This is a genomic window from Brevundimonas sp. UBA5713 (genome assembly GCF_002419815.1).
Classification (GTDB): Bacteria; Pseudomonadota; Alphaproteobacteria; order Caulobacterales; family Caulobacteraceae; genus Brevundimonas.
In genome coordinates this window covers 1-55,338 of sequence record NZ_DIGV01000051.1, presented here as the reverse complement: position 1 = coordinate 55,338, position 55,338 = coordinate 1, and the positions used below count along the sequence as shown (strand labels likewise).

The 55,338-nt window shown below is 62.3% G+C and carries 59 protein-coding genes, 1 tRNA gene and 1 pseudogene (1 of these 61 only partly in view); 36 read left to right on the top strand and 25 right to left on the bottom strand.

Translation table 11 applies throughout. The features are described 5' to 3' along the window. From B3B04_RS12655 to B3B04_RS12630, 6 genes are all read left to right on the top strand, one after another. Positions 1-415, top strand: partial view of a trypsin-like peptidase domain-containing protein gene (locus B3B04_RS12655; protein WP_292043410.1) — the 3' portion only. The gene continues 965 nt to the left of window position 1, outside the view; 415 of the gene's 1,380 nt are visible here — the last part of the coding sequence; the start codon falls outside the window, past its left edge; the stop codon is at positions 413-415. A 52-nt stretch (positions 416-467) separates the two neighbouring features. Beyond that, a complete protein-coding gene (locus B3B04_RS12650; RefSeq protein ID WP_292043409.1) occupies positions 468-1,814 on the top strand; it encodes a replication-associated recombination protein A in 1,347 nt (448 codons plus the stop codon). An 80-nt stretch (positions 1,815-1,894) separates the two neighbouring features. Further along, positions 1,895-2,347, top strand: coding sequence for a hypothetical protein (locus B3B04_RS12645; protein ID WP_292043408.1), 453 nt, complete (start codon positions 1,895-1,897; stop codon positions 2,345-2,347). Positions 2,348-2,505: 158 nt separating this feature from the next. Continuing rightward, complete coding sequence (locus B3B04_RS12640) at positions 2,506-2,937, top strand: hypothetical protein (protein ID WP_292043407.1); 432 nt, start codon at positions 2,506-2,508, stop codon at positions 2,935-2,937. A 40-nt stretch (positions 2,938-2,977) separates the two neighbouring features. Next, the gene (locus tag B3B04_RS12635; RefSeq protein ID WP_292043405.1) at positions 2,978-3,703 is read left to right on the top strand and encodes an RluA family pseudouridine synthase; all 726 of its coding nucleotides are present in this window, start codon (positions 2,978-2,980) and stop codon (positions 3,701-3,703) included. A gap of 87 nt (positions 3,704-3,790) precedes the next feature. After that, positions 3,791-4,303: a CC0125/CC1285 family lipoprotein gene (locus tag B3B04_RS12630; protein WP_292043403.1), complete on the top strand. Its 513-nt coding sequence runs from the start codon at positions 3,791-3,793 to the stop codon at positions 4,301-4,303. 1 nt (position 4,304) lies between these two features. On the opposite strand, the gene B3B04_RS12625 is transcribed toward B3B04_RS12630, so the two are convergent. Further along, complete coding sequence (locus B3B04_RS12625) at positions 4,305-4,745, bottom strand: DUF2214 family protein (protein ID WP_292043402.1); 441 nt, start codon at positions 4,743-4,745, stop codon at positions 4,305-4,307. A gap of 156 nt (positions 4,746-4,901) precedes the next feature. On the opposite strand from B3B04_RS12625, the gene crcB reads away from it, so the two are divergent. The 8 genes from crcB (at position 4,902) to B3B04_RS12585 (ending at position 11,156) form a co-directional block, all read left to right on the top strand. Beyond that, entirely contained in the window at positions 4,902-5,288 is a 387-nt protein-coding gene (gene crcB / locus B3B04_RS12620) for a fluoride efflux transporter CrcB (RefSeq protein ID WP_292043400.1), read from the top strand. Beyond that, positions 5,285-6,280 (top strand): RluA family pseudouridine synthase, encoded by a 996-nt coding sequence (locus B3B04_RS12615; protein WP_292043398.1) that lies wholly within the window; start codon positions 5,285-5,287, stop codon positions 6,278-6,280. Before crcB ends, B3B04_RS12615 begins: the two co-directional genes overlap by 4 nt. Positions 6,281-6,309: 29 nt before the next feature. Continuing rightward, positions 6,310-7,800, top strand: a complete 1,491-nt coding sequence (locus B3B04_RS12610; RefSeq protein ID WP_292043397.1) for a putative 2OG-Fe(II) oxygenase — start codon at positions 6,310-6,312, stop codon at positions 7,798-7,800. Between the two features lie 2 nt (positions 7,801-7,802). After that, positions 7,803-8,492 (top strand): HAD-IA family hydrolase, encoded by a 690-nt coding sequence (locus B3B04_RS12605; protein ID WP_292043396.1) that lies wholly within the window; start codon positions 7,803-7,805, stop codon positions 8,490-8,492. 18 nt (positions 8,493-8,510) lie between these two features. Then, entirely contained in the window at positions 8,511-9,272 is a 762-nt protein-coding gene (locus B3B04_RS12600) for an ATP12 family chaperone protein (RefSeq protein ID WP_292043395.1), read from the top strand. 61 nt (positions 9,273-9,333) lie between these two features. Continuing rightward, positions 9,334-10,296 carry an SRPBCC family protein gene (locus B3B04_RS12595; protein ID WP_292043394.1) on the top strand — a complete coding sequence of 321 codons (963 nt, stop codon included), beginning with the start codon at positions 9,334-9,336 and terminating at the stop codon, positions 10,294-10,296. Between the two features lie 93 nt (positions 10,297-10,389). Further along, positions 10,390-10,857, top strand: a complete 468-nt coding sequence (locus B3B04_RS12590; RefSeq protein ID WP_292043392.1) for a hypothetical protein — start codon at positions 10,390-10,392, stop codon at positions 10,855-10,857. Beyond that, positions 10,854-11,156 (top strand): winged helix-turn-helix domain-containing protein, encoded by a 303-nt coding sequence (locus tag B3B04_RS12585; RefSeq protein ID WP_292043390.1) that lies wholly within the window; start codon positions 10,854-10,856, stop codon positions 11,154-11,156. Before B3B04_RS12590 ends, B3B04_RS12585 begins: the two co-directional genes overlap by 4 nt. On the opposite strand, the gene B3B04_RS12580 is transcribed toward B3B04_RS12585, so the two are convergent. Continuing rightward, entirely contained in the window at positions 11,153-11,920 is a 768-nt protein-coding gene (locus tag B3B04_RS12580) for a pseudouridine synthase (protein ID WP_292043388.1), read from the bottom strand. The genes B3B04_RS12585 and B3B04_RS12580 overlap by 4 nt on opposite strands. Before the next feature lie 310 nt (positions 11,921-12,230). Between B3B04_RS12580 and B3B04_RS12575 the strand changes: the two genes are divergently transcribed. Continuing rightward, entirely contained in the window at positions 12,231-12,728 is a 498-nt protein-coding gene (locus tag B3B04_RS12575; RefSeq protein ID WP_292043387.1) for a hypothetical protein, read from the top strand. Here the strand turns inward: B3B04_RS12575 and B3B04_RS12570 are convergent. Both B3B04_RS12570 and B3B04_RS12565 read right to left on the bottom strand, forming a co-directional pair. After that, a complete protein-coding gene (locus B3B04_RS12570) occupies positions 12,725-13,357 on the bottom strand; it encodes a DUF938 domain-containing protein (protein ID WP_292043385.1) in 633 nt (210 codons plus the stop codon). The two genes, B3B04_RS12575 and B3B04_RS12570, sit on opposite strands and share 4 nt — an antisense overlap. 39 nt (positions 13,358-13,396) lie before the next feature. Beyond that, a complete protein-coding gene (locus B3B04_RS12565) occupies positions 13,397-13,960 on the bottom strand; it encodes a TetR/AcrR family transcriptional regulator (protein ID WP_292043383.1) in 564 nt (187 codons plus the stop codon). Positions 13,961-14,041: 81 nt separating this feature from the next. On the opposite strand from B3B04_RS12565, the gene B3B04_RS12560 reads away from it, so the two are divergent. From B3B04_RS12560 to B3B04_RS12550, 3 genes are all read left to right on the top strand, one after another. Continuing rightward, positions 14,042-15,214 carry an MFS transporter gene (locus B3B04_RS12560; protein WP_292043382.1) on the top strand — a complete coding sequence of 391 codons (1,173 nt, stop codon included), beginning with the start codon at positions 14,042-14,044 and terminating at the stop codon, positions 15,212-15,214. 294 nt (positions 15,215-15,508) lie between these two features. Beyond that, positions 15,509-17,356 carry a phosphoenolpyruvate carboxykinase (GTP) gene (locus B3B04_RS12555; RefSeq protein WP_292043380.1) on the top strand — a complete coding sequence of 616 codons (1,848 nt, stop codon included), beginning with the start codon at positions 15,509-15,511 and terminating at the stop codon, positions 17,354-17,356. A gap of 50 nt (positions 17,357-17,406) precedes the next feature. After that, positions 17,407-18,441, top strand: a complete 1,035-nt coding sequence (locus B3B04_RS12550) for an NAD(P)/FAD-dependent oxidoreductase (protein WP_292043378.1) — start codon at positions 17,407-17,409, stop codon at positions 18,439-18,441. On the opposite strand, the gene B3B04_RS12545 is transcribed toward B3B04_RS12550, so the two are convergent. After that, on the bottom strand, positions 18,438-19,178 hold the full coding sequence (locus B3B04_RS12545) for an energy transducer TonB (protein ID WP_292043376.1): 741 nt from the start codon (positions 19,176-19,178) through the stop codon (positions 18,438-18,440). The two genes, B3B04_RS12550 and B3B04_RS12545, sit on opposite strands and share 4 nt — an antisense overlap. 170 nt (positions 19,179-19,348) lie before the next feature. On the opposite strand from B3B04_RS12545, the gene B3B04_RS12540 reads away from it, so the two are divergent. Together B3B04_RS12540 and B3B04_RS12535 are read left to right on the top strand one after the other, a co-directional pair. Continuing rightward, on the top strand, positions 19,349-20,137 hold the full coding sequence (locus B3B04_RS12540) for a transglycosylase SLT domain-containing protein (RefSeq protein ID WP_292043375.1): 789 nt from the start codon (positions 19,349-19,351) through the stop codon (positions 20,135-20,137). 123 nt (positions 20,138-20,260) lie between these two features. Further along, on the top strand, positions 20,261-21,421 hold the full coding sequence (locus B3B04_RS12535; protein WP_292043373.1) for a DUF2336 domain-containing protein: 1,161 nt from the start codon (positions 20,261-20,263) through the stop codon (positions 21,419-21,421). Positions 21,422-21,433: 12 nt separating this feature from the next. Here the strand turns inward: B3B04_RS12535 and B3B04_RS12530 are convergent, their stop codons facing one another. The 3 genes from B3B04_RS12530 to B3B04_RS12520 all read right to left on the bottom strand — a co-directional run bounded on the left by B3B04_RS12530 (position 21,434) and on the right by B3B04_RS12520 (position 23,889). After that, positions 21,434-21,910, bottom strand: coding sequence for an Hpt domain-containing protein (locus tag B3B04_RS12530; protein WP_292043371.1), 477 nt, complete (start codon positions 21,908-21,910; stop codon positions 21,434-21,436). Positions 21,911-21,987: 77 nt separating this feature from the next. Next, positions 21,988-22,767: an NAD kinase gene (locus B3B04_RS12525; RefSeq protein ID WP_292043369.1), complete on the bottom strand. Its 780-nt coding sequence runs from the start codon at positions 22,765-22,767 to the stop codon at positions 21,988-21,990. A gap of 63 nt (positions 22,768-22,830) precedes the next feature. Continuing rightward, positions 22,831-23,889 (bottom strand): DUF2336 domain-containing protein, encoded by a 1,059-nt coding sequence (locus B3B04_RS12520; RefSeq protein ID WP_292043366.1) that lies wholly within the window; start codon positions 23,887-23,889, stop codon positions 22,831-22,833. Between the two features lie 193 nt (positions 23,890-24,082). On the opposite strand from B3B04_RS12520, the gene B3B04_RS12515 reads away from it, so the two are divergent. The 4 genes from B3B04_RS12515 (at position 24,083) to B3B04_RS12500 (ending at position 30,074) form a co-directional block, all read left to right on the top strand. Continuing rightward, positions 24,083-24,847 (top strand): class II aldolase/adducin family protein, encoded by a 765-nt coding sequence (locus B3B04_RS12515; RefSeq protein WP_292043365.1) that lies wholly within the window; start codon positions 24,083-24,085, stop codon positions 24,845-24,847. Continuing rightward, a complete protein-coding gene (locus tag B3B04_RS12510) occupies positions 24,847-25,632 on the top strand; it encodes a hypothetical protein (RefSeq protein WP_292043364.1) in 786 nt (261 codons plus the stop codon). The genes B3B04_RS12515 and B3B04_RS12510 overlap by 1 nt, the downstream gene beginning before the upstream one ends. A gap of 99 nt (positions 25,633-25,731) precedes the next feature. Next, complete coding sequence (locus B3B04_RS12505) at positions 25,732-26,892, top strand: efflux RND transporter periplasmic adaptor subunit (RefSeq protein ID WP_292043362.1); 1,161 nt, start codon at positions 25,732-25,734, stop codon at positions 26,890-26,892. 2 nt (positions 26,893-26,894) lie between these two features. Then, positions 26,895-30,074, top strand: a complete 3,180-nt coding sequence (locus B3B04_RS12500; protein WP_292043452.1) for an efflux RND transporter permease subunit — start codon at positions 26,895-26,897, stop codon at positions 30,072-30,074. Positions 30,075-30,217: 143 nt separating this feature from the next. On the opposite strand, the gene B3B04_RS12495 is transcribed toward B3B04_RS12500, so the two are convergent. Beyond that, positions 30,218-30,727, bottom strand: a complete 510-nt coding sequence (locus B3B04_RS12495) for a c-type cytochrome (RefSeq protein WP_292043361.1) — start codon at positions 30,725-30,727, stop codon at positions 30,218-30,220. Positions 30,728-30,919: 192 nt separating this feature from the next. On the opposite strand from B3B04_RS12495, the gene B3B04_RS12490 reads away from it, so the two are divergent. Together B3B04_RS12490 and feoB are read left to right on the top strand one after the other, a co-directional pair. Continuing rightward, complete coding sequence (locus B3B04_RS12490; protein ID WP_292043360.1) at positions 30,920-31,186, top strand: FeoA family protein; 267 nt, start codon at positions 30,920-30,922, stop codon at positions 31,184-31,186. A 4-nt stretch (positions 31,187-31,190) separates the two neighbouring features. Then, complete coding sequence (gene feoB, locus B3B04_RS12485) at positions 31,191-33,062, top strand: ferrous iron transporter B (RefSeq protein ID WP_292043359.1); 1,872 nt, start codon at positions 31,191-31,193, stop codon at positions 33,060-33,062. 166 nt (positions 33,063-33,228) lie between these two features. Here feoB and B3B04_RS12480 read toward each other — a convergent pair whose 3' ends face one another. Continuing rightward, a complete protein-coding gene (locus B3B04_RS12480; protein ID WP_292043358.1) occupies positions 33,229-33,855 on the bottom strand; it encodes a TetR/AcrR family transcriptional regulator in 627 nt (208 codons plus the stop codon). A gap of 174 nt (positions 33,856-34,029) precedes the next feature. On the opposite strand from B3B04_RS12480, the gene B3B04_RS12475 reads away from it, so the two are divergent. Next, positions 34,030-35,241, top strand: a complete 1,212-nt coding sequence (locus tag B3B04_RS12475; protein WP_292043356.1) for an NAD(P)/FAD-dependent oxidoreductase — start codon at positions 34,030-34,032, stop codon at positions 35,239-35,241. Positions 35,242-35,246: 5 nt separating this feature from the next. Here the strand turns inward: B3B04_RS12475 and B3B04_RS12470 are convergent, their stop codons facing one another. From B3B04_RS12470 to B3B04_RS12440, 7 genes are all read right to left on the bottom strand, one after another. Beyond that, positions 35,247-35,465: a hypothetical protein gene (locus tag B3B04_RS12470; RefSeq protein WP_292043355.1), complete on the bottom strand. Its 219-nt coding sequence runs from the start codon at positions 35,463-35,465 to the stop codon at positions 35,247-35,249. A gap of 83 nt (positions 35,466-35,548) precedes the next feature. Further along, positions 35,549-35,869: a 2Fe-2S iron-sulfur cluster-binding protein gene (locus B3B04_RS12465; RefSeq protein ID WP_292043353.1), complete on the bottom strand. Its 321-nt coding sequence runs from the start codon at positions 35,867-35,869 to the stop codon at positions 35,549-35,551. Between the two features lie 145 nt (positions 35,870-36,014). After that, a complete protein-coding gene (locus tag B3B04_RS12460) occupies positions 36,015-36,215 on the bottom strand; it encodes a hypothetical protein (protein WP_292043351.1) in 201 nt (66 codons plus the stop codon). A gap of 111 nt (positions 36,216-36,326) precedes the next feature. Further along, complete coding sequence (locus B3B04_RS12455) at positions 36,327-36,686, bottom strand: hypothetical protein (protein ID WP_292043349.1); 360 nt, start codon at positions 36,684-36,686, stop codon at positions 36,327-36,329. Positions 36,687-36,865: 179 nt separating this feature from the next. Then, positions 36,866-36,940, bottom strand: a tRNA-Thr gene (locus B3B04_RS12450). A 57-nt stretch (positions 36,941-36,997) separates the two neighbouring features. Then, the gene (locus B3B04_RS12445; protein WP_292043347.1) at positions 36,998-37,435 is read right to left on the bottom strand and encodes an HIT family protein; all 438 of its coding nucleotides are present in this window, start codon (positions 37,433-37,435) and stop codon (positions 36,998-37,000) included. Positions 37,436-37,560: 125 nt separating this feature from the next. Next, a complete protein-coding gene (locus B3B04_RS12440; RefSeq protein WP_292043346.1) occupies positions 37,561-38,871 on the bottom strand; it encodes a D-alanyl-D-alanine carboxypeptidase in 1,311 nt (436 codons plus the stop codon). A 305-nt stretch (positions 38,872-39,176) separates the two neighbouring features. On the opposite strand from B3B04_RS12440, the gene B3B04_RS12435 reads away from it, so the two are divergent. The 3 genes from B3B04_RS12435 (at position 39,177) to clpA (ending at position 42,581) form a co-directional block, all read left to right on the top strand. Beyond that, entirely contained in the window at positions 39,177-39,650 is a 474-nt protein-coding gene (locus tag B3B04_RS12435; RefSeq protein WP_292043345.1) for a phasin family protein, read from the top strand. A 284-nt stretch (positions 39,651-39,934) separates the two neighbouring features. Beyond that, positions 39,935-40,264: an ATP-dependent Clp protease adapter ClpS gene (gene clpS, locus B3B04_RS12430; RefSeq protein ID WP_292043343.1), complete on the top strand. Its 330-nt coding sequence runs from the start codon at positions 39,935-39,937 to the stop codon at positions 40,262-40,264. A gap of 13 nt (positions 40,265-40,277) precedes the next feature. Beyond that, complete coding sequence (clpA, locus tag B3B04_RS12425) at positions 40,278-42,581, top strand: ATP-dependent Clp protease ATP-binding subunit ClpA (protein WP_292043342.1); 2,304 nt, start codon at positions 40,278-40,280, stop codon at positions 42,579-42,581. 141 nt (positions 42,582-42,722) lie between these two features. Here the strand turns inward: clpA and B3B04_RS12420 are convergent, their stop codons facing one another. The 4 genes from B3B04_RS12420 to B3B04_RS12405 form a co-directional block, all read right to left on the bottom strand. After that, positions 42,723-43,028, bottom strand: coding sequence for a CsbD family protein (locus tag B3B04_RS12420; RefSeq protein ID WP_292043341.1), 306 nt, complete (start codon positions 43,026-43,028; stop codon positions 42,723-42,725). Positions 43,029-43,109: 81 nt separating this feature from the next. Beyond that, positions 43,110-44,255, bottom strand: a complete 1,146-nt coding sequence (locus B3B04_RS12415; protein ID WP_292043340.1) for a GNAT family N-acetyltransferase — start codon at positions 44,253-44,255, stop codon at positions 43,110-43,112. Next, on the bottom strand, positions 44,252-44,710 hold the full coding sequence (locus B3B04_RS12410) for a RidA family protein (RefSeq protein WP_292043339.1): 459 nt from the start codon (positions 44,708-44,710) through the stop codon (positions 44,252-44,254). Before B3B04_RS12410 ends, B3B04_RS12415 begins: the two co-directional genes overlap by 4 nt. Positions 44,711-44,786: 76 nt before the next feature. Then, positions 44,787-46,058: a DNA polymerase IV gene (locus B3B04_RS12405; protein WP_292043450.1), complete on the bottom strand. Its 1,272-nt coding sequence runs from the start codon at positions 46,056-46,058 to the stop codon at positions 44,787-44,789. Between the two features lie 119 nt (positions 46,059-46,177). On the opposite strand from B3B04_RS12405, the gene B3B04_RS12400 reads away from it, so the two are divergent. Together B3B04_RS12400 and B3B04_RS12395 are read left to right on the top strand one after the other, a co-directional pair. Beyond that, complete coding sequence (locus tag B3B04_RS12400) at positions 46,178-46,543, top strand: response regulator (RefSeq protein ID WP_292043338.1); 366 nt, start codon at positions 46,178-46,180, stop codon at positions 46,541-46,543. A gap of 6 nt (positions 46,544-46,549) precedes the next feature. Then, entirely contained in the window at positions 46,550-47,908 is a 1,359-nt protein-coding gene (locus tag B3B04_RS12395) for a PleD family two-component system response regulator (protein WP_292043337.1), read from the top strand. 124 nt (positions 47,909-48,032) lie between these two features. Here B3B04_RS12395 and rpmG read toward each other — a convergent pair whose 3' ends face one another. Together rpmG and B3B04_RS12385 are read right to left on the bottom strand one after the other, a co-directional pair. Then, complete coding sequence (gene rpmG, locus B3B04_RS12390; protein WP_003164451.1) at positions 48,033-48,200, bottom strand: 50S ribosomal protein L33; 168 nt, start codon at positions 48,198-48,200, stop codon at positions 48,033-48,035. Between the two features lie 218 nt (positions 48,201-48,418). After that, entirely contained in the window at positions 48,419-48,544 is a 126-nt protein-coding gene (locus B3B04_RS12385) for a hypothetical protein (protein WP_292043335.1), read from the bottom strand. On the opposite strand from B3B04_RS12385, the gene B3B04_RS12380 reads away from it, so the two are divergent. Beyond that, positions 48,539-48,913, top strand: coding sequence for a hypothetical protein (locus tag B3B04_RS12380; protein ID WP_292043334.1), 375 nt, complete (start codon positions 48,539-48,541; stop codon positions 48,911-48,913). The genes B3B04_RS12385 and B3B04_RS12380 overlap by 6 nt on opposite strands. Before the next feature lie 3 nt (positions 48,914-48,916). Here the strand turns inward: B3B04_RS12380 and B3B04_RS12375 are convergent, their stop codons facing one another. Together B3B04_RS12375 and rnr are read right to left on the bottom strand one after the other, a co-directional pair. Beyond that, complete coding sequence (locus B3B04_RS12375) at positions 48,917-49,621, bottom strand: NUDIX hydrolase (protein ID WP_292043332.1); 705 nt, start codon at positions 49,619-49,621, stop codon at positions 48,917-48,919. Continuing rightward, positions 49,618-51,936, bottom strand: coding sequence for a ribonuclease R (gene rnr, locus B3B04_RS12370; RefSeq protein WP_292043330.1), 2,319 nt, complete (start codon positions 51,934-51,936; stop codon positions 49,618-49,620). Before rnr ends, B3B04_RS12375 begins: the two co-directional genes overlap by 4 nt. A gap of 111 nt (positions 51,937-52,047) precedes the next feature. Here rnr and B3B04_RS12365 point away from each other — a divergent pair, with 111 nt between their 5' ends. From B3B04_RS12365 to B3B04_RS12355, 3 genes and pseudogenes are all read left to right on the top strand, one after another. Beyond that, on the top strand, positions 52,048-53,451 hold the full coding sequence (locus B3B04_RS12365; RefSeq protein ID WP_292043329.1) for a cystathionine beta-synthase: 1,404 nt from the start codon (positions 52,048-52,050) through the stop codon (positions 53,449-53,451). A 4-nt stretch (positions 53,452-53,455) separates the two neighbouring features. Beyond that, positions 53,456-54,622: a cystathionine gamma-synthase gene (locus tag B3B04_RS12360; RefSeq protein WP_292043328.1), complete on the top strand. Its 1,167-nt coding sequence runs from the start codon at positions 53,456-53,458 to the stop codon at positions 54,620-54,622. Between the two features lie 61 nt (positions 54,623-54,683). Further along, positions 54,684-55,338: pseudogene (locus B3B04_RS12355) on the top strand (mechanosensitive ion channel family protein); the annotation flags it as partial.

Sequence of the window (55,338 nt, the reverse complement as noted above, 5' to 3'; positions counted from 1 at the left end):
AGGCGGTCTGAACTATCGCATCGGCACCCGCGCGCCGAACGACACCGTCAGTGTCGGGGTATTGCGCGACGGTCGCGCCCAGACGTTGAATGCCCGCGTTACCACCCTGCCGGGCGATGCCGAGGTGGGCCGTGGCGAGACCGTGGGGCAGGGCGCTCTGGCCGGTGTGTCGGGCTTTGCGCTGAACCCCGCGCGTGCGGACCGTATGGGTGGCGATCCGTTCCTGCGCGGCATCTTCATCACGGGTATCCAGCGCGGCAGCATCGCCCACCGCATCGGTCTGCGTCCCAATGATGTGATCCAGTCGATTGACGGTCGCGCTGTGACCTCGGTCGAGGCACTGGGCCGTGCCGCACGCGGCTCGGAGCTGGTGATCCTGCGCGGTGGCCGCGCCCTGAACGGTCGCATACCTTAACCACTGGCCCTAACTAGGTGAAATCGGATGCCGGACGGCTTATGGATGGGTCATGAGTGATCTGTTCGAAGCCGCCGGCATCCATCCGCCTGACGCCCCTCTGGCCGACCGTCTGCGCCCGACCACCTTGGATGAAGTGGTGGGGCAGGACCATCTGCTGGGCGAAGGCGGGCCGATCCGTCGCATGACGGCGGCAGGGCGTCTGGGCTCCATGATCCTGTGGGGACCGCCCGGTACCGGAAAGACCACCATCGCCCGCTTGCTCGCCAAGGCGGCGGGCTATGAATATATGCAGATCAGCGCCGTGTTCTCGGGCGTGGCCGATCTGAAGAAGGCGTTTGAACAGGCCAAGGCCATTCGCGCGTCTGGCCGTTCGGTCCTGTTATTCGTCGACGAAATCCATCGCTTCAACCGCGCCCAGCAGGACGGTTTCCTGCCCTTCGTCGAGGCGGGGATCGTGACGCTGGTCGGGGCGACGACCGAGAACCCCAGCTTTGAACTGAACGGCGCCTTGCTGTCGCGGTCGCAGGTCTATGTGCTGAAGCGCTTGGACGATGCGGCGATGGAAAAGCTGCTGGTCCGCGCCGAAGAGCATATGGGTCAACCGCTACCCCTGCTGCCCGAAGTGCGCGAGGCCCTGTTCACCATGGCCGATGGTGACGGCCGCTATCTGCTGACCATGGTGGAGGTGCTGTTCAATCTGGCCGAGGGGGAACAGCTGGATGTGCAAGGCATGGCCGCCATCCTGCAAAAGCGCGCCCCTGCCTACGACAAGAACCGCGAAGAGCACTACAACCTGATTTCGGCCCTGCATAAGTCGGTGCGGGGGTCGGACGTGGATGCGGCGCTGTACTGGTTCGCACGGATGTTGCACGGGGGTGAGGACCCGCTGTTTATCGCCCGTCGCTTAGTGCGTATGGCGGTGGAAGACATCGGCGAGGCCGATCCGCTGTCCATCCTCGTCGCCAATGCCGCCAAGGATACCTATGACTTCCTTGGTAGCCCCGAGGGGGAGCTGGCACTGGCGCAGTGCGTGGTGCATCTGACCACCGCGCCCAAGTCCGTCGGCGTCTATCAAGCCTATAAGGCTGCGCGTAAGGCGGCTGCCGAGACAGGCTCGCTGATCCCGCCCGCCCATATCCGTAACGCCCCGACCAAGCTGATGAAGGAACTGGGCTACGGCAAGGGTTACAACTACGACCCAGATACGCCCGAGGGCTTTTCCGGCGACAACTTCTTCCCTGACGGCATGCCGCGCCAGAGCTTCTATCGACCGAAAGGCGAGGGGCATGAGGAAAAGGTCAAAATGCGCATGGAACGCTGGGCCCAGATGCGGTCCCGCATTCAGGCACAGAAGGCCGGTTCTGCCGAAGAAGATGACGACTTCGGTAGGCAGTAGACAAAACTCGCCAAGATTTAGCTTGCTAGATTTCTCAACCGGAGTGAGATCGCCATAGCTTTCAATCTTGGGAGGGACTGATGGCGAATATTCTCAAACGGCAGTCCACGCCGTGGCATCTATGGCTTGTCGGTGTTCTGGCACTGCTGTGGAACGGTTTCGGTGCGTTCGATTTTACAATGACTTTCACGCGCGGTGCCGAATATCTGCGCAGCGTGGGCATGAACGAGGCCACAGTCCAGTATCTGGGCACCATGCCGAGCTGGCTTTATGCGCCATGGGCCTTGGGGGTATGGGCGGGTGTTCTAGGTTCTCTGGGTTTGCTTGCGCGAAAGCGCTGGTCCGTCTGGGCCTATGTGCTGTCTTTGCTGGGAGCCGTCGGCAGTAACATCGTCACCTTGGCAATCTTTCCGCCTCCGTCCGAGGCTGTGCCCCAGGGCGTTGGGGCCTATATGCCCTATGTGATCATCGGCATTGCGGTGTTTTTGCTTCTCTATGCCTATTGGATGAAGCGACGCACGGTCCTGTTATAGCGGCCATTGCATACCGAAAACAGCGAGCGGATCTGGCTGAAGGTTGCGGGCGAGGGCCTGCGCAAGCGGCTGTCGCGCATGGCGCGGCTAAGCCGCATTGCCAAACGGCTTGCGACTGCCCTAAGTGAGGCGGCAACTTATGGCGGGGAACTAAACCTATGAACGGTCACGCAAAAGCACCTTGGCACCTGTGGGCCGTGGGGGCCGCTACCCTGTTGTGGAACGGCTTTGGTGCCTTCCAATGGTATCGGCAGGTCACCCGCAGCGACAGCTATTGGGGCAATCTGACCATGGAGCAGGTGCAGTTCATCATTGCCCAGCCCATGTGGGTAGAGGTGGCCTTTGGCGTGGGTGTGTGGACCGGCGTGTTGGGGGCGCTGATGCTGCTGCTGCGTCGTCGGCTGGCCCTTAATGCCTTCGTCGCCAGCCTGATCGCCATTCTGGTCAACATCTTGTTCATGCAGGTGCTGAGCAATGCTCGCGCCGTGTTCGGCAATGGCACCCTGATTGCGGCGATTGCGGTGATCGCAGTGGCGGCGGCATCTATTGTTTACGCCCACTTCGCCCGTAAACGCGGCATTATCCGCTGAGCCAATCGACCGGAGCGGGCGGCTGGGCTAAGAGCGCGCCATGAGTAAGCGCCAGCCCCTAGACCTGTCCCCCGAAGAAGTCGCCTATATGCGGTCGCTCGTCCTGTTTCAGGACTCGCACGTGATGGTGGTGAACAAGCCATCGGGCCTGTCCAGTCAGGGCGGCCGCATTCAGGCCCACACGCTGGATGATCTGCTGTGGGCGTTCAAACGCTCGAACGGCAAGCGTCCGGAACTGGTGCATCGCCTGGACCGCGATACCTCGGGCGTGATCCTGATCGCCAAGACCAAACCTGCGGCCAGCTTCCTGGGCAAGGCCATGCAGGACCGTAAATTCCAGAAAACCTATCGCGCCATTATCTCGGCTGCGCCCGAGCCGCGTCAGGGAACAATCGAAGCCGCCCTGCGCCGCGAGGAAATCGGCCGCGAGGCCTATATGCGCGTGGTGGCCGATGACGCAGAGGGCGCACAGGCCTCCCAGAGCCGCTATCGCACGCTGGCCGCCAATGAAGAGGGCGCGGTGGTGGAGCTGGAGCCGCTGACGGGGCGTATGCATCAGCTTCGCGTTCACATGGCCCACGTGGGTCGTCCGCTGGTGGGCGATGTGCGCTATGGCGGGGCATTGACCTTTGCCGGCCGTGGTGCGCCGCGCCTGATGCTGCATGCCGCAAAGCTGACCTTCCCGCATCCCGAAGGAGGCCGCACGACGGTTGAGGCACCCGAGCCGGAAGACTTTGCGGCGCTGCGGGCGGCGGCGGGGCTTTAAGTCCCTTCATCAACCGTTCAGGCTGTCGGCGGAACAATGTCCACCCCTTAACCGCTGAACGCTGTACATCCCTACGGAGAGGCTGCCATGACCATTCTGTCCCGTAAGAAAGCTATCACCGTCACGATGCTGGCAGCGTCGGCGCTGGCGCTGACGGCCTGTGCCAGCCTTGCACCTTATGGGCCGCAGATGGGTGCGCGCGGACAGGGCTATGCCGAGCAGCAGATCGAGACCAACCGTTTCCGCGTGTCCTACAACGGTGTTGGCGCGGCAGGGCCGGTGGCCGACCGCGCGCTATATCGCGCGGCGCAGCTGACGGCAGAGCGTGGCTATGACTGGTTCGAGGTGACCCAGCGCTGGATCGACGGCCGTCCTGACAGTGCCGGTGGCGTACGCCGGAACGTTTCCATTGGCGCGGGCGGTGGTCGTTACGGCGGCTGGTCGACCTCGGGCGTGGGTGTCGGTGTTGGCCTCAACCTTAGCGGACCCTCGGCCACCTCCACCACGCTGGAAATCGTCATGGGGCGTGGCGAGAAGCCGAACCGTGCAGAGGTCTATGACGCGCGCGGCGTGATCGAATCCATCGGCCATCGCCTCTAAGTCACAGAGGCCAGCGGGCCATGCCCGCGGCCAGGATGACCACGAACACCAGTAGTATCATCTGGTTGCCTACCAGAGTGCGGGCGGCGCGGACGTCCTTTGTTTCCGGCACAAAAGCGCCGTCTTTCCGCTGCGCCTTGCGCCATTTCAAATAGCTGAGCGTGGGACGGATCGAGGCGATAGCGATCAGGGCAAACAGTCCCATCTTGCCCCAGAAGAGATGGTTGTCTGCATAATAGGCCCAGCCCTTTTCGCCCCATATCACGCGAGCGACTCCGACCAGCACCATAAGGCCTGCGGTTGCGCCATAGCCGATGTCCAGTCGCGCGATGCGCTGAACGGGTACCGGGTCTATTTTAAGCAACGCCATCTGTGTGGCCAGCATGACGATCAGCCCCACAAACACGACATGGTGCAATGAGGCCAGAAACCATCCAGTCATCTGTCTTTCCCCTCTCGGTTCGCGCTAAAGGCGAGAAGGAAGCATGACGCAATTTTTGGGCGATCAAAAGCGTAAGCGCTGGTCAGGTGGCCGAGAAGTCCGACGCGAGTGGTGATCGCTTCGCAAAGAGGGCGTAACCGTTTATGCCGTTTGCCTATGAACCCGTTTCTGATGGTGGCGGCAGGTGGTGCTCTCGGGGCCGTGGCGCGGTATGCGACGGGGCTGGCAGCCACGCGGATGTTCGGCGCAGGAAGCTGGCCGTGGGGCACGCTTGCGGTCAATGTCGTGGGCGGCCTGTTGATCGGGCTGGCGACGGGATGGATCGCCTATCGCGGCGCAGCACAGTCAGAGGCCATTCGCCTTTTTGTCGTGGTCGGGGTATTGGGCGGCTTCACGACCTTTTCGGCGTTTTCGCTGGAAGTGGTCAGTTTGCTTGAGCGCCGCGAGATGGCCACGGCCACGCTTTATGTGCTCGCTTCAGTTTTTCTTTCGGTGGTGGCCGCCTTTGTCGGCCTGACCATCATGCGTAAGGTTTTCGGATGAGCCGCGAAGTTCAAATCCTGTATGTGGCAGAGGCTGAGGACGGCATCCGTCTGGACCGCTGGTTCAAGCGCCGCTGGCCGCACCTGTCGCACATTCAGGTGCAGAAGATGTGCCGTGCGGGCAATATCCGTGTGGACGGTGGCCGCATCAAACCTGAAGAGCGCCTGACCGCCGGTGCCGCTGTGCGCGTGCCGCCGATCCCCGAGCCGGTCGAGCGCGTGCCGGGTGAAAAGCCCAAGATCAGCGATCGTGATGCGGCCTATGCCAAGTCTCTGGTGCTGTACGAAGATGACATGGTGATCGCCATCAACAAGCCGGCGGGGCTGGCGGTTCAAGGCGGCACCAAGACCACCAAACACGTTGACCGGCTGTTGTCGGCGTGGGGTGAGGGGATGGAGCGTCCGCGTTTGGTGCACCGTCTGGACCGCGACACCTCGGGCGTGCTGCTGCTGGGCAAGGGGCCTGAGGCGGCTAAGCGTCTGGCAGGGGCCTTTGCCCGCCGTCATGCCAAGAAGACCTATTGGGCGATCGTGATCGGCAACCCGAAACCGGCGTCCGGCCAGATCGATATGGCGTTGAAAAAGTCGGGTATCAACGACTTCGAAATCATGCGCCCCGCCGACCCCAAGGAACACGGCGCGGAAACCGCCGAGACCGCCTATGCTACTGTCAGCCGCGCCGCGCACCGCGCCGCATGGGTGGCGCTGCGCCCGTTTACGGGCCGCACGCACCAGCTGCGCGCACACATGGCGGGCATTGGTCACCCGATCCTTGGCGATCCAAAATACGGCAACGACCAGTCCAAAGAATTGTCGGGTACGTTGAAGCTGCAACTGCACGCGCGGCGCATCGAGCTGGACCATCCCGGCGGCGGCAAGCTGATCGTCGAAGCCCCGCTGTCGCCGGAAATGAAGGCGGGATTTGCCCACTTCGGTTTCTCGGAAGACGAAGCCGACGAAGACATTTTCCATAACGTCAAACGCATCCGCTAGGGCGGACAGGGAGAAGTCTCTTGGGGGAGATGACGCTTAAGCAGCGCGCGCAGGCGGCACAGCAGCGTGCCGCCCAGCGTGACCTTAAAGGGGCCTTGGCTCTGATCGAGAGCGCACCGCCCGAGCAGGCGGCTGAACTTCTGGCTATGCGCATAGCCTATCTGAAGGCGCTGGATCGTCGCGACGACGTGGCGGCCATCCGCCGCCAACAGGTGGCAAGCCAGCCCAAGTCTGCCATCGCCCATCATAATCTGGCCTCTGCACTGGGCGACATGGGGCGTAATGAAGAGGCGCTTTTCCACGCCCAACAGGCAATGGCTCTGGGCGGGGATGCCCCCGAAACGTGGATCGTTCTGGCCCGCGCCCTGCAAGCGCTCCAGCGGTTCGATGAAGCCATCGAGGGGTTCCGGCAGGTGCTCGCCCGCCGTAGTGACTATGCCGAAGCGGTAACAGAACTGGCGCAGATGATCTGGCTGACCGGCGGTGAAGTCCATCAGGCCCGACAGCCGCATCTGGACGCTCTGGCCAAACATCCGGCCAATCCGGTGCTTTTGCGCGGTTTGGCCACCTTCAACGAATATGTCGGCATGGACCCGCGCGAGAACTGGCGGGACCTGACCGACCGCGCGAAGAACGCCTCGGGCCAATCGGCGGCGGTCGAAACGGTGGCGACCTATCTGGCGCTGAAGTTCGATCCGGCGCTGGCCCTGCGACACGCCGAACGGGCCGTCGATATGGCCGGGCAGGATTTGGCCGCCTGGACCATGCTGGCGCAAAGCCTGCTAGTGAACAGACGCGCGAACGAGGCGCTGGAAATCCTGCCGCAGCTGATTGCTGCCGCACCTGAGGACCAGAGCCTGCTGGCCTATCATGCGACGGCCCTGCGAATGTTGGGACGCGCCGATCCGCTGGGGCTGGATAATGGTGACGCCCTGATCCGTGCCGCCAACATCGACACGCCAGAGGGCTGGGCCGACCTGCCTGCCTATTTGGCCGATCTGAAGATTGCGCTGGAGCGCCAGCATAGCTTTGTGCGCCACCCCATCGGCCAGAGCCTGCGCCATGGCACACAGACGCCGGTGGACCTGCGTCGCGTGGATGATCCGGTTATCCAAGCCTTTTTCACCGCCATCGACGGGCCGATCCGCCAGTATTTGAGCGCGCTGGGGCAGGGGAATGATCCGCTGCGCCGTCGCCACACGGGTGGCTATCGTATTGCGGGGTGCTGGTCGGTGCGGCTGGGGTCGGGCGGTTTCCACGAACAGCACATCCACCCGCAGGGCTGGCTGTCGTCGGCCTGTTATATAGATATTCCAGAGGCGGTGGATCGCGGCCATGAGGGCTGGATCGGCTTTGGCGTGCCACCATTTCACCTTGCCAATCCGCTACAGCCGCTGAAACTGGAAAAGCCGACCCCGGGCAAGCTGGTTCTGTTCCCGTCATGCATGTGGCACGGAACGATCCCTTTCGAGGACCCGAGGCCGCGCCTGACCATCGCCTTTGATGTCGTGCCGGATTGAGTATGATGACCGCTTCAGATGCCCCGCTGGCTGTATTCGATGTGGACGGGACGCTGGTGGACAGCCGTGCCTCTATCCACGCGGGGGCCTGTGATGCCGCGCGTGTGCTTGGCCTGCCGGAGCCAAGCTATGATCGCGTGCGCCAGATCGTCGGCCTGACGCTGGATAAGGCGCTGCACGTGCTGGAGCCGCAGTTGACGATGGCGGAGCTGGCCGAGTTTGTGGCGGCGTTCCAAAAGAGTTTCCGCGACCGCTATGACGCGGGCCACGAAGAACCCCTTTATGACGGGGTGATGGACACCCTGCGCCTGCTGAAAAAGGACGGCTGGAAGCTGGCCATTGCGACGGGGCAGAACAGCCGTGGCGTGGCACGCAATCTGGCCCGTCCGGAATGGAGCGATCTGTTCTTGTCGGCGCACTGTGCATCGGATGGTCCGGGCAAGCCTGATCCGTCCATGCTGCTGTCGGCCATGCATCGCAATGGCGCGACGCCGCAGCGTACGGTTATGATCGGCGACACCAGCCACGATATGCTGATGGCTATGAACGCCAAGGTGACAGGGCAGGGCGTGGGCTGGGGCTTCCACACAGTGGAAGAACAGATCGCCGCCGGTGCTGCCCATGTCGCCACCGATTTTCCTGATCTGGAGGCGGCGCTGAACCGCTTTGCCTCCGTGGCCCTCGCGGCCTGATAATCCGAGTTTAGACCTATGAGCCACATCCCCCCGCTCGACCCGAACGTCGCCGCCCGCAAGGGCTTCAAGGAATCCGAAGAGCGTATCAAACGCTTCTGGAAGGAGGCTGGCGTCGCTGAAGGAGAGGGCGGCTGGGCCGTGGTTCTGGATGGTCGTACGCCTAAGACGCCCGCGCATCGCAAACTGGTTTTGCCGACCCAAGCTGCCGCGCAAATGGTGGCCGACGAATGGGCGGCGCAGGGCGAGTTTCTGGAGCCGGGCACCATGCCCGCCACCCGTCTGGCCTCGACGGCCATCGACCGCGTGGTCGAGGTGAGAGAAGCCGTGGCCGACGAGATCACCGCCTATGCGGGCAATGACCTGACCTGCTACCTCGCCGAGGCACCACAATCCCTGATAGAGCGTCAGGAGCGCGAGTGGGGCGCGTGGCGCAAATGGGCCGAAGACACGCATGGCATCCGTCTGGTGCCGGTGCAGGGCATCGTCCACCAACCGCAGGATCAGGCCTCTTTGGACAAGGTGAAGGCCTTGGCCCTGTCGCTGGATCACTTCCAGCTGTCGGGTCTGGCCATGGCGGTGCCGCTGCTGGGTTCGGCCATTCTGGGTCTGGCCCTGCAGCAAGGCGCGCTGGACGGCACCACGGCCTATGACCTGTCGCGTCTGGACGAAGCCTTTACCGAAGAGCGCTGGGGCGTCGATGCCGAGGCCGCCGAACGCGCGGCCAGCCAGCGTGCCGAGACGGTGATGCTGGAGCAGTGGTTCAAGGCGCTCGGCTAAGCTTTTAACTAAACGGGATTTATGTTGAGCTTCCTGCACTGTTTTTGGTGCGGGAGGTGGCGTGCGCGCGTTCGATAGTTCGGTGTCGTGGAAAAGGCTGCTGCCCGCCTTTGCGTTGGCTGTGGGCTATGCGCTGATCCTGTACGCGTCGATATGGCTGGGCAGCGACACTTTGCGGTTGCTGTCGGGCCTGATCCTGATGTCGATGGCGACTGCCAGCGTGTTCTCGGCCATTGCCGATCCCAAGGGGGAGCGCCCCCTGCGGTTTCACGTCAAATGGATTGTGATCGTCATCCTGGTGCTGCTGGTGCTCAGTGTCATCTTCTTTCGGGAAGGCGGCATCTGCGTCGCCATGGCCGCGCCCTTCTTTTTCATGGGGGCGATCATCGGATCGGCCCTCACGGTTCTGGTGTTGCGTCACCAAAGCACGCGCAAGTTGCCGCCGTTGATGATCATGCTGCCGTTGCTTCTGGCCCCGCTGGAGACCTATTTTACCTATGAGATGGTGGACGATCAGTTCACCTCGGTGATCGAGATCGACGCGTCGCCCGCCGACATCTGGGCCGAGACCATCGAGATCAGAAACATCGCGCCCCCTGAGCGCCAGCGCACCTTTAGCCACGATGTTGTCGGCGTACCCAAGCCCGTGGATGCCCGTATGGAAGGACAGGGTGTCGGGGCTGTGCGCCAACTGCAATGGACCGACGGCGTACGCTTTCAGGAGGTGGTGACCGAGTGGGACGAGAACCGCCGTCTGGCGTGGGATTTCCGCTTTGGTCCGGACTCGATCCCTGATCATGTTGAAGCCCATATCGACGTGGACAGCAGCTATCTGAAGCTGGCGCGCGGTGAATATGTGCTGGAGCCGCTGGCCGACGGTCGCTCGCGTCTGACGCTGACCACCCACTATCGCATTGCCACGCCGATCAATGCCTATTGCCAGCTGTGGGGTCGCATCTTCCTGAACGACTTCCACTCGACAGTGCTGAAGGTCATCAAGACGCGCGTCGAAAGCCGAGGTTAAGGCGTCAAACTGATCGCTTTCCGAATTGGAAACTTATCACTTGCCAAGTTGGAAAGTCGTGATACTTTCCATCATGGAAAGTGAGGGAAGCTGATGACCCGCGAAGAAGACAAACTGGATAATGCCGGCGCTATGGACGCGCTGAAGAGCATTCGCGACACGCGCGAGCAGACGCTGGGCAAGATGGATTATTGGCCATGGTGGTATGATGTGGGCTATGCGGCCTCATGCGCACTGCTGGTCATGGGGCAGGGGCTTGGCACGGCTATCGGCATGGCCTGTACAGCCGTAGCGATCGCCATACTGATTATCATCATGCGCAGATGGCAGGCCGAAACCGGCGTCTGGGTAAACGGCTACTCGCCCAAGCGGGCCCGCTGGGCGGCCATAGGCTTGGCGGCGCTTCTGATCGGCTTGATGGGGCTGAGCCTGTGGCTGGGCCGGGGTGAGGGCATCATCTGGGTACCGCTGGTGTGCGGGGCAATCGCGGCGGCGCTGGGCATGGTGGGCATGCGTGTGTGGATGCACCTGTACCGCAAGGACGTGAAGGATCTGACATGAGCGCGCCGGTGTTTGATCCTTTGATCCACGCGCCGGGGCGGTTGCAGATATGCGCCATCCTGTCGGCGGCCGAGGCTGAGTTCGCGGTGGTGCGCGACGCCATCAAAGTGTCGGACTCGGTGTTGTCCAAACACGTCAAGGCACTGGAAGAGGCGGGCTATGTGTCCGTGCGCAAGGCGGCCATGGACGGGCGCCAGCGCACATGGCTGTCCATGACCTCTGCGGGCAAAAAGGCCTTTAAAGCCCATGTGGCCGAGTTGGAGCGGTTGGTAAAAATCACCGCCGAGCTGACGGTCTAACCGACGCTGGCCTTGATCAGGGCGTCACGTTCCTCAGGGGTGATGTGACGCCACTGGCCTTCGGGCAGGGTCCCCAGCTGAATCGGGCCGATGCGGGTGCGGAACAGGTCCACGACTTCCAGTCCGACCATTTCGCACATCCGGCGGATCTGGCGTTTGCGGCCTTCCTTGAGGATGAATTTCAGGTCCTGGCCACGGATCAGGGTGACCTTGGCGGGGCGCAGTTTGCGACCGTCCAGCTCCAGCCCGTGACGCAGCTTGCCCAGCTTGCTCTCGGTGATCGTGCCGACCACGCGGACCAGATATTCCTTATCGAGTTCGGACGTCGGGCCGATCACCGCCTTGGCCACCACCCCGTCCGACGACAGCATCAACAGCCCGCGAGAGTCTTCGTCGAGACGTCCGATCGGCGGCAAGGATTCATCGCGGCGCGGGATATAGCCGTCATCGGCGCGGTTCTTGAACGAAAGCAGGCGAACGGCGGGGATCTTGCCGGGCTCAGGCTGGCCCGAGACATAGCCGATGGGCTTGTGCAGCAGGATGGTGAAGCCGGAGGCCAGCGCTTCCTCGCCGCCCTGATTGAGCGTCAGCGTCTGGCCTTTTTCAATCTTTCGACCGGCATCGCGCACGACTTCGCCGTCGATGCTGACCAAACCGTCAGCGATCAGGCCTTCCGCTTCGCGGCGCGAGCAGACGCCCGATTGGCCCAGCCATTTGTTGATGCGGACGGGCTCGTCGCCATCATAGGTGCGGGTAAAGGCCATGAAGTCGTCTCAGGGAATGCAGCGGTTGCAGGCTGTGTAGGATCACGGCCAAGGGCCTGACAAGGGCACAGTTTATCACTGTGTTTTGTCAAAATATTTCGATCTTGCGTATGAGATCACGTTTTGCGCTATCGCATTGACCTGAGCGGTCAGTGGACTATATCAAAAGTCATCTCTTGGAAGTCTGGATTTAAAGACCGAATGGCGAAGGCCTTCGGTGCTTTTGCGTTTCCAAGTCCTTTCGCGGTGCGTTTCTGCATTTTCTCAAATGTTGCGCGCCTATATTTTTAAACTGCTCAAAGGATACAAATTGTACGCACAGCAAAAAGCTTCGTCCGGCCCGCGCGGCCGCCGTCCGATGAACCGCCCGATGCCGACCCGCGTTCGTATGGGTCTGGTCATGCGTAAAGGCATGGATTTTGGATCGATGGGGGACGTCGAAACGGCGCTGCGCATGCAAGGTGTGTCACTGGCCCCGATCTCGACCGGTGAAGGCAGCCTGACAGTGGGTGGCGTTACCGTCATGGCCACCGCCACCGCAGACGATATCGCCTCGGGCCGCGTCAAGGGTCTGGTGGTTCCCGGTGGTGCCGATGGTGAAACCGGTGCCAAGAACACCCGCGACCTGATCGAACTGGCACGCAACAACGGCCTGCCGGTCATCGGCTTTGGCGACGCTGTTGCCATGGGGGCCGATGTGTCGGGGCAAAACGTGGCCGGTGAAGGCGCGATCTTCTCAGCCAAGGGCGCGACCGCCATTCAGGACAAGGCCGAACTGGCCAAACTGGTCGGCGATATCGCCGCCTAAATCTTGCGGAACTGCAGGCTGAGGTTGTTGGCGGGCATTTCCGAGCGCAACGTCAGTCTAAAGCCGGCAGCGCGGGCGAGGTTTTCGACCTCGCCCCTGTCGCGCAAACCCCAGCTGGGATCACGCGCCTTCAAACTGGCATCGAAGGCGGCATTGGAATCAGCCAGCGGGACGTCGGCCTCCTTATAGGGGCCATACAGATACAGAAGACCGCCCAGAGGCAGGCGGCTTTGTGCCAGTTGCATCAAACCTTCGGTCGCGGCCCATGGGCTGATGTGCACCATGTTGATGCAGGCGATAGCGTCATAAGGCCCTTGCGGCCACGAAGCCTCATCCAGAACATCCAGATTGATAGCGGTGCCGATGTTGGGCAGGGCGGTGGCCTTGGCCCACAGGTCGATGCTGCGGCGCGCGTCGGCACTGGGATCGGATGGCTGCCAATGGATGTGGGGCAGGGCCGAGGCGAAATGAACGGCGTGCTGGCCCGAGCCCGAGGCGATCTCCAGCACCTTGCCGCTTTCAGGCAGGTGGGGCTTTAGCCGCGCCAGAATGGCATCGGCATTGCGTGCGGCGGCGGGAGAAATCAGGGCACCGTCCGGTGCGTGGCCAAGGCTGTCCATGGTGTGCATTCGCCCACGATAGACGGCCTGCCGCAGCCGCGCACCCGTTTAATCTGTGCAATGCCCCAGTCGGCGTATCAGGATTCGAACACGCTCGCGCGGCATATAGGCGGGGGCAACCACGCGGTGAATCAGTAGGCCCTCGACAAAGGCGTCCAGCCCTACGGCCGTGGCTTCGTCAAAGTGGCGCATCAGCCAGTGGCGACCACCTTCCAGCCAGCGTTTGACTTGCTCGCGCATGTCCGGATTGCAGGACACATAGCTGTACAGCTCCATCATCAAGGTGATGTGCCGTGGCTGTTCCCAGAATGGCGAGAAGATATAGTCGGTTAACGCCTCGCAGGCTTGCTCCGGGGAATTGGCCGGCGCGATGATGGCGTCAAAATGGTCGCCCACCTGCTGGGCATAAAGACTGAAGCTGTGTTGCAGCAGGTCGTCCATCCCTTCGAAATGATAGGTCATCGAGCCAAGCGGCACATCGGCGCGCGCGGCGACGCGGCGGTGGGTGACGCCCTGCGTGCCCTGTTCGGCGATCACGTCCAGCGTCGCACGCATGATGCGCTCGCGGCGTTCGGGGTCATGCCGACGAGTTCGGCCTTCAGTGTCGGACAAAAATGAAATCCTTCCGCAACCAATGTGTACAAATGTACATTGTTTGCGTACGTTTGTACACATAGCGTTGTGGAGTGGCCGATGTTTCCGGCAGATGCCCGTCGATTGAAAATCGCCCTGCTCGTTCTCTACTTCTTGCCCGGGGTGGCTCTGGCGTCATGGATCACGCGTACGCCTGCGATCCGCGAGATGCTGGACGTCAACGTGGCCGAGATGGGCATGGTGCTTTTCGGCATGTCTACGGGTGCCATGACAGGTGTGCTGGCGTCTGGTCCGCTGATCAGCCGTATCGGGGCTCGCAAGGTGACCACGATCGGCATGGCATCTCTGATCGGATCTTTGCTCTTTATCGCAGGCGGGACGGGATCGGGATTGATACCGTTGACGGTTCTGGGACTGTTTCTGTTCGGAGCAGGCGTGGGGCTGTGCGAGATCGCTATCAATCTGGAAGGTGCCGCACTGGAACGGGCCACCGGAACCCATGTGCTGCACACCCTTCATGGATGTTTTAGCCTCGGGGCCCTGATCGGCGCGGTGCTCGGATTTGTGCTGACGCATTTTGCGGTGTCGCTGTCGGTTCACCTGAGTGTTGTGTTTTTGGTGGCCGCGGCTGCCGCGCTCTATTTCGTCCGGCAGTTGCCGCCATCAACCGGCCTGCGCGTGCGAAATGAAGGGGAGCCGACCCAGTCGAACGGCTCCGTGCTGGGCATCGTCAACGGCCCGTTGCTGTTGATCGGCCTGATCGTTCTGGCGGTGGCTCTGGCCGAAGGTTCGGCCACGGACTGGCTGCCCATTCTGGCGGTGGACGAGTACGGCACCTCGAAGTCCACGGGCTCCTTGACCTATATGGCCTTTGCAGCCGCGGTGACGGCGGGGCGTTTGGGTGGCGGCGGGATCTTGAAGCGCTATGGGCGCGTCGCGATCATTCGCGGCGGGGCCGTGATCTCGGGACTGGGCATGGTCGCCGTCATCATGGGAACCGCGCCGTGGATGGCCGTAGTGGGTGCCGTCCTTTGGGGTCTAGGTGTCTCCATGAGCTTCCCGTTGGCCATCTCTGCCGCTGCCGAAGGAGAGCAGGGCGAGCAACGCGTGAAGCTGGTGGCCATCATGGGCTATTGCGCCTTTCTGGCTGGTCCCCCGTTGCTTGGACTGGCGGGCGAGGCGTGGGGGCTGCGCCATGCCATGCTGGTTGTACTGGGTCTGACGGGGGTGGTGCTGATCATTGCAGGTGCAGCGCGTCAGAACTCTCGATGACGGCACTCTAAGTGCTTGAAATACCGAATCGAGAGCGCTGCCGAGATATGTTCTAACCTGTGCACTTCGTTGGGGATCATGCACCCGCGGCTCGCGCGTACGTGAAACGGCCTTAGTCTTTGCCGCTAAACGAGAAAAACAAACTATTCTGATCGTTTAGAAAAATGGTGCAGTGCGGAATGTCGTTATCGAGGTTGACGCGACGTGCACCAAGCGTCATTTCGCCTGAAACCAAGCGTGATCATACACGCGGGCGCCCGTGTAGGGGGCGCAAATGGATTCAGGAGAGCAGACGTGAGCCAACCGATCCCCGGCCTTCATCCGGCCCCGACGCAGCATCAGGGCCTTGTCGCCTGGGTGGAGCAGATCGCTTCGCTGACGCAGCCGGATCGTGTGCAGTGGTGCGATGGTTCTGAAGCCGAGAAGCAGCAGATCATTGCTGACCTGATCGAAAAGGGCACGCTGAAGGCTCTGGACCAAAGCAAGCGTCCCGGCTGCTACTATGCCGCTTCCGATCCCAAGGATGTGGCGCGCGTGGAAAGCCGCACCTTCATCTGCTCTGAAAATGAAATTGATGCCGGTCCGACCAATAACTGGGCTGATCCGGTGGAAATGCGCGACCGCATGGAAGGCCTGTTCGCAGGCTGCATGAAGGGCCGCACCATGTATGTGGTGCCGTTCTGCATGGGCCCGCTGGGCTCGCACATTTCGGCGCTGGGCGTTGAGATCACCGACAGCGGCTATGTGGCCCTGTCGATGGGCGTCATGACCCGCATGGGCAAGGCCGCTCTGGAACAGATCGGTGAAAACGGCTTCTTCGTTCCGGCGGTTCACACGCTGGGCGCGCCGCTGGCCGAAGGTCAGGCGGATGTGGCTTGGCCGTGCAACGAGGACAAGTGGATCGTCCACTATCCGGAAACGCGCGAAATCTGGTCGTACGGCTCGGGCTACGGCGGCAACGCCCTGCTGGGCAAGAAGTGCTACGCCCTGCGTATCGCCTCGGTCATGGCCCGCGACGAGGGATGGCTGGCCGAGCACATGCTCATTCTCAAGCTGACCTCGCCGGAAGGTGTGGTGAAATATGTCGCCGCCGCCTTCCCGTCGGCCTGCGGCAAAACCAACCTCGCCATGTTGCAACCGGCACTCGACGGCTGGAAGGCCGAGACGGTCGGTGACGACATCGCCTGGATGCGTTTCGGCGACGATGGCCGCCTCTATGCCGTGAACCCCGAAGCGGGCTTCTTCGGCGTGGCACCGGGCACCAGCCGCAATACCAACAAAAACGCGCTCGAAACGCTGGTGAAGGACACCATCTTCACCAACGTCGCCCTGACTGCCGACAACGATGTGTGGTGGGAAGGTCTGACCAAGGACGTGCCGGAAGGCATGACCAACTGGAAGGGCCAGCCGCACGATCCGGCCTCGGGCGAGCCTGCCGCTCACCCGAACGCCCGCTTTGCCGTTTGGGCAGGCCAGTGCCCGTCGATCGCCCCTGAGTGGGAAGATCCGGCCGGCGTGCCGATCGACGCCATCCTGTTCGGCGGTCGTCGTGCCTCGGCTGTGCCGCTGGTGACCGAAGCGTTCGACTGGGAACACGGTGTGTTCCTCGGCTCGACTGTTGCTTCGGAAGGGACTGCTGCCGCCGAAAACAAGGTCGGCGAGCTGCGCCGCGACCCGTTCGCCATGCTGCCCTTCTGCGGCTACAACATGGGCGACTATTTCGCACATTGGCTGAAGGTCGGGGCTTCGGCTCCCGACGCATCGAAGCTGCCGCGTTTCTTCTTCGTCAACTGGTTCCGCAAGGACGAGAACGGCAAGTTCGTGTGGCCGGGCTTTGGTGACAATGCCCGCGTGCTGAAGTGGATCGTCGAGCGTCTGGAAGGCAAGGGCGCTGCGGTCGACACCGCCGTGGGCCGTATTCCGGCGCGCGATGGTCTGGACCTGTCGGGTCTGGAGTTGAGCGAAGCCCAGCTGTCGACCCTGCTGGACGTTGATGCCGACGTCTGGACCGAGGAAGCCAGCCTGATCCCGTCCTTCTATGAAAAGTTCGGTGACCGTCTGCCCAAGGCCCTGTGGGACCAGCATGCAGCGCTGACCAAGCGTTTGGCAGAGGCCCGCGCGGCCCGCATCGCGGCGGAATAAGACTTAAATCCTGTCTTGAAATCGGGGCGCGGGAGGTCGAAGGACAGCCCGTGCCCCATTTCAATTCGACCATGACCCGCAAAGACATCGTCATCATCGGCGCAGGCAGTTTCGGACTGGCCACGGCGGCTTGCCTGCGCCTGGCCGGACATTCGGTGACGGTGGTGGCACCGGACGACACGCCTGCGGCCTCGGTGGCGGCGGGCATGATCGCGCCGGCCATGGAGACGGCGATTGACGATCTGTCGCCGCAGTTGGCCGAACTGTTGAAACGCAGCCGCGCGCTGTGGACGTCATTCGCCGCCGAGGCGGGTGTGGACCTGCAACTGATGCCCGCCGAATGGCGCGGGGAGGGCGCGCAGAAACTGTCCGAGCGGATGACTGCGCGCGGGTTCGAACATCACTTCGACGCCCCCAGCCAGACGCTGGTCACCAACGAGGATGCCAAGCTGGACCCCGTCGCGGCGCTGGCCGTGATGGCGCAGGGCATCACCCGTCTGCATGAAAAGGTGCAGTCCGTTGCGCGTGACGGCGACGGCTGGTCGGTGGTGACCGACAGTCAGACGCTAAGGGCCGATGAACTGGTGGTCGCTACAGGGGCGGCGGCCTCGATCGACGGTACGCCCGAGCGGGCAGTGGCGGCGGTCAGCGCGCTGATCCCCATTCGCGGTCTGATCGGCATTACGCATGAGCGACTGTCTGACCATGTGGTGCGCGGGCCGGGGGCCTATATCGCGCCTGTAAATGCCGGCCCCTATGCCGGAGGATCGGTGATCGGGGCGACGATGGAGAACGGGGTGCGGGATCTGACGCCTGATCCGGCGATGTGCCAGTCCATGCTGGACGCGGCCTTCCGTATTCTGGGGCAGCCGCCGCGCATGATCCCGATGAGGTGGCGGGCAGGCATTCGCGCAGCTTCCGGTGACGGGTTGCCGCTGGCGGGTCCGGTCGAGGAGGGCTTGCATCTGGCATTGGCCCCGCGCCGCAATGGCTGGCTGTTGGCACCTTTGGTGGGCGCGCAGATCTTGGCGGCTGTCGAGGGCCAGCCCTTGCCGGAACCAGCCCTCGATCCTCGGCGGTTCTAGTCCGCCAGATTGAAGCGGATAGTGACGTCCACGCGGGCTCCGTCCACGGCCTGACCGTCAACGGTGCGCGGACTCATGACGAAGTGGCGCGACAGGTTCAGGGCCGCGCGGCCAAAGCCGTACCGGCCTGTCTCTGACGTGACGGCACAGCCGCTGAGACGGCCAGAGGTCAGCACCTGACAACTGATCACGGCCTGACCCGAAACATTGCGATCCAGCGCCGCATTGGGATAGGCGCGCATCAGCTGGTCGGCGGACGGACGCTGGACCCAGTCGGGATTGTTGATCACCGGCGGGGCAGGCGGTGCGGCGGGCACGGTCGGTGCTGTGACCGTCCCATGGCTTTCAGTCAGAACCGGCGTGGCCAGGGTGATGGTGGCGGCGGTCGAATCCGTCACCGTGGACACCGGCACATTTAAGGTCTCGACGGTGGCGGGTATCGGTGCCGTCGGGCGGTGGATGGCCGGAGCTGCAGCGGTCGGCGCAGGTTTGCGCTCGACAGGTTCGGGCTTCGGACGATCCAGATACACAACAGTAGGCTGGACCTCGGTCACGGGCGGAGTGAGGGCCGCGGGCAGGTCAAAGCGGCTGTGATATAGCCAGACACCCACGCCCGCATGGGCGGCCAAGGCGGTTACGAGTACGGCGGTCCACAGTCGACGCGAGCTGGTCGCTCCGCCGCGGTGATCCAGAATGGCGGACAGATTCGCTCCGCCTGCGGCACGTGTCATCATCATGATCTGCGCCTCCGTTCGCAGGTCCCCCCCAGACCCACAAGGCTATGATCAGGCTCACATTGCGGCGTTTTGTGGACAACTGTCCCGAAGAGTGCGGTTTGATACCGATTCGTTAATGGCCAAGGTTGTGTGTTAGGGTTCTGTTAACCTTGGTTAGCGACCGTCAACCTATGAGCGTCGGAGCGATTCCATCTTCATCTCGCGTTGAGGCGGCCATCCGGCGCGCCTCATCGTCAACAGGGGTCGATTTCGATTTCCTGATGAAGACCGCGCGTCGCGAAAGTGCGTTGAACCCCGACGCCCGCGCCCGTACATCCTCTGCATCTGGCCTGTTCCAATTTATCGAACAAACGTGGTTGGCGACGGTCAAACAGAACGGCCACAAGCACGGCTATGGCCAGTATGCCGATCTGATCTATCAGGGCAGTGATGGCCGCTGGCAGGTGCGCGGCTCGGCCCGCAATGTCGTGCTGGACCTTCGCTTCGATCCGCAGGCGGCCTCGACCATGGCGGCAGAGCTGACGGCATCCAACGCCGCCTATCTGCGCGGACGCACGGGCATTGAGCCGGGGGCAGGGGACCTTTATGCCGCCCACTTTCTGGGACCGGCGGGGGCTGCCAAGTTGATAGAGACCATGCGCACCCGCCCCGGCAGCAGCGCGGCGTCGCTTTTCCCGGAGGCCGCTTCGGCCAACCGGTCGATCTTTTATAAGGGCGGGCGTCCGGCGACCGTGGCCGAGGTCTATGCCAATCTGCAAAGCACCGCAGGCGGCAGCGCGGGGCCTGTCACCAATGGCAAGCCCGAGGCACCGACGCTTGGCGAAAAGGATCAGGCACTGGTGGCGCGACTGGATCGCCTGAAGCAGGATCAGACGCTTCTGACGCTGTTGCTGGGACAGGAAGGCAGCGAGCCGTCCCATTTCAAAGGCGCGTTTTCCGCCTCTGCTGAACAGAGCTGATCGATCGTTCGTCTCATTTTGAAACGAAAACTCAAGAATCAGGTTCGTATCATAATGTAACGGCTTCTTAACGAGCTGCTGCATACGGTTAAGCTATCTTGAACGCTGCTCGCCGAGACGACAATGACCTCGAGCTGCCTGCACCTGAGCGATAACGATCTCGAACGCCTTCTGCGTTCAGACAGCGAGGAAGAGCGCGCCATCGAGGTGCACAAGCTGTGTCGCAGCATGGAGCGCGTCGAGTTGGATCCTCTTGAGCGCGAAGCGGCCAGAAAGATCATCAGAATCCTGTCGCAGGACGCGGCTGAACTGGTGCGGCGCGCACTGGCGGTCACGCTGCGGTCGTCCAATCTGGTGCCGATCGAGGTCGCGCGCCGACTGGCGGCTGATATCGATTCCATTGCCATTCCGGTCATCCGCAACTCGCCTGTCTTTGGCGATGAGGACCTCATAGAGATTGTTCGGGCGGGCTCGGTGGCGCGACAGATGGCAGTAGCCTCTCGCGCCACCGTCTCTCGCGATGTGTCAGAGGTGATCGCCGCCGAGGCGGGCGTCGAGGCCGTGCGCACGCTGGCCGCCAACGACAATGCCGACTTTTCCGAGCGCGCCATGGGCGTGGCCATGGACCGGTTCAGCGAGGACCCCGACATGGTGGCCGCCATGGCCCTGCGTCAGGTCCTGCCGCCCGCCATTGTCGAGCGCCTGTTGGAAGTGGCCAGCGAGGCGGTGCGCGACCATTTGGTTCATCGTCATGCCGTACCCGCAGAGACGGCGGTGCGCCTGTCGGAGTTTGCCCGTGAACGGGCGACGATTGACCTCATCGATGAGGCCATGTCCGCCGATGACCTGCCCCAGTTTGTGGCGCGGCTACATTTGCGCAGGGCGCTGACGGCGTCTCTGCTGCTGCGGGCTGTGGCGCGCGGGCAGATGGCCATGTTCGAGCACGCCCTGTCGCTACTGGCGCAGGTGCCGCATCACCGCGTCTGGCTGATGGTGCATGATGCAGGGCCGTTGGGGCTGCGGGCCATCTATGATCGCGCGGGCCTGCCGCCGCGCCTGTTCTCGGCCTTCCGTGCGGGCGTCGATACGTGGCGCACCCTGCAAGGCGAGGGGGCTGCACCAGACCCCGAAGTTTTCCGCCAGCGTATGCTGGAGCGGTTCATGACCCAGATGCACGTCATCGGTCGCGATGACCTGAACTATCTGATGGATCGTCTGGATATGGTCGCGCCTACGGGCAACTATGACCGCCAACCGCAAGCGGGTAGTCGCATCGTCGCCTGACCGCCTACGGGCCTAGCCCTGAATCTGGGCGACCTTGGATTCCAGTTCGGTGCACAGCTGACCGCCCACGGGGTGGTCGTCGCTCTGGATCTTGTCACGCACCACAGCACGAATGGCCTCGATGTGGGCATCGACCAGCGGCCACGGCGAGGATTGGCGACGCTCGGCCGAGTCCAGCAGGCGGCACAGGCTGCCCGCCAGTCGCGTCACAATCGGATATTCATAGGTGGTGCCCAGACCCTTGAGATCGTGCGCGCGGAAGTACAGGGCCTCGGCTGTGGCTTCGTTAAAGCCCTCGGTGCGGATCAGCGCCTGCGCGGCTTCCAGCTTGGTAATCTCGTCCTTAAGCCATTGATCGAACTGGCTTGAGAGGGCCTTCAGTGCCTCTTCGGCCCGCGCGACAGCAGCGGCGTCGATGCCGGAGAAGCCGTTGCCGACCTTGGCGCGAAGAACATTCGGTCGACGAATGATTTCAGGCGTTTCGGTCATGACGCGGTCCCCACTGCAACCCTGTAAAGCTCAGGGTAAACCAATACCTACGCCAGTGTTGCTTAAAAAAACGTAGATTAGCTGGCAAATTGTTCGGCCATGACCCGCTCTTCATAGGTGCGGCCGGCATCGAACAACAGGGTCAGGCTGATATCGCGGCGCTCGCACACGTCCACGCGGTTCACGCGGCGCACTTCAAAGTTGTCGGCGGTGGCGCTGACGGGGCGCTTTTCAGCCTCCAACACGTCAAAGCGGACCTTGGCCGTATGCGACAGCAGGGCCCCGCGCCAGCGGCGGGGACGGAAGGCGCTGATCGGCGTCAGGGCCAGACTGGGCGCATCCAGCGGAATGATCGGGCCATGCGCCGACAGATTATAGGCGGTGGATCCTGCTGGCGTGGAAACCAGACAACCGTCACACGTCAGCTCTGGCAGACGCACCTTGTCATTGATGGTCACGCGCAGCTTGGCCGTCTGGCGGGTTTGACGCAGCAGAGACACCTCATTGATGGCCAGGCCGCTGTGAACCTGTCCGGTATCCACCCACGCATCCATCTGGAGAGGGTGCAGCACAGTGGCATCGGCCTCGGTGATGCGCTCGATGAGGTGGTATTCCTCATGATCGTTCATCAAAAATCCGACCGAGCCACGGTTCATGCCAAAGACCGGTTTGCGGACCTGCATATTGGCGTGAAGCGTTTCCAGCATGAAGCCGTCACCGCCCAGAGCCACAATCACGTCTGCCTCGGTCAGTCTATGCTGGCCATAACGGTCAATAAGGCGCTCGCGGGCGTCCAGCGCCTCGGGGCGGTCGCTGGCGACAAAGTGGAGTCTGGGATGGCTATCGGGCTGAGTCACGACCGCTAGGCAAGCCGAGCTTGCCGCCCCTGTCAAACGACTTCGTCATATGATGCGGGTTGATCAGTTGGGTCTGGCTACGGCGGCGAGGCTGTCGATATAGGCCCGCAGTTCCAGCTTGGCCTGATAGCGGGCCCGATCGCCCAGCCGCAGCTCAGACATCAACAGATCCGGCGGCACGTTCGGGTCAATGTTGCGCAGGGCCTGCAGCAGGGTCGGGAAGACCTCGCGCTCTACCCCTGCGGCAAGGCAGACCAGATAGAAAGGGCGGGCCGAGGGCTTGGCCAGCAGGTGCTCGATCTCGTTCACCTGAATGCCCGCCATTAGCGACAAGCACCGGATGAACAGCCCGCGTTGCTTCTCGCGCAGCAGACGCATCAGATACAGGGGCGTCAGGTGGCCTGCGGCCTCCATACGCTTGGCGATATGGCTTTCGTGCAGTTCATCAACCGTATCGCCGACAGCCTGTTTCAGACGATCGGCATGGGTGGGATAGCGGGCGCACAACTGGTCGCGGATAACGTCGCCAACCCACTGATAAAGACGCATAGCCAAGGAAGCATCCAGACGGGGATGGCGCGCCAGTGGCACCCGCAGGCTTGATATTTTCTCCGACGCCGCGACCAACCGGCTCATGCCGTCGGCCGGCAGCTGGGCGTGAATGTTTGTGGCCAAGGCTGTCAGAAGCAGGGGCTCTTGTCCTTGCAGAATAACTTCGGCCACGGCCTGACCCAGTCCGGGGCGAAGGGCCACTTGCAGACGGTGGTCGGTCGAGGCCTTGGCCAGCAGTTCGATCAGGTCCTCGTCCTGTAGCAGCGGGCTTGCGGAAATGACCGGTCGGGCGATTTCGATGTCATCTCGGGCCAAGGCGCGGACCAGCTCGCGTGGCAGCCAGTCGGCGGAGCCCAGACGGCGCGACAGGCCCTGACGGACCTCGAATGCCGCCACCATGACCAGACGGGTAAAGAAGTCGGCAAAGGCGGGCAGGGTCTCGTCGTTTGACGATTTGCCGGCGTACAGGTCAGCCACCCCCATAACCAGCCGCGTCTGTTCGGCGACAGGGCGCAGGCGGGCGTCGGCAATGACCGCCTTCAATTCGGCGAGGGCCGCCGGGTCGATCATAGGGTTTACCGCTTCAGTCATTCTGACAGACAAGCATTCGGCTCCGGAAATCCAGTGATGTCCAAGCTAGGCCGTGCGCTGTGAAAGCGCCGTTAACGCCCGAAGCGTCAGGGTTGACGAGAGATTGACGACGGAACACTGTTCACCAAACAAATGTGCCGTTCGTTCGGCGCAAACAATGGGAGCGAAAACCATGGCCGACGGATCGGCAGTCTCCATCAAGGGGCAGGTCTCGGAGCAGGAATGGCAAACCCGTGTCGATCTGGCTGCGCTTTACCGGCTGGTGGCCATGCATGGCTGGGACGATATGATCTTCACCCATATCTCGGCCCGCGTGCCCGGGCCGGAGACCCACTTCCTGATCAATCCATATGGCCAATATTTCGAAGAGATCACGGCTTCCAGTCTGGTGAAGATCGATCTCGATGGAAATATCGTCCAGCAAACCGACAGCTTCATCAATCCGGCCGGTTTTACCATCCATTCGGCGGTGCATAGCGCGCGCGAGGATGCGCATTTCGTCATCCACCTGCATACGGTGGCGGGTGTGGGCGTGGCGGGCCAGAAGCACGGCCTCTTGCCGCTTAGCCAGAACGCCTGCCTGCTTCAGAATGATGTGGCCTACCACGGCTATGAAGGTTTGGCGCTGAACCATGACGAGCGTGAGCGGCTGATCGCCGACATGGGCGACAAGAATATGATGCTGCTGCGCAACCACGGCACACTGACCGTGGGCGAGACGGCGGCGGCGGCGTGGGTCAGGATGTTCTTCCTTGAACGCGCCTGTGCCCAGCAGATCGCCGCCCTGTCCGCAGGCGTGGAGAATGTGCTGCACGCGCCCGATGCGGCGCAGGCCGAGACCAGACAGCAGGGGCAGGGCGTGGGCATGATCGCCGCTCTGGCCTGGCCCGGCGCGCTGCGCCAACTGGATCGACGATTGCCGGGATATGATGCCTGATGCGGAGCTGGGGGGCGCTGCAGGGCTTGATCATCATCGCGGGGGGATTGGCGGCACTGCCGACCGTCGCCTGCGCGGGGGCCTGGAATCTGCCCAAGGGCGATGGGCTGGTCATCTTCAAATATGAGCCGGTGACGGCGGACCGTGGCTTCAACGCGTCCGGCGTCAGCGAGCGGCTGGAGCGGCGGCACGAGGAAGACATTCTGTCGGTCTGGGCCGAATACGGTCTGAACGACCGCGTGACCCTGATGCTGAAAGCCGACTGGCAGGACAGTCAGGATCAGTACCACGATTTTCAGGGGCGCGGTGTTCTGGAGGCCGGAGCGCGTATTCAGGTTTTGAAACGCGGGCGATCCGCCGTGGCGCTACAGGCTACCTATGGCCATGACGGGGAAGGCCGCAATGCGTCGTGGGCCGAGCCGGGACAGGGAGACCACGAAGGCGAGCTGCGCCTTTTGGCGGGGCATGGCTTTGATCGACGCTTCCACACCTATGTCGAAACCCAGATCGCGCGGCGTTGGCGCGATGGCTTGGCCAGCGAGACGCGGTTGGAAATGGCTGTCGGTATGGACATCAACCCGCGTTGGACCCTGCTGGGACAGGCCTATGTGGGCAAGGTGGACGATGCGGGGGGCAGCGTTGGTCCTGAATGGACCAAGTTGGAAGCTGGCGTCATCCGCCATATGGGGCCGTGGAGCGCGCAGGCCGGGTGGCGCACAACTACCCAAGGCCGCCGGATTGTCGAGGGCGACGGACTCGTTGTGGCTTTGTGGAGACGTTTTTAAGCGACGGAATACCCGACAGACCCGCGTTAAATGACTTTCATTTGCGTCGGTGGGCCTATCCGCTAATCGGATACGGTCTAGTCGGGGAGAGTCGGTAGCGTGTTCAAACGCCATTTCTTCATAATCGTCGCTGTTGCGGTCGTGGCTCTGATGGTGCTTGCCGTCTTGCTGAAGATCGTGCTGTCGGGTGATGGGCCGGAAGGTCCAGGCGGGCCGGGCGGCCCCGGTGGTCGCGGGGGCGGCCAGCTGGTGGAAGCCACAACGGTGGCTTCGCGTCCGTTCAGCGACCAGCTGCGCGTGCTGGGGGTGGCTCGCAGCGCACGTTCGGTGAACATTACCTCTTCGACGTCCGAACTGGTGACGCGTATCTTCTTCAGCGACGGTCAAACCGTGCGCGCAGGCCAGCCGCTGGTCGAGCTGCAAGCAGGCGAGGAAGACGCTGCCATCATTCAGGCGCAGGCCCAGCTGACGCAGGCCCAGCGCGAATATGATCGCTATAAGCTGCTGGCTGATCGTGGCGTTGCGCCGCGCGTCATGGCCGAAAATGCCGAAACCTCGCTGCAAAATGCCCGCGCTGCGCTTCGTGCTGCGGAATCGCGCCGGGGTGACCGCGTGCTGCGCGCGCCGTTCTCGGGCGTTCTGGGTCTGACGACCGTCACGCCGGGTACGTTGATCAGCCCCGGGACCGTGATTACCACTCTGGATGATCTGTCGACGGTCCGCGTGGACTTCTCGGTGCCGGAGCGGTTCCTGGCGACCCTGCGTGCAGGCACGCCGCTGGTGGCCACCGCCGATGCTTTCCCCGGCGAACGTTTCGAGGGCCGTATCGCTCTGATGGATGTACGAGTGAACGAGCAGACGCGTGCCATTACCGCCCGCGCCGAGTTCCCGAACCCGGGTGGCCGTATTCGTCCGGGCATGATGATGCGCGTGGCCGTCCAGCAGGGCCAACGTCAGGCCATGACCGTGCCGGAAGCGGCGGTTCAATATGAAGGTGCCGGCGCGTTCGTATATCGCATCGCGGGAACCGAAGAGGGGACGATTGCCCAGCGCGTCGAAGTCGAGACCGGTACGGTCGAAGGCGGTTTTGTCGAGATCGTCTCGGGCCTGTCGGCCAATGACCGCATCGTGGCATCGGGTCTGAACCGCATCCAGCCGGGCGCTCCGATCCGTGTCGAGGGCGAGGGGGCCCCGCAAGGTCGCGGCGCACCCGCCAAAGGCACGCCCGCCCAAGGTGCTGCTACCAAGGCTAACCGCTAATGATGCTGTCTGACGTATCGGTCCGCCGCCCCGTATTTGCGGCGGTCGCGGCCATTGTATTGTGCGTCATCGGTCTGGCAGCGTTTTTCATGCTGCCGGTCCGTGAACTGCCGGACGTGGACCCGCCCGTCGTTTCGGTCAGCACCAGCTATGCCGGTGCCTCGGCCGAGGTGATCGAGAGCCGGATCACCGAGCCGATCGAGCAACAGATCGCGGGCATTCAGGGCGTTCAGCGCATCACCTCGTCCAGCCGCGATGGCCGCTCCAATGTGAACATCGAGTTCTCGCTGGACCGCAACATCGATGACGCTGCCAACGACGTGCGCGACCGCGTGTCCCGTGTCATGGGCCGTCTGCCGGATCAGGCCGATCCGCCGACCGTGTCCAAGGCGGACTCGGACTCCTCGCCGATCATGATCATGTTCCTGCGCTCCACGACGATGAACCGTCTGGAGCTGACGGACTATGCCGACCGCTATCTGGTGGACCGTTTCGCCACTGTGCCGGGCGTGGCGCAGGTCAACATCTTCGGTGACCAGACCTATGCCATGCGTATCTGGCTGGATCCGCAGGCGCTGGCGGCGCGCGGCCTGACCGTTCAGGACGTGGAAAGCTCGCTGCAAGCCCAGAATATCGAACTGCCTGCCGGTTCGCTGGAAGCGGCGCAGAAAGACTATACGGTCCGTGTGGCGCGCAACTATGCGACGCCGGAAGACTTTGCCAACCTGCCCATCGGTACGCGCGGCTCGGCCTCGACGGTCGGTACCAACCTGACCGGTCAGGCCACCTATGTGACGCGTCTGGGCGACATTGCCCGCATCGAAGAGGCTGCGGTCGAACACCGTCGCCTGTTCCGCGGCAACAGCATCGACCAGATCGGTCTGGCCATCACCCGTCAGGCCCAGTCGAACGACCTTGAAATCAGCGCGGGCGCCCGCAAGCTGATGGAAGAGGTCAAGGACTCCCTGCCGCCGGGCACGACGCTGGAAGTGGGTAACGACAACTCGGTCTTTACCTCGCACGCCATCGACGAAGTGTGGATCACCATCGGCATCTCCATGGCGCTGGTGGCCATCGTCAACTTCATCTTTCTGGGCAGTTTGCGCGCGGCCATTGTGCCGTCGGTCGTGGCCCCGATCTGTCTGCTAGCGACCTTTATCGTTCTGGCCCCGCTGGGCTTCTCGCTGAACCTTCTGACCTTGCTGGCTCTCGTGCTGGCGATCGGTCTGGTGGTGGATGACGCCATTGTGGTGGTCGAGAACATCCAGCGCCGTCTGGATCAGGGCGAGCCGCCGCTGGTGGCTGCCGAGCGGGGGGCCCGTCAGGTGTTCTTCGCCGTTGTGGCGACCACCATTGTCCTATTGTCGGTGTTCGCGCCGCTGATGTTCCTGCCGGGTTATGTGGGCCGCCTGTTCGTGGAACTGGCTGCCGCGATTGCCGCCGCTGTCTTCTTCTCGGCCTTCCTGGCACTCAGCCTGTCGCCGATGATGGCATCCAAGATCCTGCGTCCGACCACCTCGACCGGCTGGTTGGGGCGCAAGGTCGACTATGCGATGGACAAGCTGAAGAACTCCTACGTCAACTCTCTGACCATGCTGATGGGCCGTCGCATTGCGGTGGGCGGCGTGATCGGCGCGGTGGTGCTGGTCGGGGCAGGGGCTGTGGGCATGGCGCTGTCGTTGCCGAGCGAACTGGTGCCAGATGAAGACCGTGGCCGCGTCATGGTTCGCGTGGCCGGTCCCGAAGGTGCAGGCTTCGACTACATCCGCGAAATCATGCTGGGCATGGAGCCGATCTTTGAAGAATACCGCAAGGACGGGGAGGTTGATAACTATCTGCTGACGTCGCCTGGCTTTGGCGGTGGTTCGTTCAACTCGGGCAACATCATCCTTAATCTGGCGGATTGGGGAGACCGTGACCGCTCTGCGGCCGAGATCGCCCAGGAACTGAACGGTCGCCTGCGCACGCAGACGGGCGCTCAGGTCAATGCCTCGACGCCCGGTGCCTTCCAGCGCGGCGGTGGCGGTGGTGGCGGTAACTCGGTCGAGATGATCGTGACCGGCCCTGACTACGCCCAGATCTACAACTGGCTTCAGCCGGTTCTAGCGGCAGCCCATGCCAATCCGGGCTTCAGCCGTCCGCGCCTGAATTATGAGCCGAACGCTCCGCGTCTGCTGGTGGACGTGGACCCGCAAAAGGCGGCCGCTCTGGGCGTTTCGTCCCAGCAGGTCGGCCGTACGCTGGAAACCATGTTCGGCTCGCGTCGTGCCACCACCTATATCAAGGGTGGGCAGGAATATGATGTGATCCTGCAAACCAGCCGCGATAACCGTCGCAATGTGGCGGACCTCGAAGGTCTCTATGTTTCGACAGGTTCCGGCCAACTGGTTCCGCTGTCGGCGGTTGTCACGACCAAGACTTCGGGCGACACGCCTGACCGTCGTCGTCTGGACCGCCAGCGCGCCATCACCCTCTCGGCAGACCTGACGCCGGGGATGACGGTGGGCGATGGCGTTGAGTTCCTGCTGAATGAAGCTGCCAAACAGCCCGACGGCGTGGTCAATGTGCGCTGGGGTGGTACCGCCCGCGATCAGGCCGAGGCCGGTGGCGCGGTGATGTGGGCCTTCATTCTGGCTCTGGCGCTGGTGTTCCTGGTGCTGGCGGCGCAGTTCGAAAGCTGGATCACGCCGGCAGTTATCATGCTGACCGTGCCGCTGGCCGCAGCAGGTGGTCTGTTCGGTCTGGTGATGGCGGGCTCCAGCCTGAACATCTACAGCCAGATCGGTCTGATCATTCTGGTGGGTGTGGCGGCCAAGAACGGCATTCTGATCGTCGAGTTCGCCAACCAGCTGCGCGACCAAGGCCGCTCTATTCGCGAGGCTATTATCGAGTCGTCGGCCCTGCGCCTGCGCCCGATCATCATGACCTCGCTGGCCTCGGCCTTTGGCGCTCTGCCGCTGATGCTGTGGCAGGGGGCCGGTGCAGGCAGCCGCCAGACCATCGGTGTGGTGATCTTCTGCGGGGCGTTGTTTGCCACCCTGCTGACCTTGTTCATCGTGCCGGTGATCTATGGCGTTCTGGCCCGCTTCACGCGGTCGCCGGAATACACGGCCCGCCTGATCGAAAAGTGGGAAGCCGAAGAAAAGGCGTCGGGCAAAGAGCCCGATATGAGTGCCCACTAACAAGAAAGGCCGCTCCGGATGGAGCGGCCTTTTTTAGTTAGTTGGTCTTAAGTGGCCTCATGCCTTCGACATGAGGCGGAGGGTTTAGCCCCCTATCGCTCACCGCGCGGCGGTTCGCTGCTTGAGGGGGTTAAACCCGAGGTTCACTCGGCTGGTTTGGCTTCGTAGCCGGTTTCGACCTTCAGGAAGGCGATGACGTCGCGGCGGTCCTGTTCGGCGGCGATGCCGACAAAGCTCATCTTATTGCCGGGCAGATAGTCGCGCGGGCGTAGCAGCCATTCATCCAGCCTTTGCGCATCCCATTTAAAGTCGGCCTCCAGCAGGGCCTTGGAATAGCGATACTTTTCCTTGGTACCGACTTCGCTACCGAACACATTGTACAGGTTCGGTCCGGTCATGTTCGGGCCGTTGGGCGTGATGGTGTGGCACGAGCGGCAGCGTGCGAAGACGCGGCGCCCGTTTTCCAGATCGGCCTCGTTATAGGGCGCGGGCAGGGTAGCCAGCAGGGCGATCTTCTGCTCGTCCGACAGTTGCGGCGGCGGGGGCGTTTTGTTGGCTGCCTCGCCGTCTGATGCGCCCGAACCGCAGGCCGCCAGCATCAAGGCTGTGCCTGTGACTGCCATGGCCGCAACGCGTGAATAGGTTTGAAACATGCAGGTCTCCGTCTGCGGCGTGTCATAGGCTAAAGATGTCGCCATCCCAACCGGACCAAATGACCACAGTCTGCATCAAAGCCAAGCTTATCCACGAATGATGAAACCGGTGATTACTGGACGGGCTGCTATCGCATCTGATAATCAGTGTCAGAAATAGCACGGGGCCTTTTCGGGCCAGATCAGAGAACAATGTCAAAAACAATCAGGCTGAGTGAGGCGCGGCGGGGGGACCGTGGCGTCATCGTGCAGGTCGGCGCGCATTGCCACCACCAAGAGCACGAAGTCGAACTGGAGCGTCGCCTTCTGGAGCTGGGTTTGGTCGAGGGGGCCAAGGTCGAGTTGTTGCACGAGGGGCTGTTCGGACGTGATCCGATCGCCGTGAAGGTGGATGACATGCGCGTGGCCCTGCGCCGCCATGAGGCCGCCAGCCTGACCATCGAACTCGGGGCTGCCTGATTACATGACCCAAGATAACAAGGCTGTGCGGTTTGCCCTCGTCGGCAATCCGAACAGCGGCAAGACCGCGCTGTTCAACGCCCTGACCGGTTCGCACCAGAAGGTTGCCAACTATGCGGGCGTGACCGTCGAGCGCAAGGAAGGCCGTGTGCAGGGCACCGACGGCCGGACGATGACGGTCACCGACCTGCCGGGCACCTATTCGCTGCGCGCCCGCTCTCTGGACGAGGAAGTCACCCGCGACATCGTGCTGGGCGTCCGCAAGGACACGCCCGCACAGGACGTGATGGTGTGTGTGGCCGATGCCACCAACCTGCGTCTGGTGCTGCGTCTGGCGCTGGAGCTGAAACAGGTCGGTCGCCCGATGGTGATGGCCTTGAACATGTTCGACATCGCCCAGCGCCAAGGTCTGGAAATCGACGTGGAAGGTCTGTCGCGCGAACTGGGCGCGCCGGTCGTCACAACGGTGGCCACCCGCAAGCGCGGCTTACCGGAACTGATCGCGGCCATCGAGGCGCAAGCGCTCAAGGCCGCCGATGCCACCCAAAGTGAATGGCACGCCCCGTCCGCCGCCGAAATCCGCGCCGCCCACCGCGAGGCCGAGCGGATTATGAAGGCCTATGTGAAGCCGCCCAAGCGTCCGGATACCATCACCGGAAAACTAGACAGCGTGCTGCTGCATCCGGTGGCCGGTCTGGCCATCCTGCTGGGCATTCTGTTCGTGATGTTCCAGGCTGTGTTTACCTGGGCGACGCCTGCGATGGACGGGATCGAGGCGGGCTTTGGCCTGCTGGGCGAATGGCTGGGAGCGGTGGTCTCCAACGACCTGCTGCGCAGTCTGTTGGTCGATGGCCTGATTGGCGGTGTGGGTAGCGTTCTGGTCTTCCTGCCGCAAATCCTGCTGATCTTCCTGTTCATCATCGTGCTGGAAGACTTTGGCTATATGGCTCGCGCGGCCTTCCTGATGGACAAGATCATGGGCGGGGCAGGGCTACATGGCCGTGCCTTCATCCCTCTGTTGTCCAGCTTTGCCTGCGCCATTCCGGGCATCATGGCCACGCGTGTGATCAATGCCAAACGCGACCGTTTGACCACCATTTTGATCGCCCCGCTGATGACCTGCTCGGCGCGGATTCCGGTCTATACGCTGATCATTGCCGCCTTCATTCCGAACGAGACGGTGTGGGGCTGGGCCAGCCTACAGGGGCTGGTGATGTTCGGCCTTTACGCGTCGGGCATTGTCAGCGCGCTTCTGGTGTCGCTGGTGATCCGCCGCGTCTTCTGGCGCGGCATGGTCGAGCCCTTCATGATGGAACTGCCCGCATTCAAAATGCCCGACATCAAATCGGTGCTGATGAACCTGTGGCTGCGCGCCAAGATCTTCCTGAGCCGCGCCGGTAAAATCATCCTGCCGCTGATGATCATCGTCTGGGCCCTGTCCACCTTCCCCTATCCGCCGGAAGGCGCGACCGGACCGGCCATCGACTATTCGTTCGCCGGCATGCTGGGCAAGGCGCTGCACCCGATCTTCGCCCCCATCGGCTTTACGTGGCAGATGGTCGTGGCCCTGATCCCGGGCATGGCCGCGCGTGAAGTGGCCGTGGCCGTTCTGGGTACCGTCTATTCGGTGGCGGGTGCCGAAGAAAACGTCGGCGCTCTGGCCTCGGTGCTGGCGGCCGACTGGTCGCTGGCGACGGGCCTGTCGTTCCTCGCGTGGTACATTTTCGCGCCGCAGTGCCTGCCGACCATCGGCGTCGTCCAGCGCGAGACCGGCTCGAAGAAGTGGACGGCGATCTTCGTGATCTACCTGTTCGCTCTGGCCTATCTGGCGGCCCTCGTCACCTACCACATCGCCGTCGCCCTCGGCGCAGGCTGATAGGCGGGCCCGACCCAACGAAAAGCCCCCGTGGACACCTCCGCGGGGGCTTTTTGTATTTTGCCATTTTCAAAAGGAAACGCCCCCAAGCGGCAAGCCGCCGCGCGGCGAGCGTTAGGCGTTTCCGTCCCGTAGGACGGACGATCGCAGCTTACCAGAACCCCCGTCAGCGCCCTGTCGTTAGTTTCAAAACAATATGCGTAGTGGTGTCGATGATCGCTTCTGCCGTATCGGCGCGGCGCATCAGTTTGAAGCCGGCGGCCACGGATTCCACCAGATTAGCCGTCTCATAGGAGGTCAGGCGCGGGTTCAGGCCGACCGGATGCAGACCATTGGCGCGGGCTTGGGCGATGCGGCGTTCCAGTGCGAGGTGAAGCCGGCGTAGACGCTTGATGCGGGTTTCCGCAAAGCCCGGCTCTCCCTTATCGGCCAGCATGTGTTCGACACGCAGCACGGGGCCGTGGTCATCCCACAGGGCCAGCACTTCGCGCACATAGGTGCGCACGCATTCAAAGGCCCGCTCGCCCGACCAGTCAGCGTGGATGTGTTTGGCCAGCCCCTGAAAATCCTCGGCGGCCTCCTCGCACAGCACCAGCACGGCTTCTTCGACCGTCTTGAAATAGGTGTAGAAGGTGGGGGCGCTGACCTCGGCGGCCTGTGCCACATCGGCGGGGCGGATTTCGCCCAGATGGTGATAGTTCAGCAGGCCGCGCAGGGCGTCCAGAATGGCGCGGCGTGTACGCGCCCCGCGATTGCCGATGGTGTGTCCCAGCTTGTTCTTGTTGTCAGGCATGTCTGTCTGAAAGAGGACGCGTCCAGTCGCGTGGCCAAGGTTGGGCGTAGACTGTTAAAGGTCCTTCGACAACCCTGTGCTCGAGGGTGCGACAATCGCGTCTTTGGCCGCCGGCCCTTGACCCTGTGACGCCTCGACCCCACACACAAGCCACAGCTTCAGTCAGGATTCTCCATGTCGAAAGTCGTTATTATCGGTGCTGGTCACGCGGGCGGATCGGTCGCGGGCTTCCTGAAACAATACGGCTTTGAGGGCGAGATCATTCTGGCAGGCACCGAGCAGGTGCCGCCCTATCAGCGCCCGCCGCTGTCCAAGGCGTGGCTGAAGGGGGAGGCGGACGAAAGCTCGCTGCAACTGCGCGCTGACAGCTTCTATGCGGACAATGCGATTGATCTGCGTCTGGGCGTGACGGCTACGGCCATCGACCGCGAGGCCAAGACGGTCAGCTTCGATGACGGCCGTACCGAAGCCTATGATTATCTGGTCATCGCCACAGGATCGCGCGCGCGCCGTCTGCCGATTGCGGGCGGTGACGATGCAGGCCTGCTGGAACTGCGCACCACGGTGGATGCCGAGCGACTGAAGGGCGCGCTGGGGCAGGGCAAGCGGCTGGCAGTTATCGGTGGCGGCTATGTGGGGCTGGAGGCAGCGGCCTCTGCCCGCGCATTGGGGGGCGAGGCGGTGGTCATCGAGCGGATGGACCGCGTTCTGCAACGCGTCGCCTCTCAAACACTGTCGGAGTTCTTCACTCGCCGACACACCGCCGAGGGCGTGGATATCCGCACCGGCGCAGAGGTGGTGGCCGTATCGCCGACCTCGGTGACGTTTGCAGATGGCAAGGTTCTGTCTGCCGATGCCGTGCTGGTGGGCATCGGTGCGATTGCCAATGATGAACTGGGCGCAGAGATCGGACTGGATTGCGCCGATGGCATTATTGTCGATCTTGAGGCCCGCAGCAGCGATCCGGCCATCTTTGCCGTGGGTGATGTGACCCGCCGCCCGCTGCCGCACTATGAGGGCGTGCTGCATCGTCTGGAAAGCGTGCCCAATGCGCTGGAACAGGCCAAACAGGTCGCCAGCGCCATTATGGGCCGTCCGGCTCCGGCCGCCGAGGTGCCGTGGTTCTGGTCGGACCAGTACGACAGCAAGTTACAGATCGCAGGCCTGCCGTTCGGTGCCGACAGTCAGGTGGTGCGCGGCAACCCCGACAGCGGCATTTTTGCTGTCTTCCACCTGAACGGCGACCAGATCACCTGCGTCGAGGCCGTCAACGCCGCCCAGTCCTTCATGTTCGGCAAACAGGCCATCGCCAAGGCCATGCCCGTCAATGCCACCATCCTCGCCGACGAAGCCGCCCCCATCAAAAGCGCGGTGATCGCGGGCTAGCGCCCTTAGGCCAGAAAGGTCACGCGGCCGGGGGCGGCGCTGGCGATTTCGCAGAGGTCTTCGGTGGGGCGCAGGATCATGCCGTGCAGGGTCAGGGTTGCGCCGTGTTGAAGGTGGCTGGCGATACGCACCAAGGTATCTGTAGGCCGGACGTCTGCGTGAAGGACCAGACTGCCACCCGCGCTGGCGATGGCGCACAAATCTTCAATCGAACGCGTTTTCATAACCAGTCCTTAAAAAACAACATTCTGTGATTGTTACAGGTGTTCAGGTGTGGATGATACTGCGGAACGGTCGATGCGTATTACTACTCAGAGGCCGGTACAGAAACGCGCATACCATCCATCTGGTCAGTGACGATGATCTGACACGAGAGGCGGCTGGCGGCAGCGTCATAGCTGTCACGCCAGTCCAGCATGCCGCGTTCCATATCAGAGGCCGGTCCGGTGACGCTTTGCCAGTCAGGCTGAATGTGGACATGGCAGGTGGCGCAGCTCATGCCGCCACCGCATTCGGCTTCAATGCCTGCCACACCGTCGCGCGTGGCATAGGCCATCAGGCTGGCTCCGCTGTCGGCATCGACGAGTTGTTCGCTGCCATCGGGTTGGATGAAAGTGATGAATGCCATGGAAATTTGTGCTGCGTGCTGACGGTGTCTGCGCCCCTCGGGTGGCACTCATAAACGCCTTGGCGGCGTCAGTGAATCCCCGATGACACTCGGGACGGGCGCGGGCACCTGTTAAAAACCCCGCCGGTGAGGGCGGGGTTTTCATTTAGTCCGGATTGGCGATCGGCGGGGCTTCCGACGTGGTCCGGCCTAAATCATCTGGCGCGGCATTATCGTCGGAGGGTGAAGGTTGTCGCTCGCCTTCGGCCTTGGACGTTTCCTCGCGCGCCTGTTGTTGCAGACTGTCTTTGTTTTTCGGGTCCTCGGACTGACCCGCATTAGGCGTATTGTTCGTCGCATCGGTCATTGAGATGTCCCTTCGTGGCTGCCAGACAAAAATCCGCGCCGGGCCATAAGGTTGTGAATGTCTGCGATGTGACCAACAGCGGGCACTTCGCCACCGATGGGAAGTCCGTGCCTAGGGCTGCTTGAACGGCGGGTGCTCATATTCACGGGCCGTGTCCGGTTCGGCCTCTCCTGGCGGCGAGGGCTCTGTCCCCGCAGCATCTTCGATTTTCCTGATCTGAGTAGCGTCGTCGTCCAGGCGAGGTGCAGGATAGGCTTTGCCGGGAATAGCGACGGGTATCTCGCTGATATTGTCTTGCCCGATACCACGGGGGGCGTCGCCGGGATCGCCGTTGACGAGCGTGTTTGCGCCAATTTTCGTAGGATTGCCGTTGCCGTCAACAAGCCTGTTGCTGGACGTCTGGGCAGTATGATCAACCTTGCCCGGTATGTGCCAGTGCGTGCCTTTCGGGTCGTTTCCGGTTCCTGACATTGCGTTCTCCTTTGCAGGGCAATGCAGATGCGCTCAGCAGTGTTCCGAAAGGTTCGAAAGCCAGCTTTAGGCCTTCATGCCGTCTGCGACGGGATCCGAAGGCAGTGCAGACCAAGATCAACGAGAGGGGAGGCAAGCCGAGGAAACCGGCCATGATGCTCTGGTTTCCTCGGGGAAAATGGTGCCGGATGAGGGGATCGAACCCCCGACCTTCGGTTTACAAAACCGCTGCACTACCGCTGTGCTAATCCGGCGCGGCCCGTCTTATGCGGAGAGAATCTCTCGGAAGCAATAGGGGGCGTGAACTGGGATCAGGCCAGAGCCTGACGAATGCGTTTCGCAGTGGCTTTAAGCGCCTCGGGATCAGCCATGCCGGATTGGCCGTGACCGGCCATGGCTTTGTCTTCCCAGCGCGGGATGATGTGGAAGTGAAGATGGAAGACGGTTTGCCCGGCCGGGGCTCCGTTGAACTGGGTCACGATCAAGCCGTCGGGTGCCAGCGCCTTTTCAATCGCACGGGCGGCTCGCTGAACGGCCGCTGTGACGGTGGCCAGATCGGCTGCTTCCATCTCCAGAATATTGCGTGCAGTCGAGGTCTTGGAAATGACGAGGGTGTGGCCCTCGGATTGGGGAAAGGCATCCATGAAAACGTAGACGCTGTCGTCTTCCCATACGGGCACGCTGGGGATTTCACCGCGCAGGATCTTGGCAAAGACGTTTTGCGGATCGTAGCTACCGTGCAGGCTCATGGATTTCTCCCAAATCATCTGGGTCTTAGCCTAGATCAAGGCAAGGGCCGCTTCCAAGAGCGTGCAAAGAAAAAGGGCACCGGTTGAGGCCGGTGCCCTTTATTCTTTACTGCCGATCGCAAGGATCAGGGACGGATCACCATACAGGTGACGCGGCGCGCAGCCAGGGTTTCGCAGGCCTCATTGGCCTTTTCCTCGGTCAGGCCGGTAAAGCGGGAACGGTACCAGCCACCATCGCCCGTCTGAACCGTCCGCTCGGCTCCGGTAAACTCGCTGCGGAAGCGGCGGTTCACATCATTCAGCCAGTCTTGAGCGACTTTTTGGTCGCGGAATGCGCCTACCTGAACCGCATAGCGGCCTGCTGGCGTGCGGGGTGCAGCGGCGCGCTCGCGGCGGGCAGAGGGCGCAGGTGTGATTTCGGTCGGCGTTGCGCGTTCGGCAGGGGCCGAAACATAGGCGACTTCGCCAGACGCCGTATAAGGACGGCCTTCGTCAGACACCGAAGCATAGGCCACGGGTGCAGTCGGTGACGGAATGCCAAAGCCGCGCTCTTGGAAAAACGCTTGTGCGTTCTGGATGTTTTCGCCACGGGCGCGGCGGTTGGCCAGATCAAAGCCCGTGTCCATCAGTTCGGCCACGTGGGCGTTGCGGCTGGCGGTCGAGCGGCCCCCCATCACGATGGTGATCAGGCGTTTGTTGTTACGCACCGCAGAGGCGGACAGGTTGTAGCCCGAAGCGTTGGTAAAGCCGGTCTTGATTCCGTCATAACCGTTCATGGTCGCCAGCAGGCCGTTGGTGTTGCGGTATTCGCGACCGTTGAAATACCAGTCGTGCAGGCCGAGGTAGCGATAATATTGCGGATAGTCGCGCATCACTGCGCGGCTCAGGATCGCCAGATCATTGGCAGTGGTAGCTTGTCGGCTGTCGGGCAGGCCGTGGGGCGTGGTGAAGCGGGTGTTCAGCATCCCCAGTTCGCGGGCCTTGGCGTTCATCTTGTCGATGAAGCGCGATTCACTGCCGGAAATAGTTTCGGCCAGAACCACGGCCATGTCATTGGCGCTGCGTACGGCGGTCGCGCGCATGGCGTCGTCAAGGCTGATGGATTGACCGGCGGCCAGACCCAGTTTGGACGGCGGTTGCGCCGCCGCGCGTGGCGATACTGTCAAACGGTCTGTCAGCTTGTGCTCGCCATTCTCCAGTGCCTCGAACACCAGATACAGCGTCATGACCTTGGTGATCGATGCCGGATAGCGGCGCTCGTCGGCGAAACGCGAGAACAGGGTCTCGCCTGTCGCAGCGTCGAGAACGATAGCGGCATATTTGCTGTTATCGCCCGACTGCGCCACGGGCGGCGTTTGACCGATAGTCGGCGTCAGAGCCAGACCTGCGACCAAAAGACCGGCAAGGACGGGTTTGCGGAATGCTGTCATGGGCATCTGCACTAACTTAAGCCTCGTCACTGTGGCGGCAAAACGGGAAAGACGCTTTGGCGCTGTGTAAGGTTTACACCATCAGACATTGGGGTTTCGACGGGGTTAACAACCCGTCAACGATGTTTTGAATGTGACGTGAACCTTGCATTCGATCCGGCAAGGCGCAAGCGCGGCCGTAGAGCGCTGTGTTGCGCTGCACAAAAATACTCTTGATTTTTATTTCGCACGTGCACAATATAACGGCGTTGCATTAAGCGCGGCGTGAGTGTTCGCGTTCTGCGTGTTTCCCCTCGACACGGAGTCATCACATGGTTGATACCACCGCCGAAACTGTCAAAAAGACCGTTGAGCAGACTGCCGCCAAGGCCAAGGCCCAGGCGCAATCGTTCCAGGACGCCGGCACCAAGGCTTTCCGCGAAGGCGTCGACAAGTCGATCGCTTCGCTGACCGAGCTGAACGCCCACAGCAAGAAGAACCTCGAAGCCGTAGTCGAGTCGGCCACTGCTGCCCAAAAGGGTGCCGAAGCCCTGTCGCAACAGGCGCTGGCCTATGGCCGCAAGACCTGGGAAGACAACATCTCGGCGGCCCAGTCGCTGTCGCAAGCCCGCTCGGTTCAGGAACTGGTCGAGCTGCAAACTTCGTGGGCCAAGTCGTCGGCCGAGGCCTATCTGGCCCAGCTGACCAAGACCAACGAGATCATCACCAACTCGATGAAAGACTGCTTCAAGCCGATCAACGAGCGCGTGACCGCCACGGTCGAAAACCTTCAGTCGGCTCGCTAACCTCCCATAGCGATGACGGCTCAAAGGCTCCGGTGCTCCCGCGCACCGGAGCCTTTTTCGTGGGCGCGGCATGCGGAAAACGAGCGTCAGAGGCGAGGGGCGGAATGCAGCACCTATCCGGCCTTATGCGCCGAGTAAGGAAACTTAAGGGGCTTTGTCGGCACCCTGATGCTGCGTGAAACTTTGTTCAGGTGCTGGGGTTAGCATCACTGTGACTGGACGACGCTTCAATTCGCGTCATCATTCCCTATCTCTGAGTAGAACGCTTAACAGACGGACTTCGAATGCCCACGAGACGGTCAGGTGAACAGAACGGCGGCGCTGGCGCTGCGGTCGTCACCGAAACCAAGCCCAAGGTTCAGCGGCCCTCGCTTTATCGAGTGCTGATACTGAACGACGACTACACGCCGATGGAATTCGTCGTCTACGTGCTGGAGCGGTTCTTCCAAAAGGACCGTGAGGCCGCGACCCGTATCATGCTGCACGTTCACCAGTATGGGGTCGGAGTGTGCGGGGTCTACACCTATGAGGTGGCCGAAACCAAGGTCGCACAGGTGATCGAGACCGCCCGCCGCCACCAGCATCCGCTGCAATGCACCATGGAAAAGGACTAGAGAGGAGCCTTTCATGCCTTCATTTTCGCGTCCTCTCGAAGAGACCCTGCACCGCGCGGTCAGCTACGCCAATCAGCGTCGGCACGAGTACGCCACCCTGGAGCACCTGCTCCTGGCGCTGATTGATGACCCTGATGCGTCGTCGGTGATGGAAGCCTGCAACGTCGATCTGACGACCCTGAGGGCCGCCCTGACCCTCTATGTCGACAATGATCTGGCGGCGCTGGCGACGGCGGATGGCGATGACGCCAAACCGACCGCCGGCTTCCAGCGCGTGATCCAGCGCGCGGTCATCCACGTCCAGTCATCGGGCCGCGAGGAGGTCAGCGGTGCCAATGTGCTGGTGGCCATCTTCTCCGAACGGGAAAGTCATGCCGCCTATTTCCTGCAGCAGCAGGAGATGACCCGCTATGATGCCGTCAACTTCATCGCCCATGGCATTGCCAAGAAGCCAGGCGCGTCCGAGGCCCGCCCCAGCCGTGGCGTCAGCCTCGAAGAGGCCGAAGAGGGCAATGTCGTCAAACAGGGCAGCGAGGCTCTGGAAGCCTATTGCGTCAACCTGAACGAAAAGGCGCGCGAGGGCCGTATCGACCCGCTGATTGGTCGTCAGGCCGAGGTGGATCGTTCGATCCAGATCCTGTGCCGCCGCACCAAGAACAACCCGCTGCTGGTGGGTGATCCCGGCGTGGGCAAGACCGCCATCGCCGAGGGTTTGGCCCGCAAGATCGAAGCGGATGAAGTGCCGGACGTGCTGAAAGGCGCGACCATCTTTTCGCTCGACATGGGTTCGCTGCTGGCCGGTACGCGTTATCGCGGTGACTTCGAAGAGCGCCTGAAACAGGTGGTCAAGGAGTTGGAAAGCCACGAGAACGCTGTGCTGTTCATCGACGAGATCCACACCGTGATCGGTGCGGGTGCGACGTCGGGCGGGGCCATGGATGCGTCCAACCTGCTGAAGCCGGCACTGGCGTCGGGCACCCTGCGCTGCATGGGTTCGACCACCTATAAGGAGTACCGCCAGCACTTCGAAAAAGACCGCGCTCTGGTGCGTCGTTTCCAAAAGATCGACGTGAACGAGCCGTCGATCGAGGACACGGTGAAAATCCTCAAGGGGCTGAAGGCCACCTATGAGGAGCATCACAAGCTGCGCTTCACCGATGGAGCCATCCGCACGGCTGTCGATCTTTCGGCGCGCTACATCACCGACCGCAAGCTGCCGGACAAGGCCATCGATGTGATCGATGAGGCCGGCGCCTCGCAGATGCTGCTGCCGGAGTCCAAGCGCAAGAAGACCATCGGCTCCAAAGAGATCGAGGCGGTTATCGCCAAGATCGCCCGCATTCCTCCCAAGTCGGTCTCCAAGTCTGACACCGAGGCCCTGCGCGAGCTGGAAAGCGATTTGAAGCGCGTGGTCTATGGTCAGGAAGACGCCATCGATCAGGTCTCGGCGGCCATGAAGCTGGCCCGTGCGGGTCTGCGCGATGCCAATAAGCCGATCGGCTCCTTCCTGTTCTCGGGTCCGACCGGCGTCGGCAAGACCGAGGTGGCCAAGCAACTGGCCGCCACGCTGGGCATCGAGATGCAGCGTTTCGACATGTCGGAATATATGGAGCGTCACACGGTCAGCCGTCTGATCGGTGCCCCTCCGGGCTATGTCGGCCACGATCAGGGCGGCTTGCTGACCGATGCCGTTGACCAGCATCCGCACTCGGTGGTGTTGCTGGACGAAATCGAAAAGGCCCACCCGGATGTCTACAACATCCTGCTGCAGGTCATGGACAACGGGACGCTGACGGATGCGGTCGGTAAGAAGATCGACTTCCGCAATGTGATCCTGATCATGACCACCAACGCCGGTGCGGCAGACAACGCCCGCAACTCCATCGGCTTTGGTCGCACCAAGGTCGAGGGCGAGGACGAAAAGGCCATCCAGCGCCTGTTCACGCCGGAGTTCCGCAACCGTCTGGATGCGGTCGTCAGCTTCAAGCCGCTGTCGCCGACCACGATCCGCGACGTGGTGAACAAGTTCGTCATGCAGCTGGAAGCCCAGTTGGCCGATCGCAACATCACCATCGAGCTGACGGACGATGCGGCTGACTGGCTGGCCAAGAACGGCTTTGATGAACTGTATGGGGCTCGCCCGCTGGCGCGCGTCATTCAGGAACACATCAAGAAGCCGCTGGCCGACGACATCCTGTTCGGCCGTCTGGTACGCGGTGGCCATGTGAAGGTGGAGCTGAAGGACGGCAAGATCGCCTTCGACATCACCGAAGCCAAGGGTAGCGCGGCCAAGGAAGAGGAAGAAGAAACGGCCTGATCGGTCGGCTTCAGATGCAAATGGGAAAGGCCGGGGTTTTGCCCCGGCCTTTTCTGCTTGTCGGCCTGATCTGACCTGAGTCCATGAAAAAGCCCGCTCATTTCAGAGCGGGCTTTTCCGTATGTGCCTAGGGGCGAGCGCTTAGCGCTTGCGGCCCAGGCCGCCGAGCAGGATGGCGGCACCGGCGATGATGCCGGTGGTCAGCAGCGGCTTGTTACGGGCGAACTCGAGGCCCTTCTTGGCCGGTTCGCGAAGGTCGGCCGGAGCCTTGTCGGCAATGCCGTCCAGACCGTCGATTACGCGGCCATAGGCAGCCTTGGCGCGACCGCCAGCTTCCTTGGCAGCGCCTTCAACCTTGTGTTTCGCGTCGCCGGTCAGGTTGCCAAAGCCTTTTTGGATCTTGCCTTCGGCTTGGTCGAGAGCGCCTTCGATACGTTGGTCGGTCATGATCTCATCCTGGAAATGGGAGGGAGGTAAGGGACCATTAACTAGCGTTCGGCGGAGGCTAGAGTTCCGGCCTGCGGCAGCTTATCGCGACTTATAGGGCGACAACTCCAGTGCCATGGCCTCCCGCTCACCGGCGACGGCAGGGCGTTCGCGTTTCAAATAGTGGGCGACGGCGTCGGACAGGCTGGCATCAGCGATATAGTGGGCCGAGCGCACCCGTTCGGGCAGGTAGCCGCGGGCGATCTTGTGCTCGCCCTGCGCACCGGCTTCGACGCGCGAAAGCCCGTGTTTCAGGGCGAAATCAATGGCCTGATAATAGCACAGCTCAAAGTGCAAAAACGGCTTATCGACCAGAGTGCCCCACTGGCGGCCATACAGGGCGTCGCGACCGATAAAGTTCAGCGCACCGGCCACGGGCGTGTCGCCGTCAAACGCCATGACCAGCACCACCTTGTTGGCCATGGTCTGGCCGATGCGGGTGAAATAGTCGCGGGTCAGATAGGGGCGGCCCCATTTGCGGTCGCCGGTATCCATGTAGAAGGCGAAGAAGGCGTCCCAGTGCGCCTCGGTAATCGCAGGCCCGTTCAGGACGCGAATGTTCAGGCCTTCCTGTGCCTCGCGGCGTTCGCGGCGGATGGTTTTGCGGCGGCTGGCCGACAGGGCCCCCAGAAAGTCATCAAAGGTGGCCCAGCCCTGATTGCGCCAGATGAACTGCATGTCCTCGCGCAGCAGCAGGCCATGGTCGCCCATCATCTGCCACTCGTCTTCGGGCGGAAAGTTGATGTGGATCGACGACAGGTTCATCTGTTCACACAGCATGACCGCGCCCTGTATCAGGCCTTGGCGGACCGTCAGCGTATCTTCACCCTCGGCCACCAGCAGGCGAGGGCCCGTGGCGGGCGTGAACGGAATGGCGCTGAGCAGTTTGGGATAATAGCGGCCACCGGCGCGCTCATAGGCATCGGCCCAGCTGTGGTCGAAGACGTATTCGCCCTGGCTATGGCCCTTGAGGTACAGCGGCATGGCCCCGATCAGGCGGTCATTGGCGCTGTGAAGGGTCAGGTGGCGGGCCGCCCAACCTTGCTGTGGCACCGCGCTGCCCGAGGCTTCGCACGCATGCAGGAAGTCATATGTGACAAAGGGGTCGCCCGTCGGGAGCGCCAGCGTATCCCACGCTTCGCGCCCGACATCGGCAACCCCTCCATGAACCTGTAGCTTCAGGCTCACTTCACCTCGACGATGGCGTCAACTTCAACGGCAAAGCCCAGCGGCAGCTTGTAGACGCCGACAGCGGAGCGGGCGTGCTTGCCGGCATCGCCGAACACTTCGACCATCAGGTCGGACGTGCCGTTGATGACCGCCGGAATGGCTTCGAAGTCCGGACCGGCCTGCACAAAGCCGCCCAGCTTCACAATGCGGACCACGCGGTCCAGATCGCCGTCCAGCGCGGCCTTGATTTGGGCGATCAGGTTCAGACCGCACAGGCGGGCGGCCTTCTGGGCTTCTTCCGGCGTCACGTCGACGCCGACGGTGCCCTTGATGCCGCCATTGGCATCGTTCGACAGCTGACCCGAGATGGTCAGGGTGTTGCCCGAGCGAACATAGGAGACATAGGAGGCCACCGGCTTGGCGGCTTCCGGCAGGGTGATGCCGAGTTCGGTAAGGCGGGCTTCGATGCTCATGTCTGTCTCCGTGAATGAGGGGTAGGGGGATGTAGCGCGATTGCGGGGCTTGTGTCTGCCCCCGCACGGCGTTCGGTTACGGGGTGTGATCGGGCTTTTTGAGTGCGCGTCCTGCCACCACGGCATCAACGCCGAACTTGGCCCGCAGGGCATCGATGGCCGTTTCGGTTTTCAGATTGCGGGCCTCGGTGGTCTGGAACAGTCCGGCGGGCGCGTCATGGGCATCAACCACCTCGGCCATGCCGATACCGATCAGGCGATAGGGGATGCCCAGTTCCGGCTTCAGCAGGTCGCGACCGGCGTTAAACAGCGCCCGCGCTGTCTGCACCGGATCGGGCAGGGTGATGCGACGGGTGATGATCTTGAAGTCTGTGCGGCGCAGTTTCAGCACGATCACGCGGCTGGACACACCATCACGACGCGCCTTGCTGGCCAGCTTTTCGCACAGGGGCCATAGCTCGGCCTCCAGCGCTTCTTGCGTCGAAAGGTCTTCGTTGAAGGTGGTCTCGGCGCTCATGCCGCGCCGGTCGTGGTCGGGGTTTACGGGGCGGCTGTCGCGGGCGTGGGCCAGTTCGTGCAGGCGCAGGCCGCTTTCGCCATAGCGGCGGATCAGGTCCTTCACCTCGGCATTGGCCAGATCGCCAACGGTGGCAAAGCCGTCAGAGCGCAGCTTCTGGCCAAACACCGGACCGACGCCCGGCAGGATGCGTACAGGGCGCGGGGCCAGCAAATCCTTGGCCTCGGCTTTGCCGATCACCGAAAACCCGCGCGGCTTGTCCAGCTCGGACGCGATCTTGGCCAGAAACCGGTTGGGGGCCAGACCGACCGAAACCGTCAGGCCGACCTCTTCCTCGATCCATTTTTGCAGCCGTGCCAGCTGGAACGCCGCAGGGCCGCCGTTCAGGCGTTCGGTCCCCGACAGGTCGATCCAGGCCTCGTCCAGCGACAGGGTCTGCACCAGTGGCGTCAGTTGATGGACCGCGCCGAAAATGCGGGCGCTCTCGTGCTGATACTTGGCAAAGTCGGGCTTGATGACCACCGCCTCGGGGCAGGCTTTCAGCGCCTTGAACATGGGCATGGCGCTGCCGACGCCATAAAGGCGCGCCACATAGCAGGCGGTCGAAACCACGCCGCGCTTGCCGCCCCCTATGATCACCGGCTTGTCTCGCAGCTCTGGCCGGTCGCGCTTTTCAACCGAGGCATAGAAGGCGTCGCAGTCCATGTGCGCCATGGTCAGCTGGGACAGTTCCGCATGGTTCACCACACGCCGCGAGCCACAGGCCAGACATTGGCGCTGTGGTTCGGCCTGCATGGCCAGACAGTCCCTGCAAAGCGACTGGGCGCTCAGAATTTATCTCCGAGTTCGACGAACTTCACGAGGGCTTAAGACTGACGTAGGCAAGCTAGGCCAGAAAGGCACCAGTCTAACCGATTTGGGTGTCTTTGTGTTTGAGCGCCAGGTGGCCAATGTCCAAGACCGTCCTCATCGTCGAGGATAATGAGCTGAACATGAAGCTGTTTCATGATCTGCTTGAATCTCAGGGCTATTCGACCCTGCAGACCCGTGAGGGGATGCAGGCGCTCCAGCTTGCGCGTGCGCATCGCCCTGACTTGATCCTGATGGATATCCAGTTGCCGGAAATTTCGGGTCTGGAAGTGACAAAATGGATCAAGGAGGATGACGAGCTAAGTAATATTCCTGTAATTGCCGTGACTGCGTTTGCCATGAAGGGCGACGAGGAACGGATCAGGCAGGGGGGCTGTGAAGCCTACATTTCCAAACCCATTTCGGTTTCGACCTTCTTGGACACCGTGCGTCGCCATCTGGGGTGACGCCGGATGAGTGCACGTATCCTCGTTGTCGATGATGTCGACACCAATGTGCGGCTGCTCGAAGCCAAGCTGACGATTGAATATTTCGACGTGGTCACCTGCAATGACGGAGCCACGGCGATTGAACTGGCGCGCACCGAACAGCCGGACCTGATTCTGCTGGACGTGATGATGCCCAAGATGGACGGGTTCGAGACCTGCCGTCGCCTGAAGGACGATCCGGCCACGCGGCATATTCCGGTGGTGCTGGTCACGGCTCTGGATGGCCGTCAGGACCGGATACGCGGGCTGGAGGCCGGTGCCGACGATTTTCTCAGCAAACCCTATGACGATCTGATCCTGATGGCGCGTGTGCGCAGCCTGACGCGTCTGAAAATCATGGTCGACGAGTTGCGCGAGCGCGAAGAAAGCGGACGCCGCTTTGGCATTGGAGGAGCAGGTGTAGAGCGTCTGCGCGGCACGGGCGGTCGGATCGTCGTGGTTGATGACAATCCCGAGCAGGCCGGCGTGCTGATGGCCGAGTTGGGGCGCAATCACCGCCCGGTATTGGCCAACAGTATCGATGCGGGCATTTCCGCCGGCGGTGTCGATCTGATGATCATCAATGCCGCGAACGCCAGCTTTGATGGTCTGCGACTGCTGGCGCACCTGCGCGCTCGCGAGGTCACGCGGTCCTTGCCCATTTTGACCATTGTCGACCTGAAAGAGCGACAGAGGCTGGTCAAGGCTCTGGAGCTGGGGGCCAATGACATCGTCAGCGCGCCGATCGATCCTGACGAACTTTCAGTGCGCGTGGTCACGCAGGTGAAGCGCAAACGCTATACCGACTTCCTGCGCGAAAGGCTGGAACGCAACCTCGAGGCCGCTGTCACCGATGTGCTGACGGGGCTGCATAACCGTCGCTATATGGCCAGTCAGCTGCAATCCATGCTCGCACGCGCCAATCGCGGGGGCGAGGCGATTTCGGTGCTGATCATCGATCTGGACCACTTCAAATCCATCAATGACAGCTTTGGCCACGATGTGGGCGACGAGGTGCTGCGCGAGTTTGCGGTCCGTTTGGCCACCAATGTGCGCGCTGTGGACCTGCCGTGCCGGCTGGGCGGCGAAGAGTTTGTGGTGGTGATGCCCGGCACGTCTCTGGAGGACGCCCAGCGCATTGCAGAGCGTATCCGTCGCGATATCAGCAGCGAGCCGTTCCGCGCGCTGGCCGGCAAGGCTCCACTGGATGTGACGGTATCGGTGGGCGTGGCCAGTTCGGTTGACGGCGACACGCCTGAAACCCTGCTGAAACGGGCCGATCAGGGTGTCTATGAAGCCAAGGACAGGGGCCGGAACACGGTCGTCTCCCGCGCCGCCTCGTAACTGCTGTGGCTGCGGGTGAGCCGCGTGTTACCAAATAGCAGGCATGGAAAAACGCCCGACTGAAAAACAGTCGGGCGTTTTTGAAGGGCTGTAAGCGCTGCTCCGCATCACGCGGAGCAGGGTCTTACTTGATCTTGCCTTCTTTGAACTCGACGTGCTTGCGCACGACCGGGTCGTACTTCTTCACGACCATTTTTTCGGTCATGGTACGGGCGTTCTTCTTGGTGACATAGAAGAAGCCGGTGTCGGCGGTGGAGTTCAGACGGATCTTGATCGAAGCCGGTTTGGCCATCGGAATAAACCTCTGCGACGGCGAAAGCCGCTTGAAATAGGAGGCGCGGAACATACTCAGACACGCGCCAAAGTCAACGGGCGTGATGTCGCCTTGAGTCCAATCCGCGAACGGATAGGCTTAATGCCATGAAAATGACCCGAATTGCACCCGCCTTAGCCATTTCTGCCGCTGTTTTCAGCTCTCTAGCTGTCGCTTCGCCAACCGCTGCTATGGAATCAGCCGGCGCGCAGGATGCCTTTTTCGCGAATCTTTCGACCCTGTGCGGTCAGCGATTCGAAGGGAAGGTAATCAATCCCGGCCCGACGGACGGCGATTTTGCCGGAAAGCGCTTGTTGATGCATGTGCGCGACTGCGAGGCTAACGAGATCCGCATCCCGTTCTGGGTGGGTGATGACCACTCGCGTACCTGGTTCATTACCCGCACGGATAATGGCCTGCGCCTGAAGCACGATCACCGCGATCCGGACGGTACCACCCACACCCTGCACTGGTACGGTGGCGAGACCACGCAAGACGGCTCGCCCAAGCGTCAGGAGTTTCCGGTGGATCAGGAATCCATCGACCTGTTCACCGCCAATGACGCCTCGGTGTCGAACACCAATGTCTGGGCTGTCGAGGTCCACCCGACCCAGACCTATGTCTATGAGCTGCGCCGCGCCAACCGCCACTTCCGCGTGGAGTTCGACCTGACCAAGCCGGTCAGCGAATAGGCTTTAGTCGAGATGCTCGATGCGGTGCTGCCCGTGCAGCATCCGCACAAAGGCGAGGGGGCGGTTGGGGGATTCCAGCCGCTCCAGCGCTTCACCCAGCACAAAGCGGGTGATGGACGGCAGGTCCTGCTGCATGGCCTCCTGGATGGGCAGCCATGCGATCTCGTCCAGTTCGCCTGACCCCACGATATTGTCCGGATCACGCAGCGCCTCGATAGGGGCGGTGAAGAAACGCGCGTCAAAGCGGCGTGTGCGTCCCGGCGGAGTAATGGCGCGGGCGATATAGGTCAGGCACGAGAGGTCGGGCAGGGCCCCCGCCTGACGGTATTCACGCCAAGGACCGGCCACAGACGCCGCAGGAGCGGGTTTTCCAAGGATCAGGCCCGTTTCCTCGAAAGTCTCGCGGATGGCCGTCAGGGCCAGCGCACGGGCCCTTCTGGCAGGCATTTCCTTCTCCAGTCGCCGTGCGGTGATCGAAGACAGCTCTCCCGAAAAACGGGCAGTGAAGTCCGAGCGGTCAATGCGACCACCCGGAAACACCCATTTGGACGCCATGAAGACGTGGCCCGCCGCGCGGCGACCCATCAGAACCTCAAGGTTTTTGTCGCCGCGAGTGAGGATCAGCGTGGCCGCATCACGGGGGCGTTGCCGCCCACCAACACGGGGCGCATCCAACAGGTCCTGTTTCGCGTCGAACGGTTCGCTCACTTGCGCTTGCCCTTGCGAACGCCCTTGAGGCCGCCGAGAGGTTTGCCGCCGTTGCGGGCGCGGGCGGATTTGCCGCCTGCACCCTTGAAGCCGCCTTTTCCGCCCTTGGGTCCACGCCCGCGCATGCCCAGACGGGGCATGGCCGCATTGGGATCGCGCGGGGCGGGATCGGACAGCATCTGGAACACCAGACCGCCCGTAACCGGCGTGGCCTCGGCCAGCAACACCTCGACATTCAGGCCCAGCGGATAGCGTTTGCCCGAGCGTTCGCCGACCAGAGCATGGCTGCGGTCATCGTGGACAAAATATTCGTCGCCCAGAGATGACACCGGAACCAGACCATCGGCACCCGTTTCGTCCAGACGGATGAACAGGCCAAAGCGGGTCACGCCGGTGATGCGGCCGGTAAAGGTCGCGCCCACGCGGTCTTCGAGGAAGGCGGCGATATAGCGGTCCATCGCCGCCCGTTCCGCCGCCATGGAGCGACGCTCGGTCTCGGTGATGTGCTCGGCAATGCCGGACAGTTCGGCCATTTCGCGGTCGGTCAGACCATCGTCGCCAAGGTTCAGCGCGCGGATCAGGCCACGGTGCACGATCAGGTCGGCATAGCGGCGGATCGGCGAGGTGAAGTGGGCATAGCGGTCGAGGTTCAGGCCAAAGTGGCCGAGGTTCTCGGGGCTGTAGAAGGCCTGCATCTGGGTGCGCAGGACCACTTCATTGACCACTTCGGCGTGTTCGCTGTCCTTGATCTCGGCCAGCAGTTTGTTGAAGCGTTTGGTGGTCGGCGCTTCGCCCTTGGCCCACGACTTGCCGATGGTGTGCAGGAAATCGGACAGGTTGAAGATCTTTTCCTGACTGGGCGTTTCGTGAACGCGATAGATCAGGGGCGTGCGGGCCTTCTCCAGACTTTCGGCAGCGCAGACATTGGCCTGTACCATCATCTCTTCGATCAGGCGGTGCGCTTGCAGCGACTGGCGCGGCAGGATGGCCTGAATGCCGCCTTCGGGCGACATCTGTACGCGGCGCTCAAGGCTCTCGATCGCCAGAGGCGCGCGGCGCTCGCGCCCCTTGAGCATACAGGCATAGGCGTTCCACAGCGGATACAGGATGGTATCCATGATCGGGCCGGTGGTGTCGTCCGGCTGGCCGTCGATGGCGGCCTGCGCCTGCTCATAGGACAGCTTGGCGTGCGAACGCATCAGGCCGCGCGTGAACTTGTGGCCGATCTTTGTGCCGGATTTGTCGAACACCATGCGCACGGCCATGGTGGCGCGGTTCTCGCCTTCCTTCAGGCTGCACAGGCCGTTCGACAGCACTTCCGGCAGCATGGGCTCCACGCGGTCGGGGAAATAGGTCGAGTTGCCCTTGGCGCGGGCCTCGCGGTCCAGCGCGGTGTTGGGGCGCACATAGGCGGCCACGTCGGCGATGGCGACCCAGACGACCCAGCCGTCGGGGTTCTTTTCATCGGTGTCGCGCTCGGCAAAGACGGCGTCGTCGTGGTCGCGCGCGTCCTGCGGGTCGATGGTGACGAAGGGGATGTGGCGCAGGTCTTCACGACCCTTCAGCGTCGGCACCGCCTGATCGCCTGCCTCGGCAATCACCGCCTCGGAGAAGCCGATGGGGATGTTGTGCTGGTGGATGGCGATGATCGAGGCCGCACGCGGGTCATCCTCGCGACCGATCTTTTCAAGGATCTTGCCGCGCTTGGGACCATAGCGGCTGTCGCCGCGCTCGGAGGCGGCCAGCACCAGATCGCCATCCTTTAGACCCTCTACCAGACCGGCGGGGACGATCAGGAACTCCTTGTCCTTCTTGTCGACAGGCTCGATGCGGACATCGCGATGGCCCTTGCGGACCACGCCCAGAATCTTGCTGCCGCCAGCGTCCAGCTTTTTGACCAGACGGGCTTCCCAGCCTTCGCCGGTGCGCGAGAATTTGACCAGCAGGCGGTCGCCCATGGCCGGAGCGGAGACGCGGCGCTCCTTGTCGGCGACCAGAACGGCCTGCGGGGCGTCGGCCTCGCCCTTAACCAGTTGGACCAGCAGTTCGCCATCGTCGGTGCGGGCCACCACATCGGCCACGCCGACGGGGGGCAGGGTGCCGGCCTCGGCAAAGCCCTTGCGACCGCGCTTGCCCAGCTTGCCCTCGGCTTCCAGTTCTCGCAGCATTTCGCGCAGCATGCGCCGTTCCGCACCCTTCAGGCCAAAGGCGCGGGCAATATCGGATTTCTCGGCCTCTCCGGCTTCGCGCAGGAAGGCGAGGAGGGTGTCTTTATCGGGGAGGCCCGCAACCGGGCGCTTGGGAGATTTAGCCATTACGCCCTCAATAACGCGCTTTTCGATGAAAAGGTGAAATCTTGCACAAGTTGACCGCGAAGCCTGCTGGCTTCAGCCTTCTGTCTACCTTCCGTTTTGGAGCTTGATCCTATGTCGCTGACCGACACGCCTTCTTTGTCCCGCCCGTCGAAGTCGCTGCTGGACCTGATCGGTAATACGCCGATGGTCGAAGTGACCAAGCTGGACACGGGCAAGTGTCGCCTGCTGATCAAGCTGGAAAGCCAGAACCCGGGCGGCTCCATCAAGGACCGCATTGCCCTCAACATGATCGAGGCCGCCGAAAACTCGGGTCTGCTGCAACCGGGCGGCACCATTGTAGAGGCCACCGCCGGTAACACCGGCCTGGCGCTGACGCTGGTCGGAAAACAAAAGGGTTACAACGTCTTGCTGGTCATTCCGGACAAGATGTCGAAGGAAAAGATCCAGCATCTGCGCGCCATGGGGGCCGATGTGCGCCTGACCCGTTCGGACGTGCCGCACGGCCATCCGGAGTATTACACCGACATGGCCGAGCGCCTGTCGCAGCAGATTCCGGGTGCCTATTACGTCAACCAATTCGCCAACGACGCGAACTCCGAAGCCCACTTCAAATCGACCGGACCGGAGATTTGGGAGCAGACCGGCGGCCAGATCGACGCCTTTGTGGCGGGTATCGGATCGGGCGGCACGATCACCGGTATTGCACGATATCTAAAGTCAAAAGGCTCCAAGGCAGAAATTCTGCTGGCCGACCCCGTTGGTTCGGGTCTGGCGGGAATCGTGAACGAAGGCAAACCTGGCCCCGACGGCTCCTATACTGTCGAGGGTATCGGGCAAAACTTTGTGCCGGACACCGCTGACATCAGCCTTGTTGACCGCGCCTATTCCATCCCCGATGCGGAATCGATCGCAACGGCGCGCGAACTTCTGCTGAAGGAAGGTGTGCTGGCCGGTTCAAGCTCGGGCTGCCTGATCGCTGCGGCCCTGCGCTGGTGCAAGGAGCAGACCGAGCCCAAGACCATCGTCACCTTCGTGTGCGACACCGGTGCCAAATACCTGTCCAAGGTCTACAACGACACCTGGTTGGCTGACCAAGGCCTGACCGAGCGCGAGATTACCGGCAATCTTTCGGACCTGATCACCCGCAAATATGAAAAGGGTGATGTGGTCGTCGTCGGTCCGGAAGACACCATCGACACCGCCTTCAAGCGTATGCGCGGCAGCGACGTGTCGCAGCTTCCGGTCATTCAGGAGGGCCGCCTGGTCGGCATCGTGGACGAGAGCGACATCGTTCACCTGATGAACACCGACGAGATCACCCGCAAGGAGCGTTTCGCCAAACAGGTGAACACCGCCATGACGCGTGATCTGGACACGGTGCAGGTGACCGAAGACCTCGACGCCCTGATCCCGCTCTTTGACCGCGACCGCGTGGCCATCGTGCTGGACGGCGAGAAATTTGTCGGCCTGATCACCCGTGCCGACCTGATCAACCACCTCAGCCTGAACCGTTAAGTCCATGACCGATAAGAAAAATCATCAGGGCTTTTCGACCCGCGCCATTCATGCGGGGCAGGAACCTGACCCGACGACCGGCGCGGTCATGGTGCCGATCTACGCCACCTCGACCTTCGCGCAGGAAAGCCCCGGCGTGAACAGGGGCTTTGAATATGCGCGTGGCAAGAACCCGACGCGCATGGCCTTCGAAGCCTGTATCGCAGACCTGGAGGGCGGCGTTCAGGCCTTCGGCTTCGGCTCGGGCATGGCGGCGACCTCGACCGCGCTGGAGCTGCTGGATGCCGGTTCGCACATCGTTACGGGTGATGACCTGTACGGTGGTTCGTGGCGTCTGTTCGAGCGCGTGCGCCGTCGCTCAATGGGGCTGGACTTCAGCTATATCGACCTGAGCGATCTGTCGGCGGTCGAGGCGGCCATCACCGAAAAGACCCGCATGCTGTGGGTCGAAACCCCGACCAATCCGATGATGAAGCTGGCTGACATCGCCGCTCTGTCGAAGATCGCCAAGGCGCACAACCTGATCCTCGTGGTCGATAACACCTTTGCCTCGCCCTATTGCCAGCAGCCGCTGTCGCTGGGCGCGGACATCGTTATGCACTCGGCGACCAAATACCTGAACGGTCACTCGGATGTGGTTGGCGGTGTGCTTATCGCCAAGACGCCGGAAATGGCGGCCGAGCTGAAGTTCCTGCAGAACTCCATCGGCGGTGTGATGGGCCCGTTTGACGCCTTCCTCGTGAACCGTGGCCTGAAGACTTTGGCCCTTCGGATGAAGGCGCACTGCGACAACGCGCTTAAGCTGGCCCAGTGGCTGGAAGGCCGCGCGGGCGTGCAAAAGGTCATCTATCCGGGGCTGGAAAGCCATCCGCAGCATGAGCTGGCCAAGAGCCAGATGACGGGCGGTTTCGGCGGCATGGTGTCGGTGGTGATCGACGGTGATCTGGAGCGTACCAAGCGTGTTCTGGAACGCGTGCGGGTGTTCACGCTGGCGGAGTCTCTCGGCGGTGTCGAAAGCCTCGTGAACCATCCGGCCATCATGACCCACGCCAGCATCCCGAAAGATGTGCGCGAGGCCAGTGGCGTGACCGACAGCCTGATCCGCCTGTCGGTCGGTGTCGAAAACATCGAAGACCTGATCGCCGATCTGGATCAGGCTTTGGGCGCTTAAGTCGCGATACATTCGGCAGGGCGGGGTTCACTTCGTGGGCCTCGCCCCCTAGGCTTGTCGCATGTTGGATACTGCTGGCGTGCAAGCGCGATTAGCCGAATACCCGATGGCCGAGATGGCGGTCGGGTTGTTTCTTCTCTTTCTCGTGGCCTTCGTCGCCGACTTTATGGTGCGGCGGGTCCTTACGCGCATTCTTTTGAAGATTGTCGGGCGTGCGACCGATGATCTGGAGCAACTGCTCCGGCCGGTCGTGCGCAATTTGGCCCGCGTGGTGCCGTCGCTGATCCTCCAACTGGGCGTCGCTTCGGTGCCGCATCTGGCTCCCGGTGCTGTGACGGTGATCCAGAATGTGGCGGCGGCCTTCACCATCGTGGCCATCGTTCTGGCCATCAGCAGCGCGCTGGACATGGTGAACGCCCTGTATAACCGCAGCGAGCGGGCGCACCGCCGCAGCATCAAAGGCTATCTGCAGGTCATCAAACTGGTCTTCTATGCGATTGCCACCATTCTGGTGATCGCGACCCTGATTGACCGCTCGCCGCTGCTGCTGCTGTCGGGTCTGGGGGCGTTGGCTGCTGTACTCATGCTGGTGTTCAAGGACACCATCCTGTCGCTGGTGGCGTCGGTTCAACTGAACTCCAACGACATGCTGCGTGTGGGTGACTGGATCGAGATGCCGCAGGTGAATGCCGATGGCGACGTGATCGACATCGCCC

Bases quoted from the DNA above. Each gene is read 5' to 3' on its own strand.
- B3B04_RS12650 (WP_292043409.1), top strand. From the start codon at position 468: ATGAGTGATCTGTTCGAAGCCGCCGGCATCCATCCGCCTGACGCCCCT.
- B3B04_RS12645 (WP_292043408.1), top strand. From the start codon at position 1,895: ATGGCGAATATTCTCAAACGGCAGTCCACGCCGTGGCATCTATGGCTT.
- B3B04_RS12640 (WP_292043407.1), top strand. From the start codon at position 2,506: ATGAACGGTCACGCAAAAGCACCTTGGCACCTGTGGGCCGTGGGGGCC.
- B3B04_RS12635 (WP_292043405.1), top strand. From the start codon at position 2,978: ATGAGTAAGCGCCAGCCCCTAGACCTGTCCCCCGAAGAAGTCGCCTAT.
- B3B04_RS12630 (WP_292043403.1), top strand. From the start codon at position 3,791: ATGACCATTCTGTCCCGTAAGAAAGCTATCACCGTCACGATGCTGGCA.
- B3B04_RS12625 (WP_292043402.1), bottom strand. From the start codon at position 4,745: ATGACTGGATGGTTTCTGGCCTCATTGCACCATGTCGTGTTTGTGGGG.
- crcB (WP_292043400.1), top strand. From the start codon at position 4,902: ATGAACCCGTTTCTGATGGTGGCGGCAGGTGGTGCTCTCGGGGCCGTG.
- B3B04_RS12615 (WP_292043398.1), top strand. From the start codon at position 5,285: ATGAGCCGCGAAGTTCAAATCCTGTATGTGGCAGAGGCTGAGGACGGC.
- B3B04_RS12610 (WP_292043397.1), top strand. From the start codon at position 6,310: ATGACGCTTAAGCAGCGCGCGCAGGCGGCACAGCAGCGTGCCGCCCAG.
- B3B04_RS12605 (WP_292043396.1), top strand. From the start codon at position 7,803: ATGATGACCGCTTCAGATGCCCCGCTGGCTGTATTCGATGTGGACGGG.
- B3B04_RS12600 (WP_292043395.1), top strand. From the start codon at position 8,511: ATGAGCCACATCCCCCCGCTCGACCCGAACGTCGCCGCCCGCAAGGGC.
- B3B04_RS12590 (WP_292043392.1), top strand. From the start codon at position 10,390: ATGACCCGCGAAGAAGACAAACTGGATAATGCCGGCGCTATGGACGCG.
- B3B04_RS12585 (WP_292043390.1), top strand. From the start codon at position 10,854: ATGAGCGCGCCGGTGTTTGATCCTTTGATCCACGCGCCGGGGCGGTTG.
- B3B04_RS12580 (WP_292043388.1), bottom strand. From the start codon at position 11,920: ATGGCCTTTACCCGCACCTATGATGGCGACGAGCCCGTCCGCATCAAC.
- B3B04_RS12570 (WP_292043385.1), bottom strand. From the start codon at position 13,357: ATGCACACCATGGACAGCCTTGGCCACGCACCGGACGGTGCCCTGATT.
- B3B04_RS12560 (WP_292043382.1), top strand. From the start codon at position 14,042: ATGTTTCCGGCAGATGCCCGTCGATTGAAAATCGCCCTGCTCGTTCTC.
- B3B04_RS12545 (WP_292043376.1), bottom strand. From the start codon at position 19,178: ATGATGATGACACGTGCCGCAGGCGGAGCGAATCTGTCCGCCATTCTG.
- B3B04_RS12540 (WP_292043375.1), top strand. From the start codon at position 19,349: ATGAGCGTCGGAGCGATTCCATCTTCATCTCGCGTTGAGGCGGCCATC.
- B3B04_RS12535 (WP_292043373.1), top strand. From the start codon at position 20,261: ATGACCTCGAGCTGCCTGCACCTGAGCGATAACGATCTCGAACGCCTT.
- B3B04_RS12530 (WP_292043371.1), bottom strand. From the start codon at position 21,910: ATGACCGAAACGCCTGAAATCATTCGTCGACCGAATGTTCTTCGCGCC.
- B3B04_RS12520 (WP_292043366.1), bottom strand. From the start codon at position 23,889: ATGATCGACCCGGCGGCCCTCGCCGAATTGAAGGCGGTCATTGCCGAC.
- B3B04_RS12515 (WP_292043365.1), top strand. From the start codon at position 24,083: ATGGCCGACGGATCGGCAGTCTCCATCAAGGGGCAGGTCTCGGAGCAG.
- B3B04_RS12510 (WP_292043364.1), top strand. From the start codon at position 24,847: ATGCGGAGCTGGGGGGCGCTGCAGGGCTTGATCATCATCGCGGGGGGA.
- B3B04_RS12500 (WP_292043452.1), top strand. From the start codon at position 26,895: ATGCTGTCTGACGTATCGGTCCGCCGCCCCGTATTTGCGGCGGTCGCG.
- B3B04_RS12495 (WP_292043361.1), bottom strand. From the start codon at position 30,727: ATGTTTCAAACCTATTCACGCGTTGCGGCCATGGCAGTCACAGGCACA.
- B3B04_RS12490 (WP_292043360.1), top strand. From the start codon at position 30,920: ATGTCAAAAACAATCAGGCTGAGTGAGGCGCGGCGGGGGGACCGTGGC.
- feoB (WP_292043359.1), top strand. From the start codon at position 31,191: ATGACCCAAGATAACAAGGCTGTGCGGTTTGCCCTCGTCGGCAATCCG.
- B3B04_RS12480 (WP_292043358.1), bottom strand. From the start codon at position 33,855: ATGCCTGACAACAAGAACAAGCTGGGACACACCATCGGCAATCGCGGG.
- B3B04_RS12475 (WP_292043356.1), top strand. From the start codon at position 34,030: ATGTCGAAAGTCGTTATTATCGGTGCTGGTCACGCGGGCGGATCGGTC.
- B3B04_RS12470 (WP_292043355.1), bottom strand. From the start codon at position 35,465: ATGAAAACGCGTTCGATTGAAGATTTGTGCGCCATCGCCAGCGCGGGT.
- B3B04_RS12465 (WP_292043353.1), bottom strand. From the start codon at position 35,869: ATGGCATTCATCACTTTCATCCAACCCGATGGCAGCGAACAACTCGTC.
- B3B04_RS12460 (WP_292043351.1), bottom strand. From the start codon at position 36,215: ATGACCGATGCGACGAACAATACGCCTAATGCGGGTCAGTCCGAGGAC.
- B3B04_RS12455 (WP_292043349.1), bottom strand. From the start codon at position 36,686: ATGTCAGGAACCGGAAACGACCCGAAAGGCACGCACTGGCACATACCG.
- B3B04_RS12445 (WP_292043347.1), bottom strand. From the start codon at position 37,435: ATGAGCCTGCACGGTAGCTACGATCCGCAAAACGTCTTTGCCAAGATC.
- B3B04_RS12440 (WP_292043346.1), bottom strand. From the start codon at position 38,871: ATGCCCATGACAGCATTCCGCAAACCCGTCCTTGCCGGTCTTTTGGTC.
- B3B04_RS12435 (WP_292043345.1), top strand. From the start codon at position 39,177: ATGGTTGATACCACCGCCGAAACTGTCAAAAAGACCGTTGAGCAGACT.
- clpS (WP_292043343.1), top strand. From the start codon at position 39,935: ATGCCCACGAGACGGTCAGGTGAACAGAACGGCGGCGCTGGCGCTGCG.
- clpA (WP_292043342.1), top strand. From the start codon at position 40,278: ATGCCTTCATTTTCGCGTCCTCTCGAAGAGACCCTGCACCGCGCGGTC.
- B3B04_RS12420 (WP_292043341.1), bottom strand. From the start codon at position 43,028: ATGACCGACCAACGTATCGAAGGCGCTCTCGACCAAGCCGAAGGCAAG.
- B3B04_RS12410 (WP_292043339.1), bottom strand. From the start codon at position 44,710: ATGAGCATCGAAGCCCGCCTTACCGAACTCGGCATCACCCTGCCGGAA.
- B3B04_RS12400 (WP_292043338.1), top strand. From the start codon at position 46,178: ATGTCCAAGACCGTCCTCATCGTCGAGGATAATGAGCTGAACATGAAG.
- B3B04_RS12395 (WP_292043337.1), top strand. From the start codon at position 46,550: ATGAGTGCACGTATCCTCGTTGTCGATGATGTCGACACCAATGTGCGG.
- rpmG (WP_003164451.1), bottom strand. From the start codon at position 48,200: ATGGCCAAACCGGCTTCGATCAAGATCCGTCTGAACTCCACCGCCGAC.
- B3B04_RS12380 (WP_292043334.1), top strand. From the start codon at position 48,539: ATGCATGTGCGCGACTGCGAGGCTAACGAGATCCGCATCCCGTTCTGG.
- B3B04_RS12385 (WP_292043335.1), bottom strand. From the start codon at position 48,544: ATGCATCAACAAGCGCTTTCCGGCAAAATCGCCGTCCGTCGGGCCGGG.
- rnr (WP_292043330.1), bottom strand. From the start codon at position 51,936: ATGGCTAAATCTCCCAAGCGCCCGGTTGCGGGCCTCCCCGATAAAGAC.
- B3B04_RS12365 (WP_292043329.1), top strand. From the start codon at position 52,048: ATGTCGCTGACCGACACGCCTTCTTTGTCCCGCCCGTCGAAGTCGCTG.
- B3B04_RS12360 (WP_292043328.1), top strand. From the start codon at position 53,456: ATGACCGATAAGAAAAATCATCAGGGCTTTTCGACCCGCGCCATTCAT.